The sequence below is a fragment of the Variovorax sp. 160MFSha2.1 genome (genome assembly GCF_048305075.1).
Lineage (GTDB): Bacteria > Pseudomonadota > Gammaproteobacteria > Burkholderiales > Burkholderiaceae_C > Variovorax > Variovorax guangxiensis.
Window position 1 is genome coordinate 5,362,346 of sequence record NZ_CP157624.1, and the last position, 55,646, is coordinate 5,417,991.

Here is a 55,646-nt window from a genome sequence, read left to right on the forward strand (position 1 = left end):
CGAGGGCATCGGCCTGCTCCGGGCTCGATGCGTAGTTGACGGCGACGGAGAAGCCGTCCCTGGCGAGGCGCTGCGCGACGGCGGCTCCGATGCCGCGCGATGCGCCGGTGACGATGGCGACCTTGGGAGTGGATGACTGGTTCATGGCTGGCTGTTCCTTTGCAGGGGTGGTGGGTTGGTGAGACGAATCTTCGATCGTTCCATCCAAAAGATAATCAGCCTCTAATCGACATTACTATTCCATTTACATCAACAATAGATCGGCAAACCGCCCATGGACCGCTTCCAGGAAATGCAGGCCTTCGTGCGCATCGCCGAGCGCCAGAGCTTCACGCAGGCCTCCGAGGACCTGCGCATACCGCGCGCAACAGTCACCAATCTCATCAAGCGCGTGGAGCAGCGCGTCGGCACCCGGCTGCTGGAGCGCACCACCCGCACCGTGCGCCTGACACAGGACGGCGAGGCCTACTACCGCCGTTGCGTGCGGCTCTTGGCCGACGTGGAGGAAGCCGAGGGCCTGTTCCGCGACGAGGCGCCCAAGGGCCTGCTGCGCGTGAACCTGCAGGGCACGCTGGCGCGGCATTTCGTGGTGCCGGCACTGCCGGGCTTCCTGGCGCGCTACCCGGAGCTGGAGTTGCACATCGGCGAGGACGATCGGCTCGTCGACCTGGTGCGCGAGGGCGTCGACTGCGTGCTGCGCGCGGGCACGCTGCAGGACTCATCGATGATCGGACGCCGCGTGGCGCTGCTGCCGCAGGTCACGGTCGCGAGCCCGGCCTACATCGCGGCCCACGGCGAGCCCAAAAGCATGGAAGAGCTGGCATCGCATCGCGCCATCCACTACATCTCCAGCGCCACGGGAAAGCCGGTGCCGCTCGAATTCACGGTCGACGGGCAGGTGACGAACGTGCAGCTCGGCGGCATCGTCTCGGTGACCGGTGCCGACCTCTACACCGGCTCGGCCGTCGCGGGCCTGGGGCTGGTGCAGGTGCCGCGCTACCGCGTGGCCGGCGAGTTGGCCGACGGTCGGCTCAAGGTGCTGCTGCCGGAGTTCGCACCGCCGCCGATGCCGGTCTCGGTGCTCTATGCGCAGAACCGGCAGCTGTCGTCGCGCGTGCGCGTGTTCACGCATTGGCTGCGCGACATCTTCGAGGCCGCCAGGGCAGCCTGAATCAGCAGGCCGTCGACTCCAGCGCCACGGCGCCGGCCTCGGCATGCGTCTCGCCGCGCAGGAAGGCGAACACCACAAGCGCCGTCGCCACGGTCACGCCCGCGAGCACCCACAGCAGCGTGCCGAACGCTGCGCCGTAGGCGTGCAGCACCGCCGCGCGGTCCATGCCGGGCAGCAGGGCCAACGCTTGCGAGATGTCTCCGGTGGTGACGCGCTGCGCAGCGCGCGATGCCGCCTCCGCATGGCCCAGCCGCGCAGCCACCAGCGCCGTCAGCCCCGCGCCCACGAGCGCCAGCGCGATGCCCTCCCCCGCCACCCGCACCGTGTTGAAGATGCCCGATGCCATGCCCGCGCGCTCGCGCGGCACCACGCTCACGGCCAGCCCGTCCATCAGCCCCCAAGGCAGCCCGATGCCCGCGCCGATCAGCAGCAGCGGCCACGCCATCGCGCCCAGCGGCGTGCCCGGCGCGCAGCGGCTGAGCCAGAAGAGCCCCGCGGCGCACACCAGCAGCCCCACGGCCGAGATCGCGCCGGCCGAGAACCGGTGCGCCAGCGACGCAGCCAGCGTCGGCACCACGAGGATCGGCCCCGAGAGCGCGAACATGAAAGCCCCCGCCTCGATCGCGCCGCGCCCTTCGAGCCCAATGAAGCGGATCGGCAGCAGCACCAGCAGCACGACGAAGCCATAGGCCGGCGCGGCCGCCAGCAGCTGCACGCCGACGAAGCGCGGAAAGCGGAAGAGCGACAGGTCGAGCATCGGGTGCGCCACCCGCCGCTCGATGGCAACGAAGACCGCGCCCATCGCCGCCGCGCCCATGAGCGCACCGAGCACCCACGGGCTGCCCCACCCGCTGTCGGGCGCCTGCAGCACGCCCAGCGTCAGCAGGCTCAGCGCGGCGGTGAAGCTCAGCGTGCCCGGCACGTCCAGCCCCATGGCCTGCGGGTTGCGCGACTCACGCATCGCGAGCGACGCGATGCCGAGCGCCAGCAGGCTGACCGCACCGGGGCTCAGCATCACTGCCTGCCAGCCGAAGCTCTGCGCGAGCCAGCCCGAGAGCATCGAGCCGCAGGACAGCCCCACGCCGAACGAAGTGCCGATCAGGCTGAAGGCCCGCGTGCGCGCCGCGCCGTCGAACACCTGTGCCAGCGCGGCCGTGCCCGCCGCGAAGGCCGCCGCCGAACCCAGCCCCTGCAGCGCGCGCGCCAGGTCGAAGGCCACGATGCCCGGCGCCAGGGTCAGCAGCGAGGCGCTGAGCGCCACCACCGCGAGCCCCAGCAGGAAGACGCGCTTGCGCCCATAGGCGTCGGCCAGCGCGCCGGCCGCCATCAGCGTGGCGCCGAAGCTCAGCATGAAGGCATTGGTCACCCAGTTGAGCTGCACCGGGCTGCCGCCGAGCGCGTCGCGCACGGCGGGCAGCACCACCGCCGGGCCGGTGAAGCTCAGCGGCATGCCCAGCGCCGCGAGGCAGACGGCGGCCAGGAGCCAGTTTCGGGAGGAAGACGTGGACATGAGGAACGTGCTTTCGCGGAAGGTGAAAAGGAAAGCACGAAGATAGAAAGGAATCAATGCACTGAGAATTGCAGCATTGCTCCTCGCACTCCCAACCAAAGGTTGCCAATCCATGGACAGCTTCAGCGGACTCGAATCCTTCGTGCGGGCAGCCGACCTGTCGAGCTTTGCCAAGGCCGGCCGGCTGCTGGGCATCTCCGCCTCGGCCGTGGGAAAGAACGTCGCGCGGCTCGAAGAACAGCTCGGCGTGCGCCTCTTCAACCGCACCACGCGCCACATGCGGCTCACGCAGGAAGGCGCCCTCTTCCACGAGCGCTGCCGCCGTATCCTCGACGAGCTCGACGACGCGCGGGCCATGATGCAGGACGCCATCGCCGCACCGCGCGGCCGCCTGCGCGTGAGCCTGCCGACCATCGGCTACCGCTTCCTGCTGCCGATGCTGCCGGCCTTCAGGGAGCGCTACCCCGAGATCGAGCTGGACCTCGACTTCAACGACCGGCTGGTCGACGTCATCGCCGAGGGCGTCGACGTGGCGATCCGCAGCGGCGACCTGGTCGATTCGCAGCTGGTCGCCCGCCGCCTCGGCCCGTTCCAGTTCGTGCTCGTGGCCTCGCCCGCCTACCTGGAGCGCCACGGCGTACCGCAGACCCCTGCCGACCTCGCGCGGCACACCTGCCTGCGCTACAAGTTCGTCACCGGCGGAAAGATCGAGGACTGGGACCTGCCCGGCCTGCCCACCCACCTCCCGCCGGGCCTGCTGTGCAACAACATGGAAGCCATGCTCGGCGCCGCAGTCGCCGGCCTCGGCGTGGCCTACATGCCCGACTTCCTCGCGCGCGACTCGCTGTGCCGCGGCGAACTGCAGCGCGTGCTGGCCACGCACCTCGTGCGACAGGGCCAGTTCTCGGCTCTGTGGCCGTCGAGCCGGCAGCTGTCGCCGAAGGTGCGGGCGTTCGTGGACTTTGCGGGGGAGCATATGTTCAGGGAGGACGGCGTCGCGCCGTAGCCCGCCTCAGGTCGAGTCGGGCCGAGTTCAGACCACAATGAATTCGACCGGCCACGACACCAGGGATGAGCGCCATGAATTTCTCGACTCACGTCAAACCCATCAGCTACTTCAAGAGCCATGCCGCGGACATCGTGAAGACCTTGTCCGATACCCGCGAGCCCATGCTTATCACCCAGAACGGCGAAGCCAGGCTCGTCGTGATGGATGTTGGCTCCTACGAGGAGCGCGAAGCCACGCTCGCGCTTCTCAAGATCCTGGTGCTAGGTAACCACGCAATCGAGCAGGGCCAGTTCCGTCCGGCGGAAGACGTGTTCGCAGATCTGGGCCGGCAGGCCGTAGAAGAAGAAAAGGACGCGAAATGAAGATCGTGTTCCCGCGGTCCGCGGACCACGATCTGAAGACCCTGCTCATGCGGCGCATGGTCGGCGCCGCATGAGTTCAAGCAGGCGCTGAGAGCGCCGTCCGTCAGGCGACTTCTGCCGGCTGCTCTGCTTGAGGGCTCACAACGGCCGTCTGCTCTTCGACGCGTTGCATCACCGGTGCCTCGGCGGGCACGGCAGCCACGGCGACCGGGGTCTCGGCCACAGGCTCGGCAGACTTGATGCTCTCACCGGCCACCGGCTTCGCCGGTTCAGCCGTCACTGGTGCCGGCACTTCCGCAGGCGGGACGACCGGCGCGGCGACTGCAACAGGCGCTGCTTCTGCCGGTTTGACGCTTTCCACGACGACGGGCTTCGCAACCTCGGTCTTGACTGCCTCGATCTTTGCAGGAGCGGCAACCTTCGCCGGCTCAGGCATCGCGGGTGCAGGCAAGACTGCAGGTGCGGCCACTGCAACAGGTGCAGCTTCCACTGGCTTGGCGATTTCCGCGACGACGGGCTTCGCAGGTTCTGGCTTCACAGGCTCGGGCTTGACTGCCTCAGCGGACTTTGCCGACTTCGCAGGCTTCGCGCCCTCCGACGCGTTCTGCTTTGCGGGCGCCGGCTTCACCGATTCCTGCGTCGCAGCCACAGGCTTCGCAGCCTCCTGCTTCACCGGCTCACTGGCCATCCGCGCGAACGCCAGCGCCGCCTTCAACGGGAACAGCGTGCGCTCATCCCCCTGCGCGGTGTTGCTCACAGTCGTACCCGCGGTTTCGTCCAGGCTCGCCGTACGCACCGCGTCGAGCCGGTGCGTGGGCACCATGAAGGGCGAGTGCGTGGTGTAGATCACCTGGTTGCCGGCGAAGTCCTTTTCCAGGTGCGCCAGCAGGTCGGCCTGCGAATGGGCGTGCAGGTGCAGGCCGGGTTCGTCCAGCAGCAGCACGGCGTCTTCGGCCTGGCCGCCCCGGGTGTCGGCGAAGAAGGCGACGTAGAAGGAGAAGAACCACTGGAAGCCGCGGCTGCGCTCTTCCAGGTTCACTTCGACTTCGTAGGCGGCGTTCGGGTCCGACACCAGCGTGTCGAGGTACTGGCCGTCGAGGTTGAAGCGCACCTTCAGCGCGCGGTCTTTCCAGAGGCGGCGGATCTCGGCCGTGACCACCGAGCCGGCGCGGTTGACGAGTTGGTTGCGCGTGGCCTGGTCATTCCTGTCGAGCAGGGCCTGCAGCTGCCGCAGGTCGAGCCCCGCGGCCTTGCACAGCCTGCCGAAGCTCTGCTGCTCGGGCGTGAGCTGGCCCCAGCCCTCGCGCCCCAGGAATTCGGCGATGTTCTGGCGGCCGGGCAGCGCCGGGTACTCGTCGACGTAGACGAAGCGCGGCAGCTTGCCGATCACCCATTGCTGCGCGCGCTCCAGCGCGGGCGCGTCGTTGGCGATGGCCAGCGCCATGTCTTCCAGCTCGGCCAGCATCTGCTCCTGCTTGTCGCTGAGTTCAGCGCCCGCGACCGCCAGCGCCTTGCGCAGGGCCTGCGCCGCCTTGACCGCGCCGGCCGACCACTTGATGTAGTCGGGGCTCATGATCATCGCGGCATCGAAGACATCGGCTTCCTGGTCCAGTGCGGCCTTGGCGGCCTCCTCGGCGACCTTCTCCGTGGCGGCCTTCACCGCCGGCACGATCTTGCGGACCTTGCCCTTGATCTCGCTCACGTCCAGCGACAGGGCCGCCAGCCCTTCGAAGCCGGCCGAGCGGCTGGCCGCATAGCCGCGGCTCGCGGTGACGTGGCGCACGCCGGCCGCGCGCGGAAGGATGGCGGCCAGTTCGGCCTGCTCGCTTTCGTCGAGGCTCCAGCGCGTGAAGACGACGGGCGTGTCGCCGGTGCACTCTTCGAGCCGGCGATGGCGCGGGAAGTCCTTGATGGGGCTGAGTTCGGCGATGCCTTCGGCGGGGTTCAGGCTGTGGAGCGCGCGCAGCAGGTTCGATTTGCCGCTGTCATTGCGGCCGAGGATCGTGGTGATCTGCGTGGAATCGATGAGGCCGCTGTCGTTGATCGAGCGAAAGTTGGTGATCTGGAAAGACGCCAGGCGCATGCAGGAATTTCTCTTCTCTGAATTGGATACGGGGCCGGGGAATGTATTGCATTCCACGGCCCCGTCCGGCCCTCGGGCGAAGAAAAAAACTGTTGCGCCGCGACGCCCTACTCGGCCGCGCGGCGCAATGTATCGACCACCGGCCGGCGCAGCACCTCGCGCAGCCCCCACCATCCGGCGCCCAACGCCAGCACCGCGCCCGCCAGCGCGCCTGCCACCGGCACCAGCGGCGATGCAGTCCAGGTGAACTCGAACACGTAGCGCGCCAGCCCCCAGCCGATCAGCGCGGCCACAATGCTCGCGAGGAAGCCCGCGAGCAGACCCACGCCCGCGAGTTCGGCGCGCTGCACCTGCCGCAGCAGGCTGGCGCGCGCGCCCACCGCGCGCATCACCGCGAACTCGCGCGCGCGCTCCTCGCGCGTGGCCGTCACCGCGGCGAACAGCACGACGAGCCCGGCCGCGAGCGTGAAGCCGAACAGGAACTCGACCGCACGGATCACCTGGTCGAGCACGCGCTGCACCTGATTGATGGTGGCGCTCATGTCCACGTTGGTCACGTTCGGGTAGCTGCGCACCAGCGCGTTGTCGAAGCCGCGCGTCTCGGGCGCGCGGAAGGCGCCCATGTAGGTGGTGGGCACATCGGCCAGCGAAGCTACCGTGTACATCACGAAGAAGTTGGCGTGCATCGAGCCCCAGTCGACCTTGCGCAGCGAGGTGATGCGCGCCTCGTTCTGCATGCCACCGATGTCGAAGCGCAGCATGTCGCCCATCTTCAGGCCCAGCGTCTCGGCCAGGCCCTCCTCCACGCTCACCTCGCCGGCCGCGCCGGTCGTCCACCTGCCGGCGGTGATGCTGTTGTGCGGGGGCGCTTCCGCGCTGTTGCTGAGGTTGAACTCGCGGTCCACCAGCCGCTTGGCGCGGTCTTCCGCGTAGTCGTCGGGCGACACGGGCTTGCCGTTGATGGCCACGAGGCGGCCGCGGATCATCGGATACCAGTCGAACTTGCCCACGCCCGCGTCGCGCAGCGACTTCTGGAAGGCCTCGCTCTGCTCCGGCATGACGTTGATGACGAAGCGGTTCGGCGCGTCGGGCGGCGTGGCCTGGCGCCAGCTCGCCACCAGGTCGGTGCGCAGCAGCACCAGCAGCACCAGCGCCAGCAGCCCCACCGAAAGCGCGCTGACCTGCACCACCGCATAGGCCGGCCGCGCCGAGATCTGCCGCGTGGCCAGCACCAGCCATCGCGGCGCGGTGGCCTCGTTGACGCTGCGGCGCAGCACCTTCACCGCGAGCCAGCTCAATAGCGCGAACACCGCCACCGCGCCCGCGAAGCCGCCCACCGCGATCAGCCCCAGCTTGATGTCGCTGCTCGCCGCCATCAGCAGCGCCGCGAAGCCCGCCACGCCCACGCCCAGCACCGCGAGCGACGCGGGCTTGAGGCCGCCCACGTCGCGGCGGATCACGCGCAGCGGCGGCACGCGCGCCAGCTGCAGCACCGGCGGCAGGCCGAAGGCGAAAAGCAGCGTGAGGCCCATGCCCAGCCCGAAGGCCACGGGCCACAGCGTTGCGGCCGGCAGCGCGGTCTCGACCAGCCCGGCCAACAGCAGCACGAACACGTAATGCACCGCGAAGCCGATGGCCACGCCCAGCGCGCTGGCCACGATGCCGATCACCGCGAACTCGAAGGCATAGGCGATGGCGATGGTGCGCTGGCTCTGGCCGAGCACGCGCAGCATCGCGCAGTCGTCGAGGTGGCTGGCCGCGAAGCCGCGCGCGGCCAGCGCCACCGCGACGGCCGACAGCAGCGCCGCGAGCAGCGCGACCAGGCTCAGGAATTTCTCGGCGCGGTCCAGCGTCTGGCGCATCTCGGGACGGCCGCTCTCGAAGGAGTCGAGCCGCACGCCGCGCAGTTCGCCCTTCTTGATGGTGGCGTCGGCCCAGTCGGTGAAGCGCTTGACCGCCGCGTCGCCACCCGCCACCGCATAGCGATAGCCCACGCGGCTGGCCGGCTGCACGAGCCCGGTGCGGGCCACGTCGGCCTGGTTGAGCATCACGCGCGGCGAGAAGCTCATGAAGCCGGCGCCGCGATCGGGCTCCAGCGTGATGACGCGGCCCACGCGCAGGCCGGTGTCGCCCAGCAGCAGCGTGTCGCCGACCTTCAGGCCCAGCGAGTCGAGCAGCGAGGCGTCGACCCAGGTTTCGCCCGGCGGCGGGATGTCGCGGGTGACGGCGCCTGCGCCATCGATGGTGGTGGAGGTCTGCAGGCTGCCGCGCAGCGGGTAGCCCACCGTCACCGCCTTCAGCGCCACCAGCTTGCTGGCGCCGCCCTGCGCGTCCTCGGCGCGGGCCATGGTCGGGAAGCCGTAGGTGGATGTGCCCTGGAGCCCGAGCGATTTCGCCTGTGCCACGAAGGCTTCGGGCGTCGGGTTGTCGCTGACGATCACCGCGTCGCCGCCCAACAGCTGGCGCGCGTCGCGCTTGAGCCCGCCCTGCAATCGGTCGGCGAAGAAGCCGACGGCCGTCAGCGCGGCCACGGCCAGCAGCACGGCGACGATCAACAGGCGCAGCTCGCCGGCGCGCAGGTCGCGCCAGAGCGTGCGCCAACCCAGGCGGAGGGAGGCGTTCATGGCGCGAACGATAGCCGACGCCCGGCCCCACGGCGGGATTCGAGGGTTATTGCGCGCCTGCGGGCCTTGATCCGGACATGATGCTGTCGCATGATGCGTTAAACGTATCCCGTTTGTCGCAAACCGGGCACACCGGCAAGCGGAAAACGAGGCCATAAAAACAGCCCGTTGTCGGACCCGTCCTTCCCACAAGGAGTGTCGATGCCACGATGTCAGCAGCGCCTGCAGATCATCGGCCTGTGCCTTGCCGCCGGCCTGATGGCGAGTGCATGCGATCCCAAGCCTCCCGCGCCGAAGGCCTCCGCCACCGCCGGCGCCACCGGAGCAAGCCCCACGGGCGTCGCCCCGGCCGCCTCCGGTGACAAGGTCGAATCATCCGCATCCCATCAAGGCCCGTCCGAAGGCGGCGCGGCCGTGGGCGGCATGAGCGGCCCGGGCGGCGCCAGCGGCACCTCCGGCGCGGCGCCCGCGCCCAGCGGAGGCGACGGCACGGCGCCCAAGTAGCGCCGCCAGATTCATTCGAATTCGAGTTACCCGCCAGAAGAAAAGAAGACCACGATGAAAAACTCCATCACTTCACCGCCGCAGGGGGTTCCGTCATGGACATGAACCGCCGGCAATTCTTTCGCGTGAGCAGCGCGGGGCTGGTCGGCTCCAGCATCGTCGCGCTCGGCTTCTCGCCGACCGCCGCGCTGGCCGAGGCCCGGAACTTCAAGCTCGCGCGCACCACCGAGACGCGCAACACCTGCCCGTACTGCTCGGTGGGCTGCGGGCTCATCATGTACAGCCTGGGCGACAAGGCGAAGAACGTGGTGTCCGACATCCTCCACATCGAGGGCGATGCCGATCACCCCGTCAACCGCGGCACGCTGTGCCCCAAGGGCGCCGGCCTGCTCGACTTCGTGCACAGCCCCATGCGCCTGAAGTACCCCGAGGTGCGCGAACCCGGCGCCACGGAATGGAAGCGCATCGGCTGGGACGAGGCGCTCGACCGGATCGCCAGGCTGCTGAAGGCCGACCGCGACGCCAACTTCCAGACCACCAACGCCGACGGCAAGACCGTGAACCGCTGGACCAGCTCCGGCATGCTCTGCGCCTCGGCCTCGTCCAACGAAACCGGATACATCACGCACAAGGCATTCCGCTCGACCGGAATGCTGGTGTTCGACAACCAGGCACGCGTCTGACACGGACCCACGGTGGCCAGTCTGGCCCCGACGTTCGGCAGAGGCGCGATGACCAACCACTGGCAGGACATCCAGAACGCGGATGTCGTGCTGATCATGGGCGGCAACGCCGCGGAGGCGCATCCGTGCGGCTTCAAGTGGGTCATCGAAGCCAAGAAACAGAACAAGGCCCGCCTGGTGGTGGTCGACCCGCGCTTCACGCGCTCGGCCGCCATGGCCGACTACTACGCGCCGATCCGCGCGGGGTCGGACATCGCCTTCCTCGGCGGGGTCATCAACTTCCTGCTGACCAACGACAAGATCCAGACCGAGTACGTCCGCAACTACACCAACGCGACCTTCATCGTCGGCCCCGACTACAAGTTCGAGGACGGCCTGTTCAGCGGCTACAACCCCGAGAAGCGCAACTACGACCCCAAGTCGTGGGGCTACGCGCTCGACGAGCAGGGCATGGCCAGGGTCGACATGAGCATGCAGGACCCGAACTGCGTGCTGCAGGTGATGAAGCGGCACTACGCGCGCTACACGCCCGAGATGGTGAGTCGCATCACCGGCACGCCGCAGGACAAGTTCCTGAAGGTGTGCGAGTACATCGCGAGCACCAGCACCTCCCAGCGCACCATGACCATCATGTACGCGCTGGGCTGGACGCAGCACAGCCAGGGCTCGCAGATGATCCGCACCGGCGCCATCGTGCAGCTGCTGCTGGGCAACATCGGCGTGCCCGGCGGCGGCATGAACGCGCTGCGCGGCCACAGCAACATCCAGGGCCTGACCGACCTGGGGCTGCTGTCGAACTCGCTGACCGGCTACATGTCGCTGGCGCGTGACAACGAGCAGACGCTGGAGGACTACTACAAGACCCGCGCGCTCAAGCCGCTGCGGCCCAACCAGATGAGCTACTGGCAGAACTATCCGAAGTTCTTCGTCAGCATGCAGAAGTCGTGGTGGGGCGACGCGGCCACGGCGGAGAACGACTGGGCCTTCCACTACCTGCCCAAGATCGACAGGCTCTACGACGTGCTGCAGGCCTTCGAGCTCATGAACCAGGGCAAGCTCAACGGCTACATCTGCCAGGGCTTCAATCCGGTGGGCTCGTTCCCCGACAAGAAGAAGATCGTCGACGGGCTCTCCAAGCTCAAGTTCCTGGTCACCATCGATCCGCTGCAGACCGAGACCAGCGAGTTCTGGCGCAACTTCGGCGAGTTCAACGACGTCAAGACCGCCGACATCCAGACCACGGTGTTCCGCCTGCCGTCCACCTGCTTCGCGGAGGAGGACGGCTCGCTCACCAACTCCAGCCGCTGGCTGCAGTGGCACTGGAAGGGCGCGGAGCCGCCGGGCGAGGCCAAGGGCGACATCGAGATCGTGGCGGGCATCTTCAACCGGCTGCGCGCGGCCTACGCGAAGGACGGCGGCGCCTTCCCCGACCCGATCGTCAAGCTCACCTGGCCCTACAAGATTCCGCACCAGCCCTCCGCGCAGGAGCTGGCCATGGAATACAACGGCCGCGCGCTGGTCGACCTGACCGACCCGAAGGACCCGACCAAGCCGCCGCTGGCCAAGGCCGGCGAGCAGCTCTCGGGCTTCGGCCTGCTGCGCGACGACGGCAGCACCGCCAGCGGCTGCTGGATCTACGCAGGCGCATGGACGCAGGCCGGCAACCAGATGGCGCGGCGCGACAACGCTGACCCGTACGGCATCGGCATGGTGCAGAACTGGGCATGGGCCTGGCCCGCGAACCGGCGCATTCTCTACAACGGTGCCTCGACAGACCCGGCCACCGGCAAGCCGTGGATCGCGAAGCGCGGCCTGGTCTCGTGGAACGGCAAGCAATGGGCCGGCGCCGACGTGCCCGACATCCGCCCCGACGCGAACCCGACCGACGCGGAGGCGGTGCGCCCCTTCATCATGACCGCCGAGGGTGTGGCGCGCCTGTTCGCCCCCACCGGCATGGCCGAGGGGCCGCTGCCCGAGCACTACGAGCCCTTCGAGTCGCCGCTGGTGAACAACCTGATGCACCCGAACAACGAGAAGGCGCGCGCCAACCCCGCGGCGCGCATCTTCAAGGGCGACCTGGAAAGGCTCGGGGTGCCGAAGGACTTCCCGTACGTGGCGACCAGCTACCGGCTCACCGAGCACTTCCACTACTGGACCAAGAATGTGCGCACCTCGGCCATCATCCAGCCACAGCAGTTCGTCGAGATCGGCGAAGAACTCGCGAAGGAGAAGGGCATCGGCCACGGCGACATGGTCAAGGTGTCGAGCAAGCGCGGCTACATCAAGGCCGTGGCAGTGGTCACCAAGCGCATCGTGGGGCTGCAGGTGGACGGGCGCACGGTCCATACCGTGGGCCTGCCGAACCACTGGGGCTTCGTGGGCATCGCCAAGCCCGGCTACCTGGTGAACACGCTGACGCCGTTCGTGGGCGACGCGAACACGCAGACGCCGGAGTACAAGTCGTTCACGGTGAACATCGAGAAGGCGTGACATGAAGCACAGCACCATGCACGACCACAGCGCCCGGACCTGCTCCCTCTCCCGCTTGCGGGAGAGGGTTGGGGTGAGGGCCTACAGCGATGGAATCGCCGACGACGCCTGCAAGGCCGCCTCCCTCACCCTAGCCCTCTCCCCGCAAGGGGAGAGGGAACAAGAAAAAGCCCGGAGCCGCTGAGATGTCCTCCCTCCAGACCCTCGACATCGCCGCCCGCTCGGCCACGACCACGCCGTCGCCGGAGATCCGCCACCGCCCGCAGGTGCAGCCGGTCGCGAAGCTGATCGACGTGTCGGCCTGCATCGGCTGCAAGGCCTGCCAGGTCGCGTGCATGCAGTGGAACGACCTGCGCGACGAGGTCGGCACCACGCATGGCACTTACGACAACCCGGTCGACCTCACGCCCGCCTCCTGGACGGTGATGAAGTTCTCCGAGGTGGAGCCCGAGGCCGGCAAGCTCGAATGGCTGATCCGCAAGGACGGCTGCATGCACTGCGACGACCCGGGCTGCCTGAAGTCGTGCCCGGCGCCAGGCGCGATCGTCAAGTACGCCAACGGCATCGTCGACTTCATCAGCGAGCATTGCGTGGGCTGCGGCAACTGCGTCACCGGCTGCCCCTTCGACGTGCCGCGCATCAGCAAGGCCGACAACAAGGCCTACAAGTGCTCGCTGTGCTCCGACCGCGTGGGCGTGGGCCTGGAGCCGGCTTGCGTGAAAGCCTGCCCTACCGGCGCGCTGCACTTCGGCACCAAGGAAGACATGCACGAGTACGCCTCGGAGCGCATCGTCGACCTGAAGGAGCGCGGTTTCGCCAACGCCGGCGTGTACGACCCGGCGGGCGTGGGCGGCACGCACGTGATGTACGTGCTGCAGCACGCCGACCGACCGCGACTCTACGCCGACCTGCCGAAGGACCCGCACATCAGCCCGCTGGTGTCGCTGTGGAAGGGTGTGGCAAAGCCGCTCGCCATGGTCGCCATGATCGGCGCCGTGGTGGGCAGCTTCTTCCACTACATGAAGACCGGCCCCATCGAGCCCAAGGAAGACCACCCCGACGCCGACCGCGACGGCAGGCCCGACGACGTGGTGGTGATCGAGGAGCCGCCGGCCTCCACCTCTTCGACGCCCCCCACCGCACCCCGCGCATGAGGAGAAGAACGCGATGACACGCTACTACCTTCGCCGCTACCGCGACGCCACGCGCATGAACCACTGGTTCGTCGCGATCATGTTCTTCGCGGCGGCGCTCTCGGGCCTGGCCTTCTTCCACCCGAGCCTCTTCTTTTTGAGCGCGCTCTTCGGCGGCGGGCCATGGACGCGCATCCTGCATCCCTTCATGGGCCTGCTGATGGTGCTGGGCTTCGTGTTCCTGTTTTTCACGATGTGGCGCGAGAACACCCTCGACCGAAGCGACCGCGACTGGCTCGCCAACGCGCCGAAGATGCTCAAGGGAGACAAGTCGGGCATGCCGGCCGTGGGCAAGTACAACGCCGGCCAGAAACTGGTGTTCTGGGCCTTCGGCATCAGCCTGCTGCTGTTGCTGGTGACGGGCTTCATGTTCTGGAGCCCGTGGTTCGTCGGCTTCTTCCCGATCCTCGTGCGGCGCATCGCGGTGGTGGTGCACGCGGCCTCGGCCGTGGTGCTGATCCTCTCGGTCATCACGCACATCTACGCCGCCATCTGGGTCAAGGGCACGCTGCGCGCGATGACGCGAGGCACGGTTACGGAGGGATGGGCCAAGCTGAATCACCCCCTGTGGCATCGCAAAATGACGCGAGGTGAGTGATACTGCGCCGATGACGAGTTCCACCGGCAGCCCACCGCCGATCCGGACCACCCGCGTCCTCGAGCCCGAGCAGATCGCGATGCAGGCCGGACGGCAGATGCCGTTCCTGCGCCTGCCGGTGCGCGCCCTCGCCTTCTCCGACCGGCAGCTTCGCCTGCGCCAGCTCGCCGCCTCGCATCCGATGCGCGAGTACCTGATCTTCATCGCCGACCTCGCGCAGGCGCAGCACCAGGTGCTGCAGGACTACGCGCCAGTCGAGCTGCCCGAGACCGAAGCGCTCGAAGCCGCCGCGAAGGTGCTCAAGCCCCCGATGCCCGCCTTCGGCTGGACGCGCGACCCGGTGTGGCTGAAGGAATTGCGCCGGCTGCTCGCCCTCTTTCGCGCCAGGCTACCCGAAGGCTCCGCACGCGACACGCTCGACCGCGTCGCGGCCGCCGACGACGCATGGATCGACGCGCAGGCCGACCGGCTTTCGCGCCGCATCATGTTCGGCCTCGACCTCGCGGCCGCCCCGCTCATCGCCGCCGGGCTGCAGGCCTACTGGACGCATCTGGTGCTGCAGGTGGCCGAGAGCGCGGGCGAGAACATCTACGGCCGCACCGACCCCGGCAACGAATGCCCCTGCTGCGGCAGCGCGCCCACCGTGAGCATCACGCGTATCGGCGCCGACGAGGCGGGCTTCCGCTACCTGCACTGCTCGCTGTGCGGCACCGAGTGGCATTACGTGCGCATCAAGTGCACGCACTGCGAAAGCACCAAGGGCATCCACTTCGAGTCGCTGGCGCCGCAGCCCGGCGTGGAACTGCCCGCCACCGGCGCGCGCGAGGGCGCAGTGAAGGCCGAATGCTGCGACAGCTGCGGCCACTACCTCAAGCAGGTCGTGATGGAGAAAGACCCCGAGGTCGAGCCCGTCGCGGACGATCTGGCGAGCGTCACACTCGACCTGCTCGTCTCCGAAGCCGGCCACCAGCGCAGCGGCCATAACCTGATGCTCCTTTTCGGCGAGCCCGAAATCCCCGACGACGGCGGAGGCGGCTGATGGCGATGCCCGAAGAGTCCGTGGTCCACGGCTCGACGGCAAGGCCCCAGGATCTGCCTTCTGTCGATCAATTGCTGCGCCTCGCCGTGCCGGGCGCATTGCTGGCCGAGCATGGCCATACGCTCGTGGTGAAAGAGGCGCGCGGGCTGCTCGATGGCCTGCGCGCGAAAGCCGTCGCGGGCAAGCTCGCCGCTGCGGAGGTGCAGCCTGATGCACTGGGCGGCGCGCTCGCCGCGCGCATCCAGTCGCGCCTCGCGCCGCGCATGAAGGCGGTGCTGAACCTCACGGGCACAGTCATCCACACCAACCTGGGCCGCGCATTGCTGGCCGACGCGGCGCTGCAGCGGCTGCTCGCGGTGATGACATCGCCCAACAACCTCGAGTACGACCTCGCCACCGGCAGCCGCGGCGACCGCGACTCGCTGGTCGAAGAGCTGCTGTGCACCATCACCGGCGCCGAGGCCGCCACGGTGGTCAACAACAACGCGGCCGCCGTGCTGCTGACCATCGCCGCGCTGGCGCGCGAGCGCGAAGTGATCGTCTCGCGCGGCGAGCTGGTCGAGATCGGCGGCGCCTTCCGCATGCCCGACGTGATGGCCAGCGCCGGCGCGCGCATGGTCGAGGTCGGCACAACCAACCGCACGCATCCGCAGGACTACGAGCGCGCCATCAACGAACGCACCGCGCTGGTGATGAAGGTGCACACCAGCAACTACGCGGTGCAGGGCTTCACCTCGGCCGTCGACGAGGCCATGCTCGCCGGCATCGCGCATGCGCGCGGCGTGCCGCTGGCCACCGACCTGGGCAGCGGCTCGCTCATCGACCTCGCGCGCTACGGGCTGCCGCGCGAACCGCTGCCGCAGGAGATGCTCGCAGCCGGCTGCGACGTGGTCACCTTCTCGGGCGACAAGCTGCTGGGCGGCCCGCAGGCCGGCCTCATCGTGGGGAGCAAGGAGGCCGTCGGCCGCATCCGCAAGTTCCCGATGAAGCGCGCGCTGCGCATGAGCAAGCTGCCGCTGGCGGCGCTCGAAGCCACCCTGTCGCTGTACCTGCGGCCCGAGCGCCTCGCGCAGGACCTGCCGACGCTGCGGCTGCTCACCCGCCCCGCCGATGCGATCCGGGAGATGGCCCAGGCACTGCGCGAGCCGGTGCAGGCGGCCGTGTCGCCGCGCTTCACGGTCGAAGTGGTGCCGCTGCTCGGGCAGATCGGCTCCGGCTCGCTGCCGGTCGAGCGGCTGCCATCGGCGGGTCTTGCGATCGCGCCGGCCGGCACTTCGAAGAAGGGCATCGGCACCGCGCTCGATGCCCTCGCCACCGCGCTGCGCGGCCTGCCGCTGCCGGTGATCGGCCGCGTCGCCGAAGACCGGCTGCTGCTCGACCTGCGCTGCCTGGAAGACAGCGCCCCGTTCACGGACCAGCTCGCCACCCTGCGCGAGCGCCTCCTGTAGATCGATTCCCTCAACCGCCTCCCTGGAGAAAGCGATGAACCCCCTCGACGTGCTCGCCGGTATCGAAACGCAAACGCTGAAGCCCCTGGCCCAGCGCACCGACGCCGAGGGACGCTTTCCACGAGAGACGATCTCGGCGCTGGGCGAGGCCGGCCTGCTCGGGCTGGTCTCGGCCGCGTCGGTCGGCGGCCAGGGCCTGGGCCTGAAGGAGGCCGCGCAGGTGGTCTCGCGCATCGCGCAGACCTGTCCTTCCACCGCGATGATCGTGTGCATGCACTACTGCGCCACGGCAGTGCTGGAACAGTTCGGCCCCGAGGAAACGCGCCGCGCGATCGCCAAGGGCACGCACCTGAGCACGCTGGCCTTTTCCGAGGCCGATTCGCGCAGCCATTTCTGGGCGCCCACCGGCACCGCGCGCGCGGACGGCGGCAACGTGGTGCTCGATGCGCGCAAGAGCTGGGTCACATCCGCCTTCGAGGCCGACAGCTACGTGTGGTCGAGCAAGCCGCTCGCCGCCGAAGGCGCCAGCACGCTGTGGCTGGTCGATGCCAAGTCCGACGGCCTGGACCAGCCCGGCCGCTTCGACGGGCTGGGCCTGCGCGGCAACGCCTCCACGCCGATCACAGCGAGCAACTTGCGCATTCCCGCGAGCGCCAGGCTCGGCGAGGACGGCAAGGGCTTCGACGCCATGATGGGCGTGGTGCTGCCGTGGTTCTCGGTGCTCAGCGCCGCCTGCTCGACCGGGCTGATGGAAGGCGCGCTGCAGGGCGCCATCGGCCACGTGAGCCAGACGCGGCACGTGCACCTCGATTCGTCGCTAGCCGACCTGCCCACCATCCGCGCCTACCTGGCGAAGGCGCGCATCAAGGCCGACATGGCGCAGGCACTGCTGGACGACACCATCGCCGCCGTCGGCGCGGGCCGTGCCGACACCATGCTGCGCGTGCTCGAGGTGAAGGCAGCCGCGGCCGAGACGGCGCTCGAAGTCACCGACATCGCGATGCGCGTGTGCGGCGGCGCGGCCTTCCGCAAGGAGGCGGGCATCGAGCGCCTCTTCCGCGACGCCCGCGCATCGAGCGTGATGGCGCCGACCTCCGACGTGCTCTACGACTTCATCGGCAAGGCCATCACCGGCCTGCCGCTGTTCTGAGGAAAGGATCGACTCCATGCCCGAACCCACGCTGATCATGGGCGCCGTGGCCTACGCGCCCAAGGTCGTCACCATCTGGGAAGGCTTCAAGGCCTTCTTCGCGAAGAACGGCCTGGCCTTCGACTACGTGCTGTATTCGAACTACGAAAGCCAGGTCGAGGCGCAGTTCGACGGCACGCTGCACCTCGCATGGAACTCGCCGCTGGCCTGGGTGCGCGCCGAGCGCATCGCGCGCAGCCGGGGCCTGAAGGTGCAGGCCGTGGCCATGCGCGACACCGACTGCGACCTTCGCTCGGCCATCGTCGTGCGCGCCGACAGCCCCGTGCGGTCGCTGACAGACCTGCGCGGCAAGACCGTCGGCCTCGGCGCGCTCGATTCGCCGCAGGCCACGCTGATCCCGCTCGACCACCTGCGCAGCGAAGGCCTGGTGAAGCAGGGCGACTTCGAGGCTCGCTGCTTCGACGTGCTCGGCGGCAAGCACGGCGATCACATCGGCGGCGAGCGCGACGCGGCACTGGCGCTGATGGCGGGCGAGATCGACGCCTGCTGCCTGATCGACGGCAACCACCTGGCCTTCGGCCTCGACGGCACGCTGCCGCCGGGCAGCACCCGCGTGGTGGCGCGCACCGGCGCCTACGACCACTGCAACTTCACCACCAGCCCCGGCGCGCCGGCGGCGCTGGTCGACCGCTTCGTCTCGCTGCTGATGGCGATGCGCTGGGACGACCCGCAGGTGCGTCCGCTGCTCGAGCTCGAAGGACTGCGCGAATGGCGCACCGGCCGCACCAGCGGCTATGCGCTGCTCGAACGCGCGGTGGACGACGAAGGTTTCTACGACGGCGATGGCCGCATCACCAATCCCGACTATCGATATTGAGTCGCTGGGCCTCGACCAGGGCGCCCTGCTGCTCATCCGCCGCGCACTGGCCGAACGGCCGGTGCGCGGCGAGCTGCGCGTGCGCGGACGCTCGCCGGACTGGCGCATGCACCTGGAGGCCTGGTGCCGGAGCCAGGGGCATGCGCTGCACTTCGAGGCAGACGATGCAGTGGTCACGCGCGGCCCGCATGCCGAGGGCCGCTGGCTCGGCGCGCAAACGACCGGCAGCGCCGACGATGTTCCCGCCGAAGACGCCGCTTCCGGCTGGGGCCTGGCCGCGCGCGGCGCCACGGTGGAAGCCGGCAGCCCGCCCTTCTTCTTCGCGCTGCACCGCCGCGACGAACTCTGGGCCGCGACGGCCGGCGAGCTCTACAGGCAGGCGGCCGCGGCCCAGTGGGACCCGGCCACCGCCATCGACTGGGACGCGCCATTCGAGCTGCCGGACGCCGTCGAGGCTGCAGTCGTGCAGGTGATGACGTACCTCATCGAGAACGAGAACGCCGCGCTGCTGGTGCCGGCGCGCCACCTGGGGCAGATCCACCCGCATTTCCGCGAGGTGCTGCAGTTGCTGGCGCTGCAGTGCGCCGACGAGGCGCGGCATGTCGAAGTCTTCGCCCGGCGCGCCACGCTGCGCGGCCACCGGCCCGCGCTCTCGACCGCGGGCGGGCAGGCTTCGCTGCGCACGCTGTTCGACGCGCCCGATTTCTCCATTGCCACCTTCCTGCTGGCCGTGCTCGGCGAAGGCAGCTTCGTGAACCTGCTCAACTTTTTGCACGCGCACGCGCCCGACCCGGTGACGCGGCAGATCGCGCGGCTCGCGGCACGCGACGAGGCGCGCCACGTCGCCTTCGGCATGGCGCACCTGGAATACCGGCTCTCGGTGCAGCCCGACTACCAAGTGCGGCTGCGCAACGCCATCGAGCTGCGCTACGACACGCTGGCCGGCACGGCGGGCCTCAACGAGGAAGTGTTCGACGCGCTGGTGCTGCTGGCTGCGGGCGAACTCTCGCCCGCAGCCGTCGCGCGCGGGCACGCGGCCGTGCAGCAGCTGCAGCGCGACATGGCGGCCGGGCGCCGGGCGCGGCTCTCGCGGCTGGGCTTCGGGCACGACGAGGCGCAGCGCCTCGCCGAGCTGCACACCCGCAACTTCATGTGACGGCACACCCACGATGATCATCGGCACTGCAGGCCACATCGACCACGGCAAGACCACGCTGGTGCGCGCGCTCACAGGCGTGGACACCGACCGCCTGCCCGAGGAGAAGCGGCGCGGCATTTCCATCGAACTCGGCTACGCGTACCTGCACGCGCCCGACGGCGTGTCGCTGGGCTTCGTCGACGTGCCGGGCCACGAGCGCCTGCTGCACACCATGCTGGCCGGCGCGACCGGCATCGACCACGCACTGCTGGTGGTGGCGGCCGACGACGGCGTGATGCCGCAGACGCGCGAGCATTTCGCGGTGGTGGCGCTGCTCGGCGTTCGCTCGGCGACGGTGGCCATCACCAAGATCGACCGCATCGATGCCGGCGTGCGCGAGGCGCGGCTCGCGGAGGTGCGGGCCGGCATCGCTGCCCTGCTAGCGCCCACGCCGCTGGCCGGTGCCCCGATGCTGGCGGTATCTGCGACGACGGGCGAAGGCATCGATGCGCTGCGCGAGCGGCTGCTCGACGTGGCGCGGCAGGAGCGCGCGCGTGAGGACGGCCTGGCCTTCCGGCTCGCGGTGGACCGGTCGTTCAGCCTCTCGGGCGTGGGCACCGTCGTCACCGGCACGGTCTTCAGCGGCACGGTGCGCATCGGCGACGAGTTGCGCATCGCGCCGGGCAGCCGCATGGTGCGCGTGCGCGGCATCCATGCGCAGAACCAGCAGGCCGAATCGGCGCATGCCGGGCAGCGCTGCGCGCTCGCACTGGCCGGCATCGGCAAGGACGAGGTGCATCGCGGCGAGTGGATCTGCGCGCAGTCCGTCGCGCTCGCTTCGGCGCGCATCGACGTGCTGCTCACGCTGTGGCCCGACGAGGCGAAGCCGCTGCGCTCGGGTGCGACGGTGCATGCGCACCTGGGCGCGAGCGACGTGATGGCATCGGTCGCGCTGCTCGACCGCGACGCGCTCGCGCCCGGCGAGACCGCGCTGGCCCAGCTGGTGCTGCGCGAACCCGTAGGCGCATGGCACGGCGACCGCGGCGTGCTGCGCGATGCCTCGGCCACGCGCACGGCGGCGGGCGTGCACGTGCTCGATCCCTTCGCGCCGGTGCGCTATCGCCGCACGCCCGAGCGGCTGCGCACGCTGGCAGCATGGGCCATCGACGACCGCGCTGCCCGCGTGACCGCGCTGCTGCACAACGCGCCGATGGGCATCGACACCGCGCAGGTGGTGCGTGCGCTCTCGCTGGCCGACGAAGAAGCGCTGCCGCTGCCTGCCGACGCGGTGCGCATCGGCCATACGGCGATCGCCCGGTCGCACCTGGGGGCGCTCGAAGAACAGATCGCCGAGCGTCTCGCGGATTTCCATCGCACGGCGCCCGACGAGGTCGGCCCCGACGCCCGCCGCCTCAAGCGCCTGGCCGGGCCGCGCACCGACGACGCGCTCTGGCGCCATGCGCTCGACGAGCTGGTCGCGCGCGGCACGCTGGTGCGCAGCGACACATGGCTGCATCTGCCGGACCACGCCGCACGCCTCAACGAAGCCGAGCAGAAGCTCGCGCAGAAGCTGCTGCCCAGGCTGGCCGACGGCGGCTTCGATCCGCCATGGGTGCGCGACCTGGCGAAGGACTGCGCGGCGAGCGAGGCGATGGTGCGGCAGACGCTCGCAAGCCTCGCACGGCGCGGCGAGACCTTCCAGGTGGTGAAGGACCTGTACTATCCACTGGCGACCGTGGAGCGCCTTGCGGCGATCGCGCGCGATTGCCTCGACGGGCCCGCAGGCCTCGAGGCCGCGAGCTTCAGGGACGCGACCGGGCTGGGGCGCAAGCGTGCGATCCAGCTGCTGGAATTCTTCGATCGTGTGGGTTACACGCGGCGCGTGAAGGACACGCACCTGCTGCGGCCGGATACGTCGCTGTTCGGGGCGAAGCCTTGAACGACGAAGCAGATCATGGGAGGGGATCGTCCCTGGTGGGGCGGCCGGGCTTCAAACCCGGTTGGTGGCGCCAGTCGTCGCCGGGAAGGTTCGACTCCTTCCCCCTTCCGCCGTCGAGCGGGCATTCGCCTGCTGCGCGATCCGAGCTTGCGACGGCGACTGCCGACTCGACGAGCCGGCGTAGAACCGCCTCTTCAGGGCACCACGTGCAGCGAGGGCTCGCCGACTTCCACACGGCCGATGACGGCCGCGCGCGAGAAGCCCTCGTCATGGAAGACCTTCAGCACCGCATCGACCGCACCGGGCGCGCAGCTCACGAGCAGGCCGCCCGAGGTCTGCGGGTCGCTCAGCAGGTTCTGCGTGGTGGCGTGCAGTCCGGGCGCGAGGCTCACCTCGGCGCCGTAGCCGGCCCAGTTGCGGCCCGACGCGCCGGTGACGAAGCCTTCGGCGGCCATGGCCAGCACGTTCTCCAGCAGCGGCACCTTCGACCATTCGACGACGGCCCTGAGCTTCGCGCCGCGCGCCAGTTCGAGCGTGTGGCCGGCCAGGCCGAAACCGGTGACGTCGGTCAGCGCGTGCACGCCTTCGAGCGCCGAAAGCGCGATGCCGGGCGTGTTGAGCTTGGTGGTGTTTTCGATGAGCTGGCGGTAGCCGGTCTCGGAGAGCTGTTCCTTCTTGAGCGCGGCGGAGAGCACGCCCACGCCCAGCGGCTTGCCCAGCACGAGCACGTCGCCGGCCTTCGCGTCGGCGTTGCGGCGCACGCGCTCGGGGTGCACCAGGCCCATGGCGACGAGGCCGTAGATCGGCTCGACCGAATCGATGGTGTGGCCGCCCGCAATAGGGATGCCGGCCGCGCGGCACACGTCCTGCCCGCCGCGCACGATCTCGGCGATGACCTCCACCGGCAGCTGGTTGATCGGCATGGCCACGAGCGCCAGCGCCATGATCGGGCGCCCGCCCATCGCGTACACGTCGCTGATCGCGTTGGTCGCGGCGATGCGGCCGAACTCGTATGGGTCGTCGACGATGGGCATGAAGAAGTCGGTGGTCGCGATCAGCGCCTGCTGGTCGTTGAGCCGGTAGACGGCCGCGTCGTCGGCGGTCTCGATGCCCACCATGAGCTCGGGCGGAATCAGCCCGCCGGCCTGGTTCTTCAGGATCTGCGACAGCACGCCTGGCGCGATCTTGCAGCCGCAGCCGCCACCATGCGAAAAGCTCGTGAGGCGCAGGGGCGCGAGCGGGTTCATGAGAGTCGGGTTCATGGCGCGATTATCGAATCGGGCCCGCTTTCTACAATCCCGTCCTTTCCAAAACCGCAAGCCTCCGAGGCGCATCCATGAAAAAGACACTCACCCGACTGGCCCTTGCCCTGAGCTTCTGCGCCGCAAGCGCCGGCGCCTTCGCGCAGGGCGTGCTGCGCGTCTCGGCCATTCCCGACGAAGCGCCCACCGAGCTTCAGCGCAAGTTCACGCCGCTGGGCGACTATCTCAAGAAGGAAACCGGCATGGGCGTGCAGTTCACGCCCGTGACCGACTACGCCGCCGTGGTCGAGGGCCTGGCCACCAACAAGATCGACCTGGCCTGGCTCGGCGGATTCACCTTCGTGCAGGCGCGCATCCGCACCAACGGCGGCGCGGTGCCCATCGTGCAGCGCGCGGAGGACGAGGTGTTCACCAGCAAGTTCATCGTGCCGGTTGACAGCACCGCCAAGACGCTGGCCGACCTGAAGGGCAAGACCTTCGCCTTCGGCGCGCCCTCCTCCACCTCGGGCAGCCTGATGCCGCGCTACTTCCTGCTGCAGGCGGGCATCAACCCCGAGAAGGACTTCAAGACCGTCGCGTTCTCGGGCGCGCACGACGCCACCGTGGCCTTCGTGGCCGCCTCGCGCGCCGAAGCCGGCGTGCTCAACGCGTCGGTGTGGGACAAGCTGGTGGAGGCAAAGAACCCCAACGCCGCCAAGGTGCGCGTGCTGGCCACCACGCCGACCTACTACGACTACAACTGGACGGTGCGCCCCGGCCTCGACCCCGCGGTCACGAAGAAGCTGACCGACGCCTTCCTCAAGCTCGACCCGGCCAACCCGGCGCACAAGGAAATCATGGCGCTGCAGCGCGCGAGCAAGTTCATCCCGACCAAGTCGTCGAACTACGACGGGATCGAGACGGCGGGCAAGTCGGCTGGTCTGATCAAGTGATTTGTCCGGAGGCGAGGGGACCCTCACCCCAACCCTCTCCCGCAAGCGGGAGAGGGAGCCAACAGCCGGACGGCGAACAACCTTCTCCTCCGTTCGCCCTTTCGCACCTGCTCCCTCTCCCGCTTGCGGGAGAGGGCCGAGGTGAGGGTGCAGCCTCCGAAAGCCCCCTGGCGTGAGCTTCTCCCTCGACGCCGTCGGCGTGATCCACCCCAACGGCCAGCGCGCCCTGGCCGGCGTGACGCTGTCCGCGCGCGACGGCGAACGCATCGCCGTCATCGGGCCCTCGGGCGCCGGCAAGACCACGCTGCTGCGCGTGCTCGGCGCGGCGCTGCGGCCTACCGAGGGCGAAGTGCAGGTGCTGGACGCGAAGCCCTGGCAGCTGCCTGCCGCGGCGCTGAAGAAGCTGCGCGCCCGCATCGGCACCGTGCACCAGTCGCCGCCCATCGCGCCGCGGCTGCGCGTGGTCACCGCCGTGCTGGCTGGGCGGCTCGGCGAGTGGTCGACGCTGCGCGCGCTGGGCTCGCTTTTCCATCCATCGGACATCGCCGGCGCGCACGAGGCGCTCGCGCGGCTGGGCTTGGAAGAGCGGCTCTTCGAGCGCTGCGACCGGCTCTCCGGCGGCCAGCTGCAGCGCGTGGGCATCGCGCGCGTGCTGTACCAGCGGCCGGCGCTGCTGCTGGCGGACGAGCCGGTGTCGGCGCTCGACCCCACGCTGGCCGATGCCGCCATCGGCCAGCTCGTCGCGCAGAGCGAATCGACGGGCGCGACGCTGATCGCCTCGCTGCACGCGGTGGACCTCGCGCTGCGCTGGTTTCCGCGCATCGTCGGCATGCGCGGCGGTGGAGTGATGTTCGACCTGACGGCCGACCAGGTCACGCCCGAGATGCTCGATGCGCTGTACGCGAGCGAAGGCGGTGTCGCGAGGCTGCAACCGCAGCCGGCCGGCGCGGCCATGGAGCCGGCCTTCCACAGGCCGGACTGCCCTTGAGCACCCCGGCCGCAATCGGCAACCCGGCCTTGCGAGACCCGCACGCCACGCGCCGGCTGGCCGCCTGGGCCGCGGCGCTGGCCATCGCCTGGCCGATGCTTTCGCTGTCCGAGTTCAAGCCGTGGGCGCTGTTCGGCAGCGGCAATCTCGCGGTCATCGGCGGCTTCCTGGCGGGCTTCTTTCCGCCCGATGGCTCGCCGGCCTTTCTCGCCCTGCTCTTCAAGGCCACGCTGGAGACGCTGGCCATGGCCACGGCCGGCACTGCCCTCGCATTGCTGATCGGCGCGCCGCTGGGCTTCGTGACGACGCGCGCGCTTTCCATCTCGCGCATCGGACCGGGGCCGGGCCGGGTGCAGGCCGGCGTCGTGCGGCAGGCCGCGCGCTGGCTGCTGATGGTGCTGCGGGCGATTCCGGAGATCGTCTGGGCGCTGCTCTTCGTGCGCGCGCTCGGGCTCGGGCCGGCCTCGGGTGTGCTGGCGCTGGCCATCACCTACGGCGGCATGCTGGGCAAGGTCTACGCGGAGATCCTCGAATCGGCCGACACGCGCCCGGCCCGCGCGCTGCTCGAAGGCGGCAGCGGCCGGCTCGCGGCGCTGTGCTACGGCCTGCTGCCGAACACTGCGCAGGAGCTGGCCTCGTACACCGTCTACCGCTGGGAATGCGCGGTGCGCGCCTCGGTGGTGATGGGCTTCGTGGGCGCGGGCGGGCTGGGGCAGCTGATGGACCAGTCGATGAAGATGCTCAACGGCGGCGAAGCCAGCAGCATCCTGCTGGTGTTCCTGGCGCTGGTGCTGCTGGCCGACCTGCTGAGCAGCGCGTTGCGGAGGCTCTTGGCATGACGACGAAGACGCTGCCTCCGCGCCCGGCGCCGTGCTGGCGCTGCCGCATCGCCCTGCTGCTGATCGGCACGGCGGTGGTCGCGAGCTTCGCCTACCTGGGCATCGACTACCGCGCGCTCGGTTCGATGGAGTCGCTGCGGCTCATGGGCAAGTTCATCGTGGAGTTCTTCCCGCCGGACCTCTCGCCCGACTTCCTTGCCAAGGCGGGCACCGGCGCCCTGCAGACGCTGGCGGTATCGGCCCTCGGCACCGTGCTGGCCGCGCTCGCGGGCGCGGTGCTGGCCTTGCCCGCATCGGGCCGCGCAGGCTGGCTGCCACGCCATGCCGCACGCTTTGCGCTCAACTTCCTGCGCAGCGTGCCCGAGCTGGTGTGGGCTGCGCTGATGGTGCTGGCCGCCGGCATCGGCCCCTTCGCGGGTGCGCTGGCGCTGTCGCTGCACACCACGGGCGTGCTGGGGCGCCTCTTCGCCGAAGCGCTGGAGAACGCGCCGCGCGAGCCCGAGCAGGCGCTGACGCTGTCGGGCGCGAATGCAGTCACTGCCTTCAGCTACGCCAGCCTGCCGCTGGTGCTGCCGCAGTGGGTGGCCTACACGCTCTACCGCTGGGAAATGAACATCCGCATGGCCGCCGTGCTGGGCTTCGTGGGCGGTGGCGGACTGGGGCAGCTGCTGTACTTCCACCTGTCGATCTTCCAGCAGCAGCAGGCGATGACGGTGCTGATCGCGATGTTCGTGCTGGTCACGCTGGTGGACTTTGCCAGCGCTCGCTTGCGCAAGGGGCTCGGGCCAGCCTACGCCTGATCGCCCCTGTCACCGACAATCGGGGGCATGAGGTTCCTTTTGCCATGAGTCATCGCCAGCCCGTGCGGGTGGCCGACCGCCACGCCTTCGACACGCTGATCGACGCCCGCTCGCCGGCCGAGTTCGCGCTCGACCACATCCCGGGCGCCATCAACTGCCCGGTGCTGAACGACGAGGAGCGCCACATCGTCGGCACCGTCTACGTGCAGACAGGAGCATTCGAGGCACGCCGCATCGGCGGCGCGATGGTGGCGGCCAACATCGCGCGGCACCTGCGCGAGACGCTGGCCGACCGGCCCGAGAACTGGAAGCCGCTGGTCTACTGCTGGCGCGGCGGCATGCGCAGCGGCTCGATGGTGACGTGGCTGCGCCTGGTCGGCTGGGACGCGCAGCAACTCGCGGGCGGCTACAAGAGCTTCCGCCGGCATGTCATCTCCCAGATCGACACGCTGACGCCCAAGCTCGACCTGCGCGTGATCTGCGGTGCGACCGGCAGTGCGAAGACCCGCGTGCTGCATGCGATGGCCGCGCGCGGCGCACAAGTGCTCGACCTTGAAGATTTCGCCCGCCACAAGGGATCGCTGCTCGGTTCGCTGCCGGGCGTGGCGCAGCCTTCGCAGAAGCACTTCGAGACGCGCATCGCGGCGGTGCTTGAAACCATCGATCTTTCGCGTCCGCTGTACGTGGAGGGCGAGAGCATCCGCATCGGGCGGCTGTCGCTGCCATTGCCGCTGGTGGCGCAGATGCGCGGCGCGCCATGTATCGAGGTGGCAGCCCCGCCCGAGGCACGGCTGGCTTATCTGCTGCGCGACTACGCCTATCTGGGTGATGACCGGGACGCGCTGGCCGACAGGCTGGGCGCGCTCAAGGAACTGCAGGGCAAGGAGACCGTTTCGCGCTGGCAGCAGTGGGCGCATGAGGCGGATCTACCGCATCTGTTCGCGGAGCTGATGGCGCTGCATTACGACCCGCACTATCAGAAGTCGCAGGAGCTGCATTTCCGTGCCTGGGCGGGGCGGCAGCGCGTGGTGGCCGGTGATCTTTCGGATCAGGGCATCGAGGCCGTGGCCGATGCGGTGCTGGCGCTCGGCAAGGGCGCGGCGAGCCCGTCGGCATAGAGCACGCCCCGCGGCGCGCGGCACAGCCCCCAGAACCGCAGGCCGCACAGTTCGGCCATGCGCACACCCATGGCCGTGGGCGCGGAGATGGTCGCCATCGCCGCGATGCCCACGCGCGCGCACTTGCGCACGAGTTCATGGCTGCCGCGGCTGGACATCAGCACGAAGCCCGGCTCCTGCAGGCGGCTTGCGCGTGCGAGGCTGCCGATGAGCTTGTCGAGCGCGTTGTGGCGGCCGACGTCTTCCATCAGGTCGGTGAGTTCGCCGTCGACAGTGGCCCATGCAGCCGCGTGGATTGCGCCGGCTTCGGCGTTGAACACCTGGCGCGGCGGCATGGCCGCGAAGGCGCGCAGCACGGTGGGCAGGTCGATGCGTTCGATCCAGTCGCGCCGGGGCACGGGCTGCGGAGACAGATCGAGCCCCGCGAAGCTCTCGACGCCGCACACGCCGCAGCCGGTGCGGCCCGCGAGGCTGCGGCGGCGGTCTTTCAGGCGCTCGAAGCTGCGCGTGGAAATCTCGAGCTGTACCTCGATGCCGGGCATGCCGGCGGGCAGGCCGGCTTCGGAAGCATCGACGGTGCGCACGTCGATGCCGCGGCAGTCGGCGGCGGTGTCGAGGATGCCCTCGCTCAGCGCGAAGCCGAGTGCGAAGGCATCCATGTCCTGCGGGGTGGCCATCATCACCGCGTGCGAGACGCCGTTGAACACCAGTGCCACCGGCACCTCGGCAGCAAGGGTGTCGTCGCGCAGCTCGCCTTCGGGCGCGACGCCGCGCTCGCCGAACACGCGCACGGCGTGCCGCGACAGCGGTGGCAGGGTGTCTTCGGAATCGTCGGTTTCTGGCTTCGACATGGGGGCTCCAGCTGGTCGAGCCATTGTCGGCTCAGTCGCGGTTCTCGTCTTCGGGAGGAAGTGTTCCCACCTGCGCCCGCCCGGCTTCGAGCAGGTGCGCGACCCAGCGGTCGTCATGCTGCACCACGCGTACCCAGCCCGGACCGCGCACGCCGCCGATGGCGGCATCGCCCATCATCGTGAGCCGGCGCATCAGCACGCTGGCACCCTGGCCCAGCCGCTTGCCCAGGCGCGGCAGCGAGACGCCCGTGCCGTCGGGCTCCTGCGCGAGCATGCGCAGGATGGCCACCGACAGGCTGTCCTGCAGCAACGCACTCATGCCGCCGCCACCATGCCGTCTGCCTCGTCCTCCGCCAGTTTCTGGATCGGCAGCTCGTGCGGCACCAGCACCACGGGAATGGACTTGGAAGTCGGCGTGCCGGCGTTCTCGGCCACGGCCGACAGCGGCACCAGCGGATTGGTCTCGGGGTAGTAGGCCGCGATGTTGCCGCGCGGGATGTCGTAGGCCACCAGCTTGAACCGGTCGGCGCGGCGCTCCTGGCCGTCGTTCCACACGGTCTGGATGTCGACCCAGTCGCCGTCCTTCAGGCCGAGCGCGCGGATGTCTTCCTTGTTGATGAAGACCACGCGGCGCTGGCCGAACACGCCGCGGTAGCGGTCGTCCATGCCGTAGATGGTGGTGTTGTACTGGTCGTGCGAGCGCGTGGTCAGCAACGTGAAGACGATGGTGTCGCCCTTTTTCGCGAATCGTGCCCGGGCACGGTGCGAAGGCGTGTCCAGCGGCACGGCATGCGTGAAGAACACGGCCTTCTTCGACGAGGTGTTCCACACGCGCTCGTTCGCGGTGTTGCGCAGGCGGAAGCCGCCGGGGTGCGCCACGCGGGCGTTGAAGTCCTTGAAGTCGTCGAACACGGCTTCGATCTTGTCGCGGATGCGCGAATAGTCCTCGATGAGCCACAGCCACGGCGTGTTGCTGCGCGCGCCCAGCGTGGCCGCGGCGAGCCGCGCGACGATGGCCGGCTCTGACAGCAGGTGCTCCGACGCGGGCGGGTTGATGCCCATGGAGATGTGCACCATGCTCATGGAGTCCTCCACCGTCACGCCCTGCTGGCCGCCGGCCTGCATGTCGATCTCGGTGCGGCCCAGGCACGGCAGGATGAGCGCTTCGCGCCCGTGGATCACGTGGCTGCGGTTGAGCTTGGTGGTCACGTGCACCGTGAGCTCGCACTGCTTCAGCGCCTTCCAGGTCTGGTAGGTGTCGGGCGTGGCGGCCGCGAAGTTGCCGCCGAGCGCGAAGAAGACCTTGCCCTTGCCGTCGAGCATCGACTGGATCGCCTCGACGGTATCGACGCCGTTGCGGCGCGGCGGCTCGAAGCCGAACACCTTCTGCAGGCGGTCGAGCAGCGCGGCGGGCGGCTTCTCCCAGATGCCCATCGTGCGGTCGCCCTGCACGTTGCTGTGTCCGCGCACCGGGCAGGCGCCCGCGCCCTCGCGGCCCATGTTGCCGCGCATCATGAGCAGGTTGCCGATCATCTGGATCGTGGCCACCGAATGCTGATGCTGCGTGATGCCCATGCCCCAGCAGGCGATGACGCGCTCGGCGCCCAGGTACACGTCGGCCGCAGCGCGAATCTGTTCCTCGCTCAGGCCCGATTCGCGCACCAGGATGTCCCACTGCTCGGCGCGCAGGTCGGCCGCCAGTGCATCGAAGCCGGTGGTGTGCTCGGCGATGAATGCATGGTCGAGCACCGAAGGCTCGCCGCGTGCCACGGCCTCGTCCTCGCGCTCGATGACGTGCTTCATCATTCCCTTGACGGCGGCGAAGTCGCCGCCCACGCGCAGCTGGAAGTAGTGCGTGCTGATGGGCGTGGAGCCCAGGGTCGCCATCTCCAGCTTGTCCTGCGGGTCGGCGAAGCGTTCCAGGCCGCGCTCGCGCAGCGGGTTGAAGCTCACGATGCGCGCGCCGCGCTTCGACGCCGCGCGCAGTTCGCCGAGCATGCGCGGGTGGTTGGTGCCGGGGTTCTGGCCGAAGATGAAGATCGCGTCGGCCTTCTCGAAGTCGTCGAGCGTGACCGTGCCCTTGCCCACGCCGAGCTGCGGGCGCATGCCGCTCCCGCTGGGCTCGTGGCACATGTTCGAGCAGTCGGGAAAATTGTTGGTGCCGTACTCGCGCACGAAGAGCTGGTACAGGAAGGCCGCCTCGTTGCTGGCCCGGCCCGAGGTGTAGAAGATGGCCTGGTCGGGGTCGGGCAGCGCGTTCAGGTGGCGGGCGATGCGCGCGAAGGCGTCGTCCCATTCGATGGGCACGTACTTGTCGCTCGCCGCGTCGTAGGCCATCGGGTGAGTGAGCCGGCCCTGGTCTTCGAGCCAGAAGTCGCTCTGCCCGGCCAGTTCGGCCACGGTGTGCTTCGCGAACAACTCCGGACCGGCGCGGCGCGCGGTGGCTTCGGCGGCCACGGCCTTGACGCCGTTCTCGCAGAACTCGAAGGTGGAGGCGTGGTTGCGGTCGGGCCAGGCGCAGCCCGGGCAATCGAAACCGTCAGGCTGGTTGGCCGAGAGCAGCGTCTTCGCGCCCTTGATCGGAATGTCCTGCCGCAGCAGCGCATTCGTCACGCTGCGCAATGCGCCCCAGCCGCCCGCCGGGCCCTTGTAAAACTCGATCTTCTGCTCGCTGCTCATGCGAGCGAGTGTTCGCCGCGGGCCGCTGGAGCGTCAAATTGAATCGGGACATGCGGCGATTCAAAAAGGAAATGAAGCCAGCCGCCTCAGACTCCCCGGGTGTCCCTCATCAGCAGCCCCCTCAGCTTGCGCCGCAGCGGCGTGTCTTCCGCGAGGCGAGCACCGGCCGCCTCGTGCAGCGCGACATCGCGGCTCTCGGCGTTGTGCAGGTCGATCTCGCGGACCACCCGGCCTTCGCTGTAGACGAAGGCCACGTCGGCCAGGGCGAGCACGTCCTCGATGTCGTGCGTGATCATCAGCACCGGAATGCCCCACTGCCTGCGCACCTCGGCGAGTTCCTCGCGCAGTTCGGCGCGCAGCATGGGGTTGAGGGCGGCGAAGGGCTCGTCGAGCAGCAGCACCTGCGGCTCGCAGGCCAGCGCCCGCGCAAGGGCCACGCGCTGCCGCTGGCCGCCTGAGAGGGTCTGGGGGCGGCTGTCGACGAGTGCTGCGAGGCCGAAGCTTTCTAGCAGCGCGTGGACGCGCTCGGCGTCCTTCGCGGCGGGCCTGCGGCGATGCCATGCGGTCAAGCCGAAGGAGACGTTCTCGCGCACGCTGAGATGCGGGAAGAGCGCGTAGTCCTGGAAGAGATAGCCGATGCGCCGCGCCGGCGCGGGCACGTCGATGCCCTGGGCCGAGTCGTACAGCGTGCGGCCGTCGAGCCGCACGTGGCCCGAGCTGGGATGCAGCAGGCCGGCGATGGCCTGCAGGGTGAGCGACTTGCCCGCGCCCGACGGGCCGTAGAGCGCGGCAAAGGGCACGTCCGTCGCGAAACGCACCGCGAGATCGAAGCGCCGGCGGCCGTCGGCCACCGTGAGCCTCAGATCGACATCGATCATGGCTTGCCGAATCCGTAGCGCGCGAGCACTTCCTGGGCGGCGGGCGTCGAGAGGAAGGCGATGAAGTCGCCGGCCAGCGCCTTCTGCCTGCTTTCGGCGACCACGGCGATCGGGTAGGTCACGGGCGTGTGGCCGGTGGGCGTGAAGGCGATCTTCACCTTGTCGCCGGCGATGGCCGCGTCGGTGCGATAGACGAAGCCGGCCTCGGCCTCGCCGCGGCTCACGTAGTCGAGCACCTGGCGCACGCTGTCGGCCTGCACGAACTTGGGCTCCAGCGCGGTCCAGAGGTTGGCGTTGTCGAGCACCTGCCTGGTGTAGCGGCCGACCGGCACGGTCGCGACCTTGCCGACGGCGATCTTCTTGACATTGGTCCCGCTCAGGTCCTGCAGCGACTTCAGGCCCACGCCTTCCTTGGCGGGCTCGATGAGCACCAGGCTGTTGGTGACGAAGTCCTTGCGCGTGGCGGCATCGATGGCCTTCTGCTCGACGCCGCGGTTCATGGTTTCCTGGTCGGCGCTGGCGAACACGTCCACCGGCGCACCCTGGCCGATCTGCTGCAGCAGCACGCCCGAGGCGGCGAAGTTGAAGCGCACCGAGGCGCCGGCCTTGGCGGCTTCGAACTTGGGTCCGATCTCCTTGAACGCGTCGGTCAGGCTCGCGGCGGCGGACACGGTGATCTGCTGCGCGGCGGCAGCCAGCGGCAAGCCCAAGGCAACGACGAGGGACAAAAGACGCAACGGACGCATGATGATCTCCAGGAAGTGATAGAGAGCCGAAGACTAAAAAGAGACCCTTCCCCTTCGGGGAACACCGCGGAACCGGCTTTGCCGGGCCGCAGGTGTTGCCCCCTGCAAGGGGGTTGGCGAAGCGACACGAAGTGCGCGAAGCCTGGGGGTATGCTCATTTCAGCGAGAAGAAGCGGTTCGACAGCACCAGCACGGTGATGGACAGCAGCGAGGTCACGATGACCAGCAGCAGCGCGAGGTCGTCGTGCCCGGCCTGCACCGCGTCGTAGATGGCCATCGACAGCGTCTGGGTCTGCTTCGAAATGGAGCCGGCCACCATCAGCGAGGCGCCGAATTCGCCCATGGCGCGCGCGAAAGCCAGCAGCGTGCCGGCCAGGATGCCCGGCCAGGCCAGCGGCAGCGTGACACGCAGGAACACCGAGAACGGCGACTGCCGCAGCGTGCTGGCGGCTGCTTCGAGCGAGCGGTCCACGCCCGCGAACGCCGCGCTGGCCGACTTGAGCACCAGCGGCAGCGCCACCACGGCCGAGGCCACCACCGCGCCGTGCCAGCTGAAGATGATGGTGTAGTCCAGGTGCTCGCGCAGCCAGCCGCCCAGCGGGCTGCGGCGCCCCGCGGCCACGAGGATGGCGTAGCCGATCACCGTGGGGGGCAGCACCAGCGGCAGCATGAAGACGGCTTCGAGCACGTTGCTGCCGAAGAATTTCTTGCGCGCGAACACCCAGCCCAGCGCCACGCCGACGATCAGCGCCAGCACGGTCGCCACGGCGGCGACCTTGAGCGACAGCACCAGGGGGAACCAGTCGGTCGAGGCGATGAGCGAGTTCGTCGTGTTCATGAAAATACGGCGCAATTGTTACACGTTCAGCCCGGTTTTCTTTCAGGAGTGCGCAAATCGGTCATCCTCCATATACTGACGGATATAGCGTAGGAGACACCCGCCATGCGCGCATCCGCCCACGACGCCGTCGTCCGTTCGATCTCGGGCCGGCCGGAGCTTCGCCATCGCGTGACACGGGTACAGGAATGGCGCATCGAACGCACCATGGATGCCGCTGGCTTCGTGCTGTCCATCGTCGGCGCGGACGGCGCAAGCCAATCGTTCTTCGTGGGCGCCACCGACGCGGGCGACATCGGCGAGGTGCTGCGCCGCGAGGCGGCGTGGGCCGTACCGCCGGCCGGAAGAGGCATTCAGGGAGCGATCAAGCAGCAATGAACCGCGCGTCCGGCAGCTCGATGGCCGCTTGCGGACTTACTGCGCCAGGAGCCGCGTGAGCGCACGGATGTCGGCCGCGGCGGCAAGGCGCGCAGCATTTTCGATGGCCCGGTAGTGCTTGACGATCTCCTCGCCCACCGGGGTGAGCGCCGTGCCGCCGCCGCGCGAGCCGCCTGCCGCCGTGTTCACGGCCGGAGAGGCCAGCGACTGGTTCATCTCGTCGATCAGCATCCAGGCCCGCCGGTAAGACATGCCCAGCAGCCGGGCCGCCGCCGAGATCGAGCCGGTCTCGGCCACGGCTTCGAGCACCGCGATCTTGCCGGGACCGATGGCGATGGCGTCGTCCCGGTAGACGCGCAGACGGAACTGGACTTTGGATTTCATGTGGGCGCCAAGCGTAAACCAATGCTGGGCGCCATTGTCGGCCTGCAACGGCCGGCAGCCGGGGTGCCGACTGCCGCTGCCGACCGTCTTCAGTGGAAGAACTTGGCGGCGCTCACCAGCGTCTTGTAGACGCCCCAGGCCAGCGGAATGCCCACCGCCAGCCAGGCCAGCGCGACGACCGCCGGGCTCACCGTGTCGGCGCGGCCCGAGCCGGCCCCCACCTCGGCGGCAGACGCCTTCTCGTGCGCCAGCTTCTTCTCGACGGCGAGTTCCTCGTCGCTCATGAAGTGCCTGTCGGCCACGGGGCGCACCAGCAGGTTGGCGATGAAGCCGATCACCAGCATGCCAACGAGGATGTACATGGTCTGGTTGTAGACCTGCTCGCGCGGCAGGCCCAGGCCCAGCTGGTATTCGCGCATGTAGTTCACCACCACCGGGCCGAGGATGCCGGCCGTTGCCCATGCGGTCAGCAGGCGGCCATGGATGGCGCCCACGAACTGCGTGCCGAACAGGTCGGCCAGGTAGGCCGGCACGGTGGCGAAGCCGCCGCCGTACATCGACACGATCACGCAGCACGCGCCCACGAAGAGCAGCTTGCTGCCCGCGCCCGCCGAAGAGGGAATGCTCGCGTACAGGATGCCGCCGAGCAGGAAGAACACCGTGTAGGTGAGCTTGCGGCCCAGCTTGTCCGACATGCTCGCCCACACGAAGCGCCCGCCGATGTTGAAGAGCGAGAGCAGCGCGGTGAAGCCGCCCGCCACCACGGCGATGGCCGCGAGCTGCGTCTTGTCGAGCTCGCCGTACTTCGCAGGCAGGTCGATCAGCGCGCCGCCGAACACTTCCTGCAGCATGGGCGAGGCCATGCCGATCACGCCGATGCCCGCGCTCACGTTCATGCACAGCACCAGCCACACGAGCCAGAACTGCGGAATGCCCCAGACCTTGCGCACGTGCACGTGGCGCTGCGTGATCATGGTGTTGCTGACCTGCGCCGGAGGCGGCGTCCAGCCTTCGGGCTTCCAGCCCGAGGGCGGCACGCGGTACCCCAGCGCGCCGGCCATCATGAAGACGAAGTAGCCCAGCGCCATAACCACGAAGGTCTGCATCACGCCCACGTCGGTGGCGGTGGAGAAGCGCTTCATCAGGTCGACCGCCAGCGGCGAGCCGATCATCGCGCCGCCGCCGAAGCCCATGATGGCCATGCCGGTGGCCATGCCGCGGCGGTCGGGAAACCACTTGATCAGCGTGCTCACCGGCGAGATGTAGCCCAGCCCGAGGCCGATGCCGCCGATCACGCCGGAGCCGAGGATCATCAGCCAGAACTGGTGCAGGTGGATGCCCAGTGCCGACAGCAGCATGCCGCCGCACCAGCACAGCGCCGACACCACGCCGGCCTTGCGCGGGCCCGCGCGTTCGAGCCAGCCGCCCCACAGGGCCGCCGAGCAGCCGAGGAAGACGAAGAACAGCGTGTACATCCAGCCGAGGGTGGCCACGCGCCAGTCGCAGTTGGTGGCGAAGAGCTCGGCGAAGAAGCTCATGTCCTTGGCGCAGGACTGCGCGCCGGTGCCGGCGGTGCCCAGCGCCTTCGACAGCGGCAGCCAGAACACCGAGAAGCCGTAGGCCATGCCGATGCACAGGTGGATGGCCAGTGCGGCCGGTGGAACGAGCCAGCGGTTGAAGCCGGGGCCCGCGATGATGCGTTCCTTTTCCAGGAAGCCGGGCTGCGGTTGCGCCCCTGCTCCAACGATGCGCTCTCCTTCGAGAACGCCTGCAGATGAACCTGCCATATTTCTCCTTGTTCGCCGGATGTGTAAGTTTTTGCTAATCCGGGGCGCGGAGTGTCTGCGAACGGTTTAAGCGCCGTCAAATTCGATCAGGGCATGGCCTGATTCAATAACTAAATGAGAGCGGCAAAGAGAGGCCGCCGATCAATCGCCCAGCGACCCGTCATGCTCCTGCAGATGCGCCTGCCATTCGGGCGCCTGCATGAATGCCAGCGCGGCCTCGAGGGCGCGGGAAGCGCGCACGCCGTCCTGCGTCATGAAGCCGATGGGCGTGCGCACGTCCGGCCCCACCAGCGGCAGTGCTTCCAGCTCTCGGTGGGTGCGCACGGCATCCACCATGCCGCCGGGCAGCACGCTGCAGACCTTGCCCGCGCTCACCGCGAGCGCGAGCGCCAGCACCGAATTGGTCTCGATGGCCGGATTCACCGGCGCGCCCGCTTCGCGCAGCGCCTGGTCGACGATGGCGCGGTTGTGCATGTCGGAGGTCAGCAGGCACAGCGGCAGCTTGCCCGCCTCGGCCCAGGCGATGGGCTCGCCGATGCGCAGTTCGTCAGACGATGGCTTATTCGCACGGCGCAGCAGGAAGTAGTGCTCCACGCTCTGCGGCCAGGCGCTGAGCTTGATGCCCGGCAGGTGCATGCGCTCGGTGTAGCCCAGCGCGAGGTCGATGGAGAGGCTCTCCAGTCCCGTCTCCAGGTCCTGCGAACTCATCGAGAGCACCGCCGGCACGATGCCCGGGTGCCGCTCCTGCAGCATGGCCGCGAAGCGCGAGAGCATCGGAATCGCCGTAGGCACGGCCGCCATGCGCAGGCGCCCGTGCGGGTTGTCCACGTCGCTGCGCAGTTCCTGCAGCAGCACCTCGTTGTCGCGCAGCATGCGCTGGGCCGTGGCCAGCACGCGCTCGCCCTCGTGCGTGAGGCCCACGTACACGCGGGCCCGCTTGACGATGACGACGCCGAACTCGGTCTCCAGCGCGCGCAGCGCATTCGACAACGCCGGCTGCGTGATGTGGCAGGCCTGGGCGGCGCGGCCGAAGTGCTTGTGCTCGTTCAGCGCCACCAGGTAGCGCATCGAGGCGAGCAGGTTCATCGAAAGAGGCCGTTCTTCAGGTGTTCTTGCTGATCGAAATCGTCGGGAACTTCGCGGAAAAGTCCTTCGCCTTCTCTGCGATGCCCACGGCCACGCGGCGGGCGACCGCCTTGTAGATGCCGGCGGCTTCGCTGTCGGGCTGGGACACCACGGTGGGCGCGCCGCTGTCGGCCTGCAGGCGGATATTGATGTCCAGCGGCAGCGCGCCCAGGTACTCCATCTGGTACTCGGCCGCCATCTTCTTTCCGCCGTCGGCGCCGAAGATGTGCTCGGCATGGCCGCAGTTCGAGCACACGTGCACCGCCATGTTCTCGACGATGCCCAGGATCGGCACGCCGACCTTCTCGAACATCTTGATGCCCTTCTTCGCGTCGAGCAGCGCGATGTCCTGCGGCGTGGTGACGATCACCGCGCCCGTCATCGGCACGCGCTGGCTCAGCGTGAGCTGGATGTCGCCGGTGCCCGGGGGCATGTCGACAACGAGGTAGTCGAGGTCTTTCCAGTTGGTCTGGCGCAGCAGTTGCTCCAGCGCCTGGGTGGCCATGGGGCCGCGCCAGATCATGGCCTGGTCCTGGTCGACCAGGAAACCGATGGACATGACCTGCACGCCGTGGCGCTCCATCGGCTCCATGGTCTTGCCGTCGGCGCTGTCGGGGCGGCCTTCGATGCCCATCATCATGGGCTGGCTGGGGCCGTAGATGTCGGCGTCGAGCAGGCCGACCGTGGCGCCTTCGGAGGCCAGCGCCAGCGCCAGGTTGGCGGCGGTGGTGCTCTTGCCCACGCCGCCCTTGCCGGAGGCCACCGCGATGATGTTCCTGACGTTCGGCATCAGTTGCACGCCGCGCTGCACCGCGTGGCTGATGACCTTGGTGACGATGTTCACCGACACGTTCTCCACGCCCGGCAGCGCCTTGGCGGCCGCCACCAGTTCCCTGCGGATGGCCGCGTGCTGGCTCCTGGCCGGGTAGCCGAGTTCGAGGTCGAACGAGACGTCGCCCTCCGAGACCTGGAGGTTCTTGAGCGAGCGGGTCGCCGCGAAAGGCTTGCCGGTGTTAGGGTCCTGGACGGCCTTGAGCGCCTCCATGAGCCCTTCTGGGGTGAGTGCCATTGATCAAACTCCTGAATGGCCGGTAGTCTAAGGCGCTCGCCAAGCCGGCACCCCGAGCCCTTCCAATAGCCCGACAACGAACAAAAATGCCCGACACAAGCCCCGTCACCGGCCTTCTGCTCACCGGGGGCGGCGCGCGGGCCGCCTACCAGGTCGGCGTGCTCGAAGCCATCGCCGAGATCCGCCGGGCGACCGGCACGGCAATCACCGGCGCGGCCAACCCCTTCCAGGTCATCACCGGCACCTCGGCCGGCGCCATCAACGCGGCGGCGCTGGCCTGCGGCTGCGACGACTTCGACTATGTGGTGGGCCATATCGCCGACGTCTGGGGCAAGTTCCGCGCCGAGCAGGTGTACCGCGCCGATTCGCTCTCGGTGATCGGCAGCGGCACGCGCTGGCGCATGCTGCTGGGCTTCGGGCGCTTCGCGGCCAACTGGATGCGCATCAAGCCGAAGTCGCTGCTGGACAACACGCCGCTGTCGCAGCTGCTGCGGCGCATGGTGCCGCTCGACCGCCTGCCGCAGCTGATGAAGGACGGCCACCTGCAGGCGCTGGCTGTGACCGCGTCGAGCTACAGCTCGGGCGAGCACGTCACCTTCTTCGAGGCGGCCGTGCCGATGGAGCCGTGGGTACGCTCGCAGCGCCTGTCGGTGCGCGACAGCATCACGCACGAGCACCTGCTGGCCTCGTCGGCCATTCCCTTCGTGTTCCCGGCCACGGCATTGCCGATGCAGGGCCACACCGAGTACTTCGGCGACGGCTCGATGCGGCAGTCGGCCCCCATCGCAGCGGCCATCCACCTTGGCGCGCAGCGCATCGTGGTGATAGGCGCGGGCCGCATGCACGAGCCGCGCGACGCCACCGCGCCCAACACCCACAGCGGCTATCCGACCATGGCGCAGATCGCGGGCCACGCGCTGTCCAGCATCTTCCTCGACGCGCTGGCAGTGGACATCGAGCGCCTGCGCCGCATCAACCACACGCTGGGACTGATCCCGGAAGAGGCGCGCGCGGCGAGCACGCTGCGCCCGCTCGACCTGCTGGTGATCTCGCCCTCGGAGCGCCTGGACGTGATCGCGGCGCGCCACGTCGATGCCCTGCCCGGCGCGGTGCGGCACCTGCTGGGCGGCTCGAAGGTCGCGGCCGACGTGAAGGGTGGCGCACTGGCCAGTTACCTGCTCTTCGAGTCGGCCTACACGCGCGAGCTGATGGCGCTGGGGCGCGCCGACACGATGAAGCAGCGCGACGAGGTGCTGCGCTTTTTTGGCTGGACGCCGGCGGCGGCCTGAGGCTCCCGCCGTTCAGGCTGTTTCAGGCGGTTGGCGGCTCGTCCGCCAGCGCCAGCATCACATCCAGCAGCACGCTCGCGCCGTTGGCCAGCTCGGCCGGTGCCGTGTGCTCCCTCGGGTTGTGGCTGATGCCGCGCTCGCTGGGCACGAAGATCATGGCGGCGGGGCAGATGCGGGCCATCATCTGCGCGTCGTGCCCGGCGCCCGAGGTCATGCGGCGGCTCGGCAGGCCACGCGCGCGGGCCGAGGCCTCGATGCGGCGGACCAGCCCCGCATCGAACACCACGGGCTCGAAGCGGGCCAGCCGGCGCGCCTCTATGGTGACGCCCTCCTCCTTCTCCAGCTCGCGCAGATGGGCTTCCAGTTCGGCTTCGGCGCGCCGCAGCATCGCCTCGTCGGTGTTGCGCAGGTCGACCGTCAGCGTCGCGCGCGCGGCGATGACGTTGATGAGGTTCGGATGCAGATCGAGCACGCCCACCGTGCCGACCTGGCTGCCGCCGTAGCGGCGCGCCAGGTCGCGCACGAAGACCGCGATGGCCGCCGCGCAGTAGCCCGCGTCGTGGCGCAGCCTCATGGGCGTGGTGCCGGCGTGGTTCGACTGGCCGACGATGGAAATCTCCTGCCACGAGATGCCCTGCAGGTCCTGCACCGCGCCGATGGCCAGGCCCTCGGCTTCGAGCACCGGCCCCTGCTCGATGTGCAACTCGACGAAGGCATGCGGCACGATGGCGCCGCATGCCATGTCGCCCGCGTAGCCGATGCGCGCGAGCTCGTCGCCCAGCCGCGCGCCGTCGGTGCCGAGCGTGTCGAGGGCGGCGTCGGGCGAGAGGCCGCCCGCGTGCACCAGCGAGCCCATCATGTCGGGCATGAAGCGCACGCCCTCCTCGTTGGTGAAGGCCGCCACCACGATGGGCCGCAGCGTGCGCCGCCCTCGCGCGTCGAGCCAGCGCACCACCTCCAGCCCGGCCATCACGCCGTAGTTGCCGTCGTAGCGGCCGCCGGTGGCGACGGTGTCGATGTGCGAGCCCGTCATCACCGGCGCAGCATCGGTGATGCCCGCGCGAATGCCGAAGATGTTGCCGACGCGGTCGATGCGCACCTCCAGGTCCAGCTCCTTCATCCAGCGCACCAGCTGGTCGCGGCCCTGGCGGTCGGCGTCGGTCAGCGCGATGCGGCAGACACCGCCGCCGTCGATCGCGCCGATGGCGGCATGCGCCTCGATGCGCGCCATGAGCGCGTCTTCCGCAATGCCCTCGCGCCGCAGCCACTGCGCCTGCGCGGCGACGACCTCCTCGCCGCAGCGGCCGGTTATGCCCCGGTAGACGCCGGGCGCCGTCGCGCCCTCGGTGCTGATGAGCAGCACGCGCGCATCGGGGTCCAGCCCTGCGGCATCGCGCGCGGCGGGGTCGGCCGCCAGCGCTTGCAATGCGGCGAGGCCGGCAGCCCCCGATTCGCCGCTGAGCACGGGCACATCGCCAGCATCGCCGCTCGCGAGCGTGCGCATCGACTGCTCGGCCTGCGCGTCGGTCACCGTCATGAAGACGTCAACGGCGGGCTGAAGAAAGCGCCATGCGAGCGGCGAAGTCTCTCCGCACGCCAACCCGGCCATCACCGAATCGACCGAACCCGTCGCCCGGCTCGCGTGCCCGTTGCGCGCGCTCTGCAGCAGGCAATCAGCCTGCTCGGGCTCGACCACGATGAAGCTGGGGCGGGCCGCCCCGTAGCGCTCCCAGAAATGGCTGACGACGCCCGCGGCCAGCCCGCCCACGCCGCCCTGCAAGATGACGTGGGTGAAGGGGCATGGCGCATCCGCGGCGCTGTTCTCCAGCACTTCGTCAGCCAGGATGCCGTAGCCCTGCATCACGTCGCGCGGCACTTCCTCGTAGCCTTCGTAGGAGGTGTCGGAAACCACCTCCCAGCCGTTGACGCGGGCCAGCCGCGCGGCCTCCTCGACCGACTCGTCGTAGTTGCCCGCGATGCGCACGATCTCCGCCCCCAGCGCCGCGACGGGCGCCTCGCGCTCCTCGCTGACCTGCGCGTGCAGCACGATCACACAGCGGCAGCCGATGCTCTGCGCGGCTGCAGCCAGCGCGCGGCCATGGTTGCCATCTGTGGCGCTGACGACCACGAAGTCGCGCAGCGCATCGGCATGCGTGCCGGCGAGAAGATCGGCGGGCGCCCAGCCGGCGTCGGGCCAGCGGCGCAGCACCAGCCTCAGCAGGGCCACGGGCGCACCGAGCACCTTGAAGCTGCCGAGCGCCGAGCGCGCCGACTCGTCCTTCACCGTCAACGCGCCGATGCCGAGCTGCCGCGCGAGCCCCGGCAGCGACCATGCCGGCGTCGGCGCGGGCTGCAGCCGCCTCCATGTCGACAGCCACTGCCGGCTCTCCTTGCCGCGCGCGATGCTCATCACCTCGCGCAGCGATTCGTCGTATGCGCGGCGCCGCGCCTGGGGGTTCCTGAAAAGCATGTCGTTCGTTCGGTAGATCAGTTGGTGGTGCCCGGACGTGCAGGCAGGCGCATGCGGACGATCTCCGCGAAATAGCGGGCGCCCGTCGCGAGCACCTCGTCGTTGAAGTCGTAGCTGCCGTTGTGCAGCGGCGTGCCGCCGGGTTCGCCCTCGGCGCCGTTGCCGAGGAACACGAAGGCGCCCGGCACGGCCTGCAGGAAGGCGCCGAAGTCTTCCGAGATCATCATCGGCGCCACGTCGGCGTTCACGTTCTCCGCGCCCACCACGGCCGTTGCAGCAGCCACCGCCGTGGGCACGCACTCGGCCCAGTTCACCGTGGGTGCGAACTCGTGCGTGTAGCTGAACTCGCAGCCGGCACCATGCATGCGGCAGATGCCCTCGCTGATCTCGCGCATGCGCGCGGCCAGCATGCGCTGCACCTCGGGGTCGTAGCTGCGCGTGTCGCCCTTGATGACGACGTTCGACGGAATCGCGTTGCGGATGCCGTCGGTGATGAACTCGGTGCACGAGACCACCGCCTGCGCGCCCGGGTCGAGCGTGCGCGAGACGATGGTCTGAAGCGCCAGCACGATCTGCGCACCGATCACGATGGGGTCGATGCCCATGTGCGGCCGCGCGGCGTGCGTGCCCCGGCCCTTCACGTGGATCACGAAGTTGTCTTCGCTGGCCATCAGGCCGCCCGCGCGCGTGGCGAAGGTGCCGGCGCGCATGCCGGGCATGTTGTGCAGGCCGTAGATCTCGTCGACCGGGAAGCGCTGGAACAGACCGTCTTCCATCATGGCCTTCGCGCCGCGGCCGTGCTCCTCGGCTGGCTGGAAGATGAAGCGCACGGTACCGTCGAAGTCGCGCCGCTCGCTCAGCAGCTGCGCCGCGCCGAGGATGATCGACATGTGGCCGTCGTGGCCGCAGGCGTGCATCTTGCCGGGCGTGGTGGAGGCGTAGGCGCGGTCGGCGGGCAGCTCGGCGATGTTGAGCGCGTCCATCTCGGCGCGCAGGCCGATCGTGCCCTTGCCGCTGCCCACCTTCAGGTTGGCCACGAGGCCGGTGCCGCCGATGCCGGTGTGCACCTCCAGGCCCAGCGCCTTCAGCACGCGGATGACGAAGGCGGATGTCTTCGCCTCCTCGAAGCCGGTCTCGGGAATCGCGTGCAGCGCGCGGCGCCAGCCGGTGAGCGTGTCGCGCAGGGGTGCGTCGTGGAGGTTCATGGCGGGATGCTATTGACAATGGTGCGAGACAGGTACGCAAAATCGAGGCTTCCGACGCAACGTTTTTGCGCGCACCCAGCATCCGACCAGGCACCCATGACCCCGCTAGACGCCCTCGACCTTCGCCTGCTGGAGCTGATCCAGGCCGACAGCCACATGCCCCAGAGCGAACTGGGCGAGCGCGTGCACCTGTCGACGGCGGCGGTGAACCGAAGGCTCAAGCGCATGCGCGACGAGGGGGTCATCCAGCGCTACGGCGCGGTGCTGTCGCCCGCCGCGCTGGGCCATCCGCTGACCATCGTGGCCGAGGTCGAAGCCGAAAGCGAGCAGATCGAGCGGCTGGACGCGATGAAGAAGAGCTTCAAAGACTGCCCGCAGGTGCAGCAGTGCTACTACGTCACCGGAGAGTGGGACTTCATCCTGGTCTTCGTGGTGCGCGACATGGTGCAGTACACGGCGCTCACGCGGCAGCTTTTCTTCCAGAGCAACAACGTCAAGCGCTTCCGGACGCTGGTCACGATGGACCCGGTGAAGCTCAGCCTGGACGTGCCGGTGTCCGGGAGCTGAATTCCACGCGGCGCGCGTCGGCGGACGGCATCAGCATCGAGCGCAGCAGCAGGGTCACCGCGCAGACGATGGGCAGCAGCGCCAGCAGTCGTCCCGGCTCGAAGGCCAGTCCGGCGGCCACGCCGACGGCGCAGCCGGTTTTGATCCACGGCGCCACCGCATCCCACCCACGTCGATGCGTCGCGGCAAAGCCGACGAGCGCGATCCAGCCATAGAAGCCGCCGAAGACGGAAAAGACCCAGCTCAGCAGGTAGTAGACCGTGTCCATGTCGCGGAACACGATCGCCGTGCCCAGGCTCCGCCAGGTGTGGCGATAGCCGTCGAAAAGAAAGAAACCGGTGGCCGAGGCGGCCCACCAGAAGAAGGCATACAGGCTCGCGATGCCGGCCAGTGCCGCGAGCCACGCGAGCGCGCGGCGCGTGATGTCGTCGAAGGGCATGTGGTCGCGCCACGCGACGGTGTGTCCGTTGTCCATGCAGGGCTCCAGGTGTATTCGCAATGGAGGCCGAAGTTAGACACCGGGTGTGCGGGCTGCGTGAAGCCCGTGTGAAATGGCGCGATCAGAGGGCGCTCATGAGGCGCTTAGGGGCCCGTCACCCCGCCTCCGAAATCCCCAGCTCCGAACACACCCGCCCCAGCAGCGCCTTCAGCGACGCCACCTCGGCTTCCAGCCGCGCCACGTTGGCCTTGAGTGCCGCGACTTCGCCCAGCGACACGTCGTGCGACGCCTGCCCCGAATCGGAAGACACACCGGCGGGCCGCATGCTTTCCTCGGGCGGCGGGCCGCTCAGCAGATGCGCCCAGCGGCTCTCGCGCGCGCCGGGCAGGCGCGGCAGCTTCACCACCAGCGCGCCGGCCGGGCGCTCGGCGAGTTCGTCGAGGAAGCCCTCCACCGACGAGATGTCCGCGAAGTTGTGCATGCGGTCGCAGGCGATGCGCAGCTCGCCCGCCGTCTGCGGGCCGCGCAGCATCAGCACGGTCAGCAGGATCACCGACTGCGACGGGATGCGCAGCACGCGGTCGACGTTGTGCTCGTAGCGGAAGGCCCGCCCGCCGCTGGTCTCGGCCACGAGGCTGTAGCCCCGGAGGCTGTCGACGGCGGCCTGCACCTGCGACTCGGTGAGTTCGAGCACCGGGTTGCGGCTGTTCTTCTGGTTGCAGCCCGACACCAGCGAGTTGAGCGTGAGCGGGTAGCTGTCGGGCACGGTGCGCTGCTTTTCGGCGAGCACGCCGAGCACGCGGGTTTCGACCAGGGAGAGGACTGGAAGGGTTGTCGATGACATGGGGGCTCGGAAAAGAAAACGCGGCCGCAGCGGGGCTCAAGCGCCGTTGATGCGGCTGACCAGCGCCTTCGTGAACGCCTCGGTGCCGGCCGTGCCGCCCAGGTCGCCGGTGCGCACCTTGTCGATGTTCAGCGTCTCGTCGATGGCGGTGCGCAGGCGCGCGGCCAGTTCCGGCAGCTTCACGTGGTCGAGCATCAGCGCTGCGGCGAGCAGCAAGGCGGTCGGGTTGGCGATGCCCTTGCCGGCGATGTCGGGGGCGGAGCCGTGCACGGCCTCGAAGATGGCCGCGTCGGTGCCGATGTTGGCGCCCGGCGCCATGCCCAGGCCGCCGACCAGGCCAGCCACGAGGTCGGAGAGGATGTCGCCGAACAGGTTGGTCGTGACCAGCATGTCGAACTGCCAGGGGTTGAGCACCAGCTTCATCGCGCAGGCGTCGATGATGACCGTGTCGAGCTCGAACTTGCCCTTGTACTTCTTCTCGTAGAGGTCAAGGCCGGTCTCCAGGAAGATGCCCGTGAGCGCCTTCATGATGTTGGCCTTGTGCACGAGCGTGACCTTTTTGCGGCCGGTGGCGATGGCGGTCTCGAAGGCGTATTCGAGCAGGCGGCGGCTGCCCTGGCGGGTGTTGATGCCGGTGGCCATGGCCACGGCATGCGGGTCGCCGTCGATGGGCACGTAGTGCTCGTGGCCGATGTAGAGGCCCTCGAGGTTCTCGCGCACCACCGTCAGGTCGATCTTGTCGAAGCGGCCGCCGGGAATGATGGTGCGCGCGGGGCGCAGGTTGGCGTACAGCTGGAATTCCTCGCGCAGCCGCACGTTCGACGAGCGGTAGCCGCCGCCCGAGGGCGTCTCCAGCGGCCCCTTCAGGGCCAGCCGGGTCTTGCGGATGCTGTCGAGCGTGGCCTGCGGCAGCGGGTCGCCCGAAGCCTTGACGCCGCCCAGGCCGGCGATCTGCGTGTCCCAAGCGAAGGGCGCCTTCAGCGCGTCGAGCGCGGCCAGCGTGGCGTCGACGATCTCGGGGCCGATGCCGTCGCCGGGGATGAGGGTTGCGGGAATGGAGGTGGTGGTCATCGGCTTCGTCTCGCTTTCTGTCTGCGCTTTCTGGGTCGGGGGCTGGAGCATACGTCGCCCGCGCGACAGCGGCTCGTCGAGTGCCCCCACGTTGAGGCCACCTTTGAGGCCCTTCGCCGTTGCAGCCTCGCCGGCAGGCGCCCACGGCCACGAAGCGTCCGGCCCGACGCTCGGCGCTCCTTCGCTGGAAGGCAACTGCCAAGGCGCCAGGGGCGAGCTCGCGGAACCTGTCAAGAGAGCGGCGATACAGGCGGTGAAGTCGATGGCGTGCGGCGTGGGGTCGATGGCGCCATCGGACGCCCCCGACAGCCATGCAACCTAAAATGCCCGGTTCCCCCGTCAGCCACTCCCGAAAGCGCCCTCCCCGATGTCCGCCCCGCGCAAGCTCTTCGTCACCACCGCCCTGCCATACGCCAACGGCAAGTTCCACATCGGCCACATGATGGAGTACATCCAGGCCGACATCTGGGTGCGGAACCAGCGAATGAACGGCGCCGACGTCAACTTCGTGTGCGCCGACGACGCCCATGGCGCGGCCATCACCATCGCGGCCGACAAGGCCGGCGTGACGCCGCAGGCCTTCGTGGCCGAGATCGCCGCGGGCCGCAAGCCGTACCTCGACGGCTACTACATCTCCTTCGACAACTGGCACTCGACCGACGCGCCCGAGAACCACCAGCTCGCGCAGGACATCTACCGCGACCTGCGCGCCAACGGCCTGATCAGTACCAAAAGCGTCGAGCAGTTCTACGACCCCGAAAAGGGCATGTTCCTGGCCGACCGCTTCATCAAGGGCGAGTGCCCCAACTGCCATTCGAAGGACCAGTACGGCGACAACTGCGAGGTGTGCGGCGCGGTGTACGCGCCCACCGAGCTGATCAACCCCTACTCGGCCCTCTCGGGCGCCAAGCCGGAGTTGCGCAGCTCCGAGCATTTCTTCTTCAAGCTGTCGGACCCGCGCTGCGAGGCCTACCTGAAGGAATGGACCGCCGCCGCCGGCCACGTGCAGCCCGAGGTGCAGAACAAGATCCGCGAGTGGCTCTACAAGGACGACGAGGGCAAGGGCGGCCTCGGCGACTGGGACATCAGCCGCGACGCGCCCTACTTCGGCATCGAGATTCCCGACGCTCCCGGCAAGTACTTCTACGTGTGGCTCGACGCCCCCGTGGGCTACCTGGCCTCGCTGAAGAACCTGCTGGACAAGCGCTGCATCGAGCTGGGCGGCGACGGCATCTCGTACACCGAGTACATGGCCGACCCCGAGCTGGAGCAGGTGCACTTCATCGGCAAGGACATCATCACCTTCCATACGCTCTTCTGGCCCGCGATGCTGCACTTCAGCGGCCGCAAGGCGCCCGACGCGGTGTACGTGCACGGCCACCTCACGGTGAGCGGCGAGAAGATGAGCAAGAGCCGCGGCACCGGCATCGACCCGATGAAGTACCTGGCCATCGGCCTGGACCCCGAATGGCTGCGCTACTACATCGCCGCCAAGCTCAACGGCCGCAACGAGGACATCGACTTCAACCCCGAGGACTTCGTCGCGCGCGTCAACAGCGACCTCGTGGGCAAGTACATCAACATCGCCAGCCGCGCAGCCGGCTTCATCGGCAAGCGCTTCGGCGGCAAGCTGGGCGAAGTGTCGGCCGACGGCGACGCGCTGCTGTTCACGCTGCGCGACGCGGCGGCGCAGCTGCATTCGCTCTACGACGGCCGCGACTACGCCCGGGCGCTGCGCGAGGTGATGGCGCTGGCCGACAAGGTCAACGAGTACGTCGACCAGAACAAGCCCTGGGAGCTGGCCAAGAAGGAAGGCGCCGAGGCGCGCCTGCACGACGTGTGCACCGTGTGCATCGAGGCCTTCCGCCTGCTCACGCTGTACCTGAAGCCGGTGCTGCCGGCGCTGGCGCTGAACGTCGAGGCCTTCCTGAAGATCTCGCCGCTGACCTGGGCCGACGCCGCGCAGCCGCTGCCCGCGGGCCACGCCATCGGCGAGTACAAGCACCTGATGCAGCGCGCCGACGCCAAGCTGGTCGACAAGCTCTTCGACGCGCCCGAACCGGCCGCCTCGGCAACTCCGGCCGCAGCCGAGGCGACGGAGCTGCCGGGCGGCGAAGCCATCGCGCCCACCATCGCCATCGACGACTTCGCGAAGATCGACCTGCGCATCGCGAAGATCGTGGCCTGCGAGAAGGTCGAAGGCTCGACCAAGCTGCTGCGCCTGACGCTGGACGCCGGCGAGGGCACCGACCCGCAGGGGAGTCCAATTCTTCGCAACGTGTTCAGCGGCATCGCCTCGTCCTACCAGCCCGAGCAGCTGGTGGGCAAGCTCACCGTGCTGGTCGCCAACCTCGCGCCGCGCAAGATGAAGTTCGGCGTGAGCGAGGGCATGGTGCTGGCCGCCAGCCATGGCGACGAAAAGGCCCACCCCGGCATCCACGTGCTCGAACCCTGGACGGGCGCGACGCCGGGCATGCGGGTTCGCTGACCGGCTTCATTCAGGAAAAGGAACCGCCATGACAGCACTGCTGCGCCGAGCCCTTCTGCTTGCATCGCTTTCGTCCCTGCTGGGCGGCTGCGCGGTGGTGACGGTGGCCAGCACGGCGGTGAGCGTGGGCGCCGGCGCTGTCGGGCTGGCCGCCGACGCGGCCATCGGCACGGCGCGCATCACGGGCAAGGCCGTGGGCGCGGCAGCCGATGCGGTGATTCCCGACAGCCAGTGAACAGGCCCGGCAGGCTCAGTCCGCCAGGCCCAGCCGCGCCACGTGCGGCGGCGTGTGCAACGCCTTTTCCTTGCGCACGAATGCCGACCTGAGACCCGCATGCGGCTCTCGCGCGTCGAAGAAGTTGCGGCGCATGTGGGTCAACTCCTCGTCGCGGTAGCGCTGCAGCGGCTTGATCGACTCGTCCTGCTCGCGCATCGCTTTCTTCCGCGCGATGCGATCGGCCAGCTCCTGCGAAGCGGCCAGTTCCGCAGCCAGCCGGGCCACTTCGGCGCCCAGCTCCTCGGGCGCGGCCTGCAGCACGCGCTGCGCCATGCCGAGTTCGACCGCGCGCTTCGCGCTCACCGGCAGGGCCGACTGCGTGAGCCGCAGCGCCTCGCTCTCACCCACGCGGCGCGGGAGGATGTAGGTCCAGTATTCCGAGCCGTGCAGGCCCATCAGCCTGTAGTGCGGGTTGAGCACGGCGCCGTCGCGGCACCAGACCTCGTCGGCCGCCAGCGCGAGCATCACGCCACCGGCCGCCGCGTTGCCGCCGAGCGCCGACACGGTGAGCCGGTCGGTGGTGGTCAGCACCGCCTCGACGAGGTCGTTCATCGCGTGGATGTTGGCCCAAGACTCCTCGGCCGGGTCCTCTGCAGCCTCGATCACGTTGAGGTGGATACCGTTCGAAAAGAAGTCGCGCACGCCGCCCAGCACCAGCACGGAGGTCGGCCGGGTGCAGGCGAAGCGGTAGGCCTCCAGCAGCCGGCGGCATTGCGCGGTGCTCATCGCGCCGCCCGGAAAGCTGAAATTCAGAACGCCGACCGCGCCCTGCTCGCTGTAGCGAATGTCTGAGAAGGTACGACGGCCCGCCGGCAACTGCAGCGGCGCCGGCACCTCGGGCACTTCGGAGGACAGCAGGTCGCCCAGCGCCTCGACGGCCGGCAGCTTGTAGCTGGGCAGGCGCGAGCCGGGTTCGCGCCAGGGACGCAGCTGCTGGATCCACACCGCGCCGTCGACGGTGGCGCGACAGATGGCGCCGGCGCGGGTGGCGATCAGCTCGCCTGGGCGGCTGCCGCGCAGCTCGTCCTCGGGATGGCCGCCGTGCAGGTACCAACGCGCGCCCAGCAGTTCGTCGAGCACGCCGGGCTGCGAATCGGCCGCGCGCAGCTTGCGCAGCACCGCTTCGGTCGGGTCGGAGGTCCAGTCGATGCGCCGCTCTTCCTGTTTCATGAAGGGCCGCCAGCCGGCGGCCAGCGCGGCGGCTTCCTGCTTCTGCGGCTTGTGCCTGCCCGAAGCAAGGCGCTCGACGGCGAGCAGCACGGCGTCGAGCGCCGCGTCGGCCACCTCGCCGCGGTACAGGTCGCTCTTGCCGGCCAGCGGCGGCAGCTTCAGCGGCGACCAGGCCCAGACGTCGCCCCCGTCCATCTCGGCCACGGCCTCGAGCACGGTGACGCCCCAGCTTTCAGCGCCGCCCTGCAGCGTCCAGTCGAGTGACGAGGGGCCCCGGTCGCCGGGCGGGCCGGGGTGCACGATCAGGCAGGTGTGGGCGGTCCAGATGTCTTGCGGGATCGCCGTGGTCAGCATCGGCGCCACGACGAGCTGCGGCGCATGCACCCGCACCGCCTCGCGCAGTGCGTCGTCATTGCCGAGGGCCAGCGCCACGCCGACGGTGTGGCCCTGGTCCTGGAGTTCGGCGAGAACCCGTTGCGTCAGGCTGTTGAACGCGCTCGCGACAAGCAGGATGTGCATCGGATGGCCCCGGTAATGTCAGCAACCAAATGTCAATGAATGTCAAAAATGTATCTGTAAGCCTCGCTCCGGATAAGTTGACTGAAAGTTCGCATGGCGGCCTCGCCGCTGTTTTCATTCGACGTAGGAAAGCGGCAGCGCGGTGGTGAACTTGATTTCCTCCATCGCGAAGCTGGAGCTCACGTCCGACAGGTCGGTGTCGGCGGTCAGGCGCTTGTAGACCTTGTCGTAGGCCGCGATGTCGGGCACGACCACCCGCAGCAGGTAGTCGATGTCGCCGCTCATCCGGTAGAACTCGACGACCTCCGGAATCACGTCGACCACCGCCTTGAAGTGCTCGAACCAGGTCTGCGAGTGCGTGCGGGTGCGCACCGCGACGAACACGGTGACGCCCACGTTCACCTTCTGCGGATCGACCAGCGTCACGCTGCGGGTGATGACGCCGGCCTCCTTCAGGCGCTGGATGCGCCGCCAGCAGGGCGTTTGCGACAGGCCGACCTGCGCGGCCAGCTCGGCGACCTGCCATTCGGCGTTTTGCTGCAGCAATTCGAGGATCTTGCGATCCATGGAATCAATTTTTATCTTCTTCATATTTTTGAGAACAGGATTCTCAAATACTGAAGAAATGGAGCCTGGAACGCAAGCCTTTTCCCGGTGCGTCTTTGCAGAATCCTGTCCATGGAAATCTATCTGGACGCCAACGCCACCACCCCCGTTATTGCCCAGGCCCGCGCCGCGGCACTCGCCGCCATGGCCGGCGATTTCGGGAACCCCAGCAGCATCCACACCACCGGCCTGAAGGCCCGGGCGCTGATGGACGCCGTGCGCGCCCGCGCCCGCCGGGTGATCGGCGCGCCATCGGGGCAGCTGCTGTTCCTCAGCGGCGCGACCGAAGGCATCCAGACCGCCGTGCTCTCGGCTCTGAGCGCGCTGCGTGCCCGGCGCCAGGCCGGTGACACCGCCGCCGATCTGCTGCTCTACGGCGCGACCGAGCACAAGGCCGTGCCAGAGGCGCTCAGGCACTGGAACGCGCTGCTGGGCCTGAACCTGGAGGTGCTCGCCATTCCCGTGGGCCGCGACGGCCGCCACGATCTCGGCTGGCTGCGCGCCCATGCGCCGCGCGCCGGCATGGTTTGCACGATGGCGGCCAACAACGAGACCGGCGTGGTGAGCGATCTCGACGGCATTGCCGCCGCGCTCGCAAGCAGCCCGGCGCTGTGGATGGTCGACAGTGTGCAGGCCCTGGGCAAGCTGCCGCTGTGGCTGGGCGAGCGGCCCATCGACTACGCGCCCTTCTCCGGCCACAAGCTCTATGCGCCCAAGGGCATCGGCATGCTGTACGTGCGCCAGGGCGCGCCCTTCACACCGCTGATGGCCGGCGGCGGCCAGGAAGACTCGCTTCGCTCCGGCACCGAGAACATGTCGGGCATCGCGGCGCTGGGCGCCGTGCTGGAGGCGCTGGAGGAAGGCGGGACCTTCCAGGACCACGGCACGCTCGCCGCCTGCCGCGATCGCCTCGCCGCCGCGCTGCGCGATGCCTTCCCCGGCCTGGTGTTCAACGCGCCGCCCGAGCTGTCCCTGCCGACCACGCTGAACTTCTCGGTGCCCGGCCTGAGCTCGAAGCTGCTGCTGGACCTGTTCGACGCCGCCGACATGCGCGTCAGCGGCGGCTCCGCCTGCGGCGCATCGAAGGCCCGGCCGAGCTACGTGCTGGAGGCGATGGGGCTGCCCGCGTGGCGCACCGCATCGGCGGTACGGCTGTCCTTCGGCCCGGCCGCCGACGATGCCTTCATCGACGAGGCATGCGCCCGCATCCGCGCATGCGGCGAATCGTTGCGCGACAGCTGCCTGAGCACCACGCCGCAGAGCCACGCGCTGCCGCCCGAGCGGCTGACCCGCTTCGTGGTCGATGGCGCCTGCTGCTACCTGCTGGCCGATGCCGCCAGCCGCCGCTGCGTGGTCATCGACCCGCTGCCCGAGCTGACCGGCCAGCTCACGCAATGGCTGGGCTGCCACGGGTACACGCTGGCCGCCGTGCTCGACACGCACAGCCATGGCGACCACGCCTCCTCCGGCCCCGAGCTGCTCGCCGCCGTGCCCGAATCGCAACGCGAGGCCGGCCCCGTGGACGCGCTCGGATGGCCGCAGGGCGCGCAGCAGATCGGGCTCGGCGCGCAGCGGCTCACCAGACTGGCGCTGCCCGGCCACACCGCAGACTCCACCGCCTACCTGCTGCACGATGCCGGCGGCCTGCGCCTGGCCTTCGTCGGCGACACCCTGATGCCCGGCGCGCTGGGGCGCAGCGACTTCGCTCAGAGCGAGCCGCTGGCCTACGGCCCCTCGCTGCTCAAGCTGCAGCAGGCGCTGCAGCCGGGCACGCTGATGCTTCCGGGCCACGACTACGACGACCGCTTCGCCGCCACGCTGGACACCGAATGCGCGGCCCAGCCGCTGCTGAGGCAGGTGCTCTCCGGCGCCCTGGACGCGGCCGGCTTCGCGAGCGCCAAGGAGGCGCTGGAACGCGGCCTCGCGCTCACCGAATACCAGACCATGGCCTGCGGCGCCCGTGTCGACACCTGCACCGCCGGCCCGGCCTTCGACCTGAGCCCCGAGGCCCTGTCCACCCTGCAGCAGGCGCACCCCGGCCTCGTGCTGGTCGACGTGCGCGAGCCCTACGAGCAGCGTGTCGGCCACGCGCCCGTGCTGGACGCGGCGACCCGGCTGCAGGCCGTGCCGCTGTCGAGGCTGCCCAACGCCCTGCCCGACTGGCTGGCGCTGCCCGAAGAGACGCCGGTGGTGTTCTTCTGCCGCAGCGGCAACCGCAGCGCGCAGGCCGCCAAGGCTCTGCGCCGGCTGGGCCATGCGCAGGCCTGGAGCCTGGCCGGAGGGCTCGCGCTGTGGCCGCGAGAATCATCCGCCGAAGCGCTGCATGCGCAGGCCGCCTGACCTCTTGAAAGCCCCAGTGAATCTACGCCGCGAACTTCTCCTCACCGCTTGCGCACTCGGCATGCTGCCGTCCGCCTTCGCCCAGCGCCGCTCCGACTCCGTCGAAGGGCGCTTCGGCAAGCTCGACGGCATGCGCTTCGAGCAGTTGCCCTTCCAGGACGCGATCAAGGTCGTGCACGGCGACGGCAAGCGGCAGATCGCGGTGTTCTCCGACCCGAATTGCGGCCATTGCAAGCGCGTCGACAAGGACCTGAAGGCGCTCGGCAACGTCACGGTGCACGTGTTTCTCTATCCGGTGCTGGGCGAGGATTCGTCGGCCAAGGCGCGCAATCTGTGGTGCGGCGGCAGGAACAGGGCCGCAGCGTGGGAAGCCTGGATCGAGAAAGGCGCCGAGCCCACGTCATCCGCCGGCGGCTGCGACACGTCGGCGCTGCAGCGCAATGCCGCGCTCGGGCGCAGGCTGGGCATCCGGGGCACGCCCGCGCTGGTCTTCGGCGACGGCACCTTCGTGCCTGGTGCGATTCCCGTGCGCTGGATCGAGCAATTGCTCGCGACCGGCCGGAGCTAGGGGGCTTCGGTGCCGCGATCGGGCGAAGAGCCGCTGCGCACCACGCGCTGGTCGTCGTCGAGCGTGGCGGTGAAGACCATGGCCGAGTTCGGCGGCTGCACCCAGCGCCATTCCCATTCGGTCTCGCGCCTGAGCGCGTAGGGCGTGACCTTGGCGGGCTTGCCCAGCATCTTGCGCAGGTCTTCCATCATCATGCCGGGCTGCACCTTGGCGAAGTTCTCGGGCGTGAGCACCTGCCGCAGGGCGCTCATCTTCCCGTCGGTGCCGATGGTGATCATGTAGTTCTTCTGGCCCGCGGGCTGGCGGTTGTACTCGAACACGCGCGCGCCGCCCGCGCCGTCCCAGATGTTCTCGGGCTGGCCGAAGCGGGCCCGCACGTCGGCCTCGGTGGAGACGCCTTCCTCCAGCTCGCCGATGTTCTTCGAGTCGCATGCGGCGAGCCCGATCGCAGCCGCCAGACACCCGATTGCCATGCCGATCCGCCACCCTTGAAGTTGCTTCATGCCGTCCCCGGTAAAATTCGCGCCGATTAAAGGTCCAGTCTATGTCCATCTTCCGCCGCCCCCACTACACCTCCGAGATCACGAACTTCATCGAGGAGATGAAGGAAAAGAAGCCGACGCTGGAGGCCGAGCAGCGCGCCGGCCGCGCCCTGCTGTGGGACAAGCACCTCGACCGCGGCCTGCTGGAGGAATACAGCGAAGCCCGCGTGCCCCAGCAGCCCTACGTCTACCAGACCCAGACGAAGTAAGCCATTCGCCGATGCCGAATTGGCAGCAAATCCCCGTCCGCATTGCGTCGGCCGCTATTGAAACGGTAGCGCCGGCACGATGAACAGCGACGAGGACAACGGCACGCTGGTGGTCGACATGCCCGAGGTGGTCGACCAGGTCGCGCTCGCGAGGCTCTATGGAGAGCCGCTGTTCGCGATGCCGAAGGACCTGTACATCCCGCCCGAGGCGCTGCAGGTGTTCCTGGAGGCCTTCGAGGGCCCGCTCGACCTGCTGCTCTACCTGATCCGCAAGCAGAACTTCAACATCCTCGACATCCCGATGGCGGGACTCACGCGGCAGTACCTGAGCTACGTCGACGAGATCCGCCAGAGCAACCTCGAGCTCGCGGCCGAGTATTTGCTGATGGCCGCGATGCTGATCGAGATCAAGTCGCGCATGCTGCTGCCGCCCAAGAAGGTGGCCGACGGCGAAGAGGCCGAAGACCCGCGCGCCGAACTCGTGCGCCGCCTGCTCGAGTACGAGCAGACCAAGCTGCAGGCCGCCGCCATCAGCGCCATGCCGCAGTAC

General features: G+C 69.2%; 50 protein-coding genes, 1 tRNA gene and 1 pseudogene (2 of these 52 running past the window's edge). 28 read left to right on the forward strand and 24 right to left on the reverse strand.

What is annotated here, in order from left to right; all coding sequences use genetic code 11:
• Positions 1 to 145: the 5' portion of an SDR family oxidoreductase gene (locus ABL838_RS24485; RefSeq protein WP_418122320.1), read on the reverse strand. Its footprint begins 599 nt before the window's first position; only the first 145 of its 744 coding nucleotides appear in the window; it begins with the start codon at positions 143 to 145; the stop codon falls past the left edge of the window.
• A 129-nt stretch (positions 146 to 274) separates the two neighbouring features.
• On the opposite strand from ABL838_RS24485, the gene ABL838_RS24490 reads away from it, so the two are divergent.
• The gene (locus ABL838_RS24490) at positions 275 to 1,171 is read left to right on the forward strand and encodes a LysR family transcriptional regulator (RefSeq protein ID WP_184640984.1); all 897 of its coding nucleotides are present in this window, start codon (positions 275 to 277) and stop codon (positions 1,169 to 1,171) included.
• Position 1,172: 1 nt separating this feature from the next.
• Here ABL838_RS24490 and ABL838_RS24495 read toward each other — a convergent pair whose 3' ends face one another.
• The gene (locus ABL838_RS24495) at positions 1,173 to 2,681 is read right to left on the reverse strand and encodes an MFS transporter (protein WP_418122321.1); all 1,509 of its coding nucleotides are present in this window, start codon (positions 2,679 to 2,681) and stop codon (positions 1,173 to 1,175) included.
• Between the two features lie 112 nt (positions 2,682 to 2,793).
• Between ABL838_RS24495 and ABL838_RS24500 the strand changes: the two genes are divergently transcribed.
• A complete protein-coding gene (locus ABL838_RS24500) occupies positions 2,794 to 3,687 on the forward strand; it encodes a LysR family transcriptional regulator (RefSeq protein WP_418122322.1) in 894 nt (297 codons plus the stop codon).
• 74 nt (positions 3,688 to 3,761) lie between these two features.
• On the forward strand, positions 3,762 to 4,052 hold the full coding sequence (locus ABL838_RS24505; RefSeq protein ID WP_126024777.1) for a type II toxin-antitoxin system Phd/YefM family antitoxin: 291 nt from the start codon (positions 3,762 to 3,764) through the stop codon (positions 4,050 to 4,052).
• Between the two features lie 103 nt (positions 4,053 to 4,155).
• Here the strand turns inward: ABL838_RS24505 and ABL838_RS24510 are convergent, their stop codons facing one another.
• The gene (locus tag ABL838_RS24510; RefSeq protein ID WP_418122323.1) at positions 4,156 to 6,135 is read right to left on the reverse strand and encodes an AAA family ATPase; all 1,980 of its coding nucleotides are present in this window, start codon (positions 6,133 to 6,135) and stop codon (positions 4,156 to 4,158) included.
• A 107-nt stretch (positions 6,136 to 6,242) separates the two neighbouring features.
• Positions 6,243 to 8,759, reverse strand: coding sequence for an ABC transporter permease (locus ABL838_RS24515; protein ID WP_418122324.1), 2,517 nt, complete (start codon positions 8,757 to 8,759; stop codon positions 6,243 to 6,245).
• 201 nt (positions 8,760 to 8,960) lie between these two features.
• Here ABL838_RS24515 and ABL838_RS24520 point away from each other — a divergent pair, with 201 nt between their 5' ends.
• From ABL838_RS24520 to ABL838_RS24570, 11 genes are all read left to right on the forward strand, one after another.
• On the forward strand, positions 8,961 to 9,263 hold the full coding sequence (locus tag ABL838_RS24520) for a hypothetical protein (RefSeq protein ID WP_126024775.1): 303 nt from the start codon (positions 8,961 to 8,963) through the stop codon (positions 9,261 to 9,263).
• Positions 9,264 to 9,358: 95 nt separating this feature from the next.
• Positions 9,359 to 12,436, forward strand: a complete 3,078-nt coding sequence (fdnG, locus tag ABL838_RS24525; protein ID WP_418122326.1) for a formate dehydrogenase-N subunit alpha — start codon at positions 9,359 to 9,361, stop codon at positions 12,434 to 12,436.
• Between the two features lie 185 nt (positions 12,437 to 12,621).
• Positions 12,622 to 13,590, forward strand: a complete 969-nt coding sequence (fdxH, locus tag ABL838_RS24530) for a formate dehydrogenase subunit beta (RefSeq protein WP_418122328.1) — start codon at positions 12,622 to 12,624, stop codon at positions 13,588 to 13,590.
• Positions 13,591 to 13,603: 13 nt separating this feature from the next.
• Positions 13,604 to 14,227, forward strand: coding sequence for a formate dehydrogenase subunit gamma (locus tag ABL838_RS24535; protein WP_126024771.1), 624 nt, complete (start codon positions 13,604 to 13,606; stop codon positions 14,225 to 14,227).
• A 10-nt stretch (positions 14,228 to 14,237) separates the two neighbouring features.
• Positions 14,238 to 15,266: a formate dehydrogenase accessory protein FdhE gene (gene fdhE, locus ABL838_RS24540; protein WP_418122329.1), complete on the forward strand. Its 1,029-nt coding sequence runs from the start codon at positions 14,238 to 14,240 to the stop codon at positions 15,264 to 15,266.
• Complete coding sequence (gene selA, locus ABL838_RS24545) at positions 15,266 to 16,714, forward strand: L-seryl-tRNA(Sec) selenium transferase (protein ID WP_418122331.1); 1,449 nt, start codon at positions 15,266 to 15,268, stop codon at positions 16,712 to 16,714. The genes fdhE and selA overlap by 1 nt, the downstream gene beginning before the upstream one ends.
• A gap of 34 nt (positions 16,715 to 16,748) precedes the next feature.
• Positions 16,749 to 17,864, forward strand: a complete 1,116-nt coding sequence (locus tag ABL838_RS24550) for an acyl-CoA dehydrogenase family protein (protein ID WP_418122333.1) — start codon at positions 16,749 to 16,751, stop codon at positions 17,862 to 17,864.
• 16 nt (positions 17,865 to 17,880) lie between these two features.
• Positions 17,881 to 18,741 (forward strand): phosphate/phosphite/phosphonate ABC transporter substrate-binding protein, encoded by an 861-nt coding sequence (locus ABL838_RS24555; protein WP_418122334.1) that lies wholly within the window; start codon positions 17,881 to 17,883, stop codon positions 18,739 to 18,741.
• Entirely contained in the window at positions 18,707 to 19,897 is a 1,191-nt protein-coding gene (locus ABL838_RS24560; protein ID WP_418122336.1) for a ferritin-like domain-containing protein, read from the forward strand. Before ABL838_RS24555 ends, ABL838_RS24560 begins: the two co-directional genes overlap by 35 nt.
• A 13-nt stretch (positions 19,898 to 19,910) precedes the next feature.
• A complete protein-coding gene (gene selB, locus ABL838_RS24565) occupies positions 19,911 to 21,818 on the forward strand; it encodes a selenocysteine-specific translation elongation factor (protein ID WP_418122337.1) in 1,908 nt (635 codons plus the stop codon).
• A 17-nt stretch (positions 21,819 to 21,835) separates the two neighbouring features.
• Positions 21,836 to 21,928: transfer RNA gene (locus ABL838_RS24570), tRNA-Sec, on the forward strand.
• Between the two features lie 84 nt (positions 21,929 to 22,012).
• On the opposite strand, the gene selD is transcribed toward ABL838_RS24570, so the two are convergent.
• Entirely contained in the window at positions 22,013 to 23,080 is a 1,068-nt protein-coding gene (gene selD, locus ABL838_RS24575; protein ID WP_418122338.1) for a selenide, water dikinase SelD, read from the reverse strand.
• A 74-nt stretch (positions 23,081 to 23,154) separates the two neighbouring features.
• Here selD and ABL838_RS24580 point away from each other — a divergent pair, with 74 nt between their 5' ends.
• From ABL838_RS24580 to mnmH, 5 genes are all read left to right on the forward strand, one after another.
• On the forward strand, positions 23,155 to 24,012 hold the full coding sequence (locus tag ABL838_RS24580) for a putative selenate ABC transporter substrate-binding protein (RefSeq protein ID WP_418122339.1): 858 nt from the start codon (positions 23,155 to 23,157) through the stop codon (positions 24,010 to 24,012).
• 172 nt (positions 24,013 to 24,184) lie between these two features.
• Positions 24,185 to 25,000 carry a phosphonate ABC transporter ATP-binding protein gene (locus tag ABL838_RS24585; RefSeq protein WP_418122341.1) on the forward strand — a complete coding sequence of 272 codons (816 nt, stop codon included), beginning with the start codon at positions 24,185 to 24,187 and terminating at the stop codon, positions 24,998 to 25,000.
• Positions 24,997 to 25,839 (forward strand): PhnE/PtxC family ABC transporter permease, encoded by an 843-nt coding sequence (locus ABL838_RS24590; RefSeq protein WP_418122342.1) that lies wholly within the window; start codon positions 24,997 to 24,999, stop codon positions 25,837 to 25,839. The genes ABL838_RS24585 and ABL838_RS24590 overlap by 4 nt, the downstream gene beginning before the upstream one ends.
• The gene (phnE, locus tag ABL838_RS24595) at positions 25,836 to 26,639 is read left to right on the forward strand and encodes a phosphonate ABC transporter, permease protein PhnE (protein ID WP_418122343.1); all 804 of its coding nucleotides are present in this window, start codon (positions 25,836 to 25,838) and stop codon (positions 26,637 to 26,639) included. The genes ABL838_RS24590 and phnE overlap by 4 nt, the downstream gene beginning before the upstream one ends.
• Before the next feature lie 44 nt (positions 26,640 to 26,683).
• Entirely contained in the window at positions 26,684 to 27,757 is a 1,074-nt protein-coding gene (gene mnmH / locus ABL838_RS24600) for a tRNA 2-selenouridine(34) synthase MnmH (protein WP_418122344.1), read from the forward strand.
• On the opposite strand, the gene fdhD is transcribed toward mnmH, so the two are convergent.
• The 6 genes from fdhD to modB all read right to left on the reverse strand — a co-directional run bounded on the left by fdhD (position 27,688) and on the right by modB (position 33,749).
• Complete coding sequence (gene fdhD, locus ABL838_RS24605; protein WP_418122345.1) at positions 27,688 to 28,608, reverse strand: formate dehydrogenase accessory sulfurtransferase FdhD; 921 nt, start codon at positions 28,606 to 28,608, stop codon at positions 27,688 to 27,690. The two genes, mnmH and fdhD, sit on opposite strands and share 70 nt — an antisense overlap.
• A 31-nt stretch (positions 28,609 to 28,639) precedes the next feature.
• Positions 28,640 to 28,927: a hypothetical protein gene (locus ABL838_RS24610; protein WP_418122346.1), complete on the reverse strand. Its 288-nt coding sequence runs from the start codon at positions 28,925 to 28,927 to the stop codon at positions 28,640 to 28,642.
• Complete coding sequence (locus ABL838_RS24615) at positions 28,924 to 31,287, reverse strand: FdhF/YdeP family oxidoreductase (protein ID WP_418122347.1); 2,364 nt, start codon at positions 31,285 to 31,287, stop codon at positions 28,924 to 28,926. The genes ABL838_RS24610 and ABL838_RS24615 overlap by 4 nt, the downstream gene beginning before the upstream one ends.
• A gap of 86 nt (positions 31,288 to 31,373) precedes the next feature.
• On the reverse strand, positions 31,374 to 32,165 hold the full coding sequence (locus ABL838_RS24620) for an ABC transporter ATP-binding protein (protein WP_418122348.1): 792 nt from the start codon (positions 32,163 to 32,165) through the stop codon (positions 31,374 to 31,376).
• Entirely contained in the window at positions 32,162 to 32,911 is a 750-nt protein-coding gene (modA, locus tag ABL838_RS24625) for a molybdate ABC transporter substrate-binding protein (RefSeq protein WP_418122349.1), read from the reverse strand. Before modA ends, ABL838_RS24620 begins: the two co-directional genes overlap by 4 nt.
• Positions 32,912 to 33,065: 154 nt before the next feature.
• On the reverse strand, positions 33,066 to 33,749 hold the full coding sequence (modB, locus tag ABL838_RS24630) for a molybdate ABC transporter permease subunit (protein WP_418122351.1): 684 nt from the start codon (positions 33,747 to 33,749) through the stop codon (positions 33,066 to 33,068).
• Between the two features lie 105 nt (positions 33,750 to 33,854).
• Here modB and ABL838_RS24635 point away from each other — a divergent pair, with 105 nt between their 5' ends.
• On the forward strand, positions 33,855 to 34,127 hold the full coding sequence (locus tag ABL838_RS24635; RefSeq protein WP_418122353.1) for a hypothetical protein: 273 nt from the start codon (positions 33,855 to 33,857) through the stop codon (positions 34,125 to 34,127).
• A gap of 36 nt (positions 34,128 to 34,163) precedes the next feature.
• Here the strand turns inward: ABL838_RS24635 and ABL838_RS24640 are convergent, their stop codons facing one another.
• The 4 genes from ABL838_RS24640 to apbC all read right to left on the reverse strand — a co-directional run bounded on the left by ABL838_RS24640 (position 34,164) and on the right by apbC (position 38,492).
• Positions 34,164 to 34,511 (reverse strand): winged helix-turn-helix domain-containing protein, encoded by a 348-nt coding sequence (locus tag ABL838_RS24640; RefSeq protein WP_126024752.1) that lies wholly within the window; start codon positions 34,509 to 34,511, stop codon positions 34,164 to 34,166.
• An 89-nt stretch (positions 34,512 to 34,600) separates the two neighbouring features.
• On the reverse strand, positions 34,601 to 36,298 hold the full coding sequence (locus ABL838_RS24645; RefSeq protein ID WP_418122355.1) for an OFA family MFS transporter: 1,698 nt from the start codon (positions 36,296 to 36,298) through the stop codon (positions 34,601 to 34,603).
• Positions 36,299 to 36,439: 141 nt separating this feature from the next.
• Positions 36,440 to 37,384, reverse strand: coding sequence for a LysR family transcriptional regulator (locus ABL838_RS24650; protein WP_126024750.1), 945 nt, complete (start codon positions 37,382 to 37,384; stop codon positions 36,440 to 36,442).
• A gap of 16 nt (positions 37,385 to 37,400) precedes the next feature.
• Positions 37,401 to 38,492: an iron-sulfur cluster carrier protein ApbC gene (gene apbC / locus ABL838_RS24655; RefSeq protein ID WP_184642514.1), complete on the reverse strand. Its 1,092-nt coding sequence runs from the start codon at positions 38,490 to 38,492 to the stop codon at positions 37,401 to 37,403.
• Between the two features lie 86 nt (positions 38,493 to 38,578).
• Here apbC and ABL838_RS24660 point away from each other — a divergent pair, with 86 nt between their 5' ends.
• Complete coding sequence (locus ABL838_RS24660) at positions 38,579 to 39,781, forward strand: patatin-like phospholipase family protein (RefSeq protein WP_418122356.1); 1,203 nt, start codon at positions 38,579 to 38,581, stop codon at positions 39,779 to 39,781.
• Positions 39,782 to 39,803: 22 nt separating this feature from the next.
• On the opposite strand, the gene ABL838_RS24665 is transcribed toward ABL838_RS24660, so the two are convergent.
• The 3 genes and pseudogenes from ABL838_RS24665 to ABL838_RS24675 form a co-directional block, all read right to left on the reverse strand.
• Complete coding sequence (locus ABL838_RS24665) at positions 39,804 to 41,012, reverse strand: M20 family metallo-hydrolase (RefSeq protein ID WP_418125905.1); 1,209 nt, start codon at positions 41,010 to 41,012, stop codon at positions 39,804 to 39,806.
• Between the two features lie 39 nt (positions 41,013 to 41,051).
• Positions 41,052 to 42,251: pseudogene (locus tag ABL838_RS24670) on the reverse strand (diaminopropionate ammonia-lyase); the annotation flags it as partial.
• Positions 42,252 to 42,268: 17 nt separating this feature from the next.
• Positions 42,269 to 43,456, reverse strand: coding sequence for a M20 aminoacylase family protein (locus ABL838_RS24675; RefSeq protein WP_418122357.1), 1,188 nt, complete (start codon positions 43,454 to 43,456; stop codon positions 42,269 to 42,271).
• Between the two features lie 96 nt (positions 43,457 to 43,552).
• On the opposite strand from ABL838_RS24675, the gene ABL838_RS24680 reads away from it, so the two are divergent.
• Positions 43,553 to 44,023 (forward strand): Lrp/AsnC family transcriptional regulator, encoded by a 471-nt coding sequence (locus tag ABL838_RS24680; RefSeq protein WP_418122359.1) that lies wholly within the window; start codon positions 43,553 to 43,555, stop codon positions 44,021 to 44,023.
• On the opposite strand, the gene ABL838_RS24685 is transcribed toward ABL838_RS24680, so the two are convergent.
• The 3 genes from ABL838_RS24685 to ABL838_RS24695 all read right to left on the reverse strand — a co-directional run bounded on the left by ABL838_RS24685 (position 43,992) and on the right by ABL838_RS24695 (position 46,377).
• The gene (locus ABL838_RS24685; RefSeq protein ID WP_418122360.1) at positions 43,992 to 44,498 is read right to left on the reverse strand and encodes a hypothetical protein; all 507 of its coding nucleotides are present in this window, start codon (positions 44,496 to 44,498) and stop codon (positions 43,992 to 43,994) included. The genes ABL838_RS24680 and ABL838_RS24685 overlap by 32 nt on opposite strands.
• 118 nt (positions 44,499 to 44,616) lie before the next feature.
• On the reverse strand, positions 44,617 to 45,306 hold the full coding sequence (locus tag ABL838_RS24690; RefSeq protein WP_418122361.1) for a YceH family protein: 690 nt from the start codon (positions 45,304 to 45,306) through the stop codon (positions 44,617 to 44,619).
• A gap of 36 nt (positions 45,307 to 45,342) precedes the next feature.
• Positions 45,343 to 46,377 carry an isocitrate/isopropylmalate dehydrogenase family protein gene (locus ABL838_RS24695; protein ID WP_369661027.1) on the reverse strand — a complete coding sequence of 345 codons (1,035 nt, stop codon included), beginning with the start codon at positions 46,375 to 46,377 and terminating at the stop codon, positions 45,343 to 45,345.
• Between the two features lie 367 nt (positions 46,378 to 46,744).
• On the opposite strand from ABL838_RS24695, the gene metG reads away from it, so the two are divergent.
• Together metG and ABL838_RS24705 are read left to right on the forward strand one after the other, a co-directional pair.
• Entirely contained in the window at positions 46,745 to 48,865 is a 2,121-nt protein-coding gene (gene metG / locus ABL838_RS24700) for a methionine--tRNA ligase (protein ID WP_418122362.1), read from the forward strand.
• Positions 48,866 to 48,893: 28 nt separating this feature from the next.
• Positions 48,894 to 49,100: a hypothetical protein gene (locus tag ABL838_RS24705; protein ID WP_184642525.1), complete on the forward strand. Its 207-nt coding sequence runs from the start codon at positions 48,894 to 48,896 to the stop codon at positions 49,098 to 49,100.
• Between the two features lie 15 nt (positions 49,101 to 49,115).
• On the opposite strand, the gene ABL838_RS24710 is transcribed toward ABL838_RS24705, so the two are convergent.
• Both ABL838_RS24710 and ABL838_RS24715 read right to left on the reverse strand, forming a co-directional pair.
• Entirely contained in the window at positions 49,116 to 50,831 is a 1,716-nt protein-coding gene (locus ABL838_RS24710) for an enoyl-CoA hydratase-related protein (RefSeq protein ID WP_418122363.1), read from the reverse strand.
• A gap of 114 nt (positions 50,832 to 50,945) precedes the next feature.
• Complete coding sequence (locus ABL838_RS24715) at positions 50,946 to 51,407, reverse strand: Lrp/AsnC family transcriptional regulator (protein ID WP_418125907.1); 462 nt, start codon at positions 51,405 to 51,407, stop codon at positions 50,946 to 50,948.
• A 102-nt stretch (positions 51,408 to 51,509) separates the two neighbouring features.
• Between ABL838_RS24715 and ABL838_RS24720 the strand changes: the two genes are divergently transcribed.
• Positions 51,510 to 53,777 carry an aminotransferase class V-fold PLP-dependent enzyme gene (locus ABL838_RS24720; RefSeq protein WP_418122365.1) on the forward strand — a complete coding sequence of 756 codons (2,268 nt, stop codon included), beginning with the start codon at positions 51,510 to 51,512 and terminating at the stop codon, positions 53,775 to 53,777.
• 61 nt (positions 53,778 to 53,838) lie between these two features.
• Entirely contained in the window at positions 53,839 to 54,345 is a 507-nt protein-coding gene (locus tag ABL838_RS24725; RefSeq protein ID WP_184642529.1) for a DsbC family protein, read from the forward strand.
• Here the strand turns inward: ABL838_RS24725 and ABL838_RS24730 are convergent.
• Complete coding sequence (locus tag ABL838_RS24730) at positions 54,342 to 54,818, reverse strand: outer membrane protein assembly factor BamE (protein WP_184642530.1); 477 nt, start codon at positions 54,816 to 54,818, stop codon at positions 54,342 to 54,344. The genes ABL838_RS24725 and ABL838_RS24730 overlap by 4 nt on opposite strands.
• 71 nt (positions 54,819 to 54,889) lie before the next feature.
• Between ABL838_RS24730 and ABL838_RS24735 the strand changes: the two genes are divergently transcribed.
• Positions 54,890 to 55,096 (forward strand): DUF3460 family protein, encoded by a 207-nt coding sequence (locus ABL838_RS24735; RefSeq protein WP_126024735.1) that lies wholly within the window; start codon positions 54,890 to 54,892, stop codon positions 55,094 to 55,096.
• A 79-nt stretch (positions 55,097 to 55,175) separates the two neighbouring features.
• Positions 55,176 to 55,646, forward strand: the 5' portion of a protein-coding gene (locus ABL838_RS24740; RefSeq protein WP_019656612.1) for a segregation and condensation protein A. It continues 366 nt past the right edge of the window; 471 of the gene's 837 nt are visible here — the first part of the coding sequence; its start codon is at positions 55,176 to 55,178; the stop codon falls past the right edge of the window.

What these genes read in the sequence shown, in the direction of transcription:
- ABL838_RS24705 (WP_184642525.1), top strand. Translation starts at nt 48,894, where the DNA reads ATGACAGCACTGCTGCGCCGAGCCCTTCTGCTTGCATCGCTTTCGTCC.
- metG (WP_418122362.1), top strand. Translation starts at nt 46,745, where the DNA reads ATGTCCGCCCCGCGCAAGCTCTTCGTCACCACCGCCCTGCCATACGCC.
- ABL838_RS24725 (WP_184642529.1), top strand. Translation starts at nt 53,839, where the DNA reads ATGCTGCCGTCCGCCTTCGCCCAGCGCCGCTCCGACTCCGTCGAAGGG.
- ABL838_RS24645 (WP_418122355.1), bottom strand. Translation starts at nt 36,298, where the DNA reads ATGGCAGGTTCATCTGCAGGCGTTCTCGAAGGAGAGCGCATCGTTGGA.
- selD (WP_418122338.1), bottom strand. Translation starts at nt 23,080, where the DNA reads ATGAACCCGACTCTCATGAACCCGCTCGCGCCCCTGCGCCTCACGAGC.
- ABL838_RS24520 (WP_126024775.1), top strand. Translation starts at nt 8,961, where the DNA reads ATGCCACGATGTCAGCAGCGCCTGCAGATCATCGGCCTGTGCCTTGCC.
- ABL838_RS24735 (WP_126024735.1), top strand. Translation starts at nt 54,890, where the DNA reads ATGTCCATCTTCCGCCGCCCCCACTACACCTCCGAGATCACGAACTTC.
- ABL838_RS24490 (WP_184640984.1), top strand. Translation starts at nt 275, where the DNA reads ATGGACCGCTTCCAGGAAATGCAGGCCTTCGTGCGCATCGCCGAGCGC.
- ABL838_RS24615 (WP_418122347.1), bottom strand. Translation starts at nt 31,287, where the DNA reads ATGAGCAGCGAGCAGAAGATCGAGTTTTACAAGGGCCCGGCGGGCGGC.
- fdhD (WP_418122345.1), bottom strand. Translation starts at nt 28,608, where the DNA reads ATGTCGAAGCCAGAAACCGACGATTCCGAAGACACCCTGCCACCGCTG.
- ABL838_RS24505 (WP_126024777.1), top strand. Translation starts at nt 3,762, where the DNA reads ATGAATTTCTCGACTCACGTCAAACCCATCAGCTACTTCAAGAGCCAT.
- ABL838_RS24515 (WP_418122324.1), bottom strand. Translation starts at nt 8,759, where the DNA reads ATGAACGCCTCCCTCCGCCTGGGTTGGCGCACGCTCTGGCGCGACCTG.
- ABL838_RS24610 (WP_418122346.1), bottom strand. Translation starts at nt 28,927, where the DNA reads ATGAGTGCGTTGCTGCAGGACAGCCTGTCGGTGGCCATCCTGCGCATG.
- ABL838_RS24510 (WP_418122323.1), bottom strand. Translation starts at nt 6,135, where the DNA reads ATGCGCCTGGCGTCTTTCCAGATCACCAACTTTCGCTCGATCAACGAC.
- fdxH (WP_418122328.1), top strand. Translation starts at nt 12,622, where the DNA reads ATGTCCTCCCTCCAGACCCTCGACATCGCCGCCCGCTCGGCCACGACC.
- ABL838_RS24640 (WP_126024752.1), bottom strand. Translation starts at nt 34,511, where the DNA reads ATGAAATCCAAAGTCCAGTTCCGTCTGCGCGTCTACCGGGACGACGCC.
- selB (WP_418122337.1), top strand. Translation starts at nt 19,911, where the DNA reads ATGATCATCGGCACTGCAGGCCACATCGACCACGGCAAGACCACGCTG.
- ABL838_RS24685 (WP_418122360.1), bottom strand. Translation starts at nt 44,498, where the DNA reads ATGGACAACGGACACACCGTCGCGTGGCGCGACCACATGCCCTTCGAC.
- ABL838_RS24710 (WP_418122363.1), bottom strand. Translation starts at nt 50,831, where the DNA reads ATGCACATCCTGCTTGTCGCGAGCGCGTTCAACAGCCTGACGCAACGG.
- ABL838_RS24650 (WP_126024750.1), bottom strand. Translation starts at nt 37,384, where the DNA reads ATGAACCTGCTCGCCTCGATGCGCTACCTGGTGGCGCTGAACGAGCAC.
- ABL838_RS24635 (WP_418122353.1), top strand. Translation starts at nt 33,855, where the DNA reads ATGCGCGCATCCGCCCACGACGCCGTCGTCCGTTCGATCTCGGGCCGG.
- modB (WP_418122351.1), bottom strand. Translation starts at nt 33,749, where the DNA reads ATGAACACGACGAACTCGCTCATCGCCTCGACCGACTGGTTCCCCCTG.
- mnmH (WP_418122344.1), top strand. Translation starts at nt 26,684, where the DNA reads ATGAGTCATCGCCAGCCCGTGCGGGTGGCCGACCGCCACGCCTTCGAC.
- ABL838_RS24665 (WP_418125905.1), bottom strand. Translation starts at nt 41,012, where the DNA reads ATGGCGCGCATCGAGGCGCATGCCGCCATCGGCGCGATCGACGGCGGC.
- ABL838_RS24620 (WP_418122348.1), bottom strand. Translation starts at nt 32,165, where the DNA reads ATGATCGATGTCGATCTGAGGCTCACGGTGGCCGACGGCCGCCGGCGC.
- ABL838_RS24680 (WP_418122359.1), top strand. Translation starts at nt 43,553, where the DNA reads ATGACCCCGCTAGACGCCCTCGACCTTCGCCTGCTGGAGCTGATCCAG.
- ABL838_RS24495 (WP_418122321.1), bottom strand. Translation starts at nt 2,681, where the DNA reads ATGTCCACGTCTTCCTCCCGAAACTGGCTCCTGGCCGCCGTCTGCCTC.
- ABL838_RS24555 (WP_418122334.1), top strand. Translation starts at nt 17,881, where the DNA reads ATGCCCGAACCCACGCTGATCATGGGCGCCGTGGCCTACGCGCCCAAG.
- ABL838_RS24580 (WP_418122339.1), top strand. Translation starts at nt 23,155, where the DNA reads ATGAAAAAGACACTCACCCGACTGGCCCTTGCCCTGAGCTTCTGCGCC.
- modA (WP_418122349.1), bottom strand. Translation starts at nt 32,911, where the DNA reads ATGCGTCCGTTGCGTCTTTTGTCCCTCGTCGTTGCCTTGGGCTTGCCG.
- ABL838_RS24560 (WP_418122336.1), top strand. Translation starts at nt 18,707, where the DNA reads ATGGCCGCATCACCAATCCCGACTATCGATATTGAGTCGCTGGGCCTC.
- apbC (WP_184642514.1), bottom strand. Translation starts at nt 38,492, where the DNA reads ATGGCACTCACCCCAGAAGGGCTCATGGAGGCGCTCAAGGCCGTCCAG.
- ABL838_RS24660 (WP_418122356.1), top strand. Translation starts at nt 38,579, where the DNA reads ATGCCCGACACAAGCCCCGTCACCGGCCTTCTGCTCACCGGGGGCGGC.
- selA (WP_418122331.1), top strand. Translation starts at nt 15,266, where the DNA reads ATGGCGATGCCCGAAGAGTCCGTGGTCCACGGCTCGACGGCAAGGCCC.
- ABL838_RS24690 (WP_418122361.1), bottom strand. Translation starts at nt 45,306, where the DNA reads ATGTCATCGACAACCCTTCCAGTCCTCTCCCTGGTCGAAACCCGCGTG.
- fdhE (WP_418122329.1), top strand. Translation starts at nt 14,238, where the DNA reads ATGACGAGTTCCACCGGCAGCCCACCGCCGATCCGGACCACCCGCGTC.
- ABL838_RS24535 (WP_126024771.1), top strand. Translation starts at nt 13,604, where the DNA reads ATGACACGCTACTACCTTCGCCGCTACCGCGACGCCACGCGCATGAAC.
- ABL838_RS24500 (WP_418122322.1), top strand. Translation starts at nt 2,794, where the DNA reads ATGGACAGCTTCAGCGGACTCGAATCCTTCGTGCGGGCAGCCGACCTG.
- ABL838_RS24550 (WP_418122333.1), top strand. Translation starts at nt 16,749, where the DNA reads ATGAACCCCCTCGACGTGCTCGCCGGTATCGAAACGCAAACGCTGAAG.
- ABL838_RS24720 (WP_418122365.1), top strand. Translation starts at nt 51,510, where the DNA reads ATGGAAATCTATCTGGACGCCAACGCCACCACCCCCGTTATTGCCCAG.
- ABL838_RS24730 (WP_184642530.1), bottom strand. Translation starts at nt 54,818, where the DNA reads ATGGCAATCGGGTGTCTGGCGGCTGCGATCGGGCTCGCCGCATGCGAC.
- ABL838_RS24695 (WP_369661027.1), bottom strand. Translation starts at nt 46,377, where the DNA reads ATGACCACCACCTCCATTCCCGCAACCCTCATCCCCGGCGACGGCATC.
- phnE (WP_418122343.1), top strand. Translation starts at nt 25,836, where the DNA reads ATGACGACGAAGACGCTGCCTCCGCGCCCGGCGCCGTGCTGGCGCTGC.
- ABL838_RS24675 (WP_418122357.1), bottom strand. Translation starts at nt 43,456, where the DNA reads ATGAACCTCCACGACGCACCCCTGCGCGACACGCTCACCGGCTGGCGC.